Below are 57,671 nucleotides of genomic sequence, written 5' to 3' on the forward strand. Positions count from 1 at the left end.
TTAAAGGCAACACACCGACAGTCACTGCCAGTAATAATAAAAATACAACGAAAGAAAGACGATGCCCTATTCTTGCAATAATAGGTTCTATCATGACTGAACCTATTAACAATCCAATAAAATAAATACTTGCTAACCAGCTAGCATAGAGTGTATCCATTCCAAAACTGCTCATAGACAGTGGAACTAAACTCATTAAATAGCCTGACGCGATAGCAAATACCGTTAACCCAGCCACAGGTACTAATGTACTGTCGCCTTTGCGTACCAAAGTAGTGTTCTGTTTCACTACCCTCGTCTCCACAATCAAAACGGTTGATGATGCGCTGTTTTCTCGATGCCTGATAGAGGCGGTTCTTTTATCTAGGAAAGAGAAAAGAAACAAAGGTGAAAACAGTGGATGGCGTCCCTAAATTCAGGAGACGCGAATATAGCGTTTAAATGATGATAAATAAAATTATAAAATCTAATGTCAGAAAACAATTTTATTTATATCAATCATGATTATCGTCTTTTCTACCAAAAAGAAATAGTGCTAATCCGATATTTATTTTTATTAAGAATAGATACGAATAAATACGTAATAAATCAAATGAAAATGACAAATATTCATGGCTATCCTATCGTTACCCGATAGGATAGCTAAAAATAAAGAGATACTTTGGTTTATTCTCCACTTTTTTCTAAAGCAATATGAATCGCATCAGGAATTGAACCACCATGGCCTTTGCCCTCAAACAGATAAAATGCACACTGTTTTCCTGCTTCCGATAAATACTGGCATAACTGACGTTGCGTTAACCAACTATTACGCTCTTGATAATTTTTTTGTTGCTCTTCACTTAATCGGCTTAAATCGGGTTTTTCTTCTTTTTCGCCTAAGGTTATTGTAATTGAAATATCATTAGGAATAGCTTGCCATTGCTCTTTTTTCACCCATTCGCCATTTCCCCACCATAATGATGGACTTGCTGCGATATAACGTTGAAATGTTTCTGGATGATTGAATAAAACATAGAGGGTAAATACACCACCAAAAGAGTGACCAAACAGAGATTGCTGAGTAATCGATATTTTTTCTTTAGCGATTTGCTCTAACGCGTAAGGTCTTACTTGGGTTAAGAAAAATTGATAAAAATGCTCTGCGTTTCCGCCTCGGTTAAAGGCTTCTCCTTTTACACTCGGCGTGTAGTCATGCGTTCTCTCTGTAATAAAATAAGCTTTATCCCCCACATACCCCACACTGATAATGGCAGGTAGCGGTTTATTTTTCTGCGTTATGGCTTCATTTACCATCAATGGAAACTGCGCATTTCCATCAACACTATAAATTAGCGCTGTCTTAGTGGTATTTTTAGGAATAGCCAGAAAGAGGCGATATTGTTTTCCTTCATATGCCACTTCTTTATTTGTAATTTGATAATAAAAATGAGCCTGAGACTCAATCTCAGGGACCTCTTGATTAGGTCTAGCTTGAACAACCGCAGATAACATAATCATTCCACATAACATTAGTATTCGCATAAATCAGATACTCTGTTAGTCATTTAAAAAGTGAACCATTAAGATAAGAATCATCGAAGGACTTAAAAAAATAAACCCCATATTTAATACGGGGTTTACTTTCATTTAAGCTCGATTAGAAGCTATATTTAATATTCGCCCAATAACGGCGACCTTCATCGACAACCCAGTTACCGCCTTTATCATTTACAGCAGGCCCTGTTTCATCTGTAATATTTAATACCGCAAAATTAAACATGGTATTTTTATTAAAGTTGTAGGTCATCCCTAAATCAAAGGTGGTGTATCCACTACGATAACGTGCCCCTGTGTAACCATTACGTTGTGCAGCCCAAATTTGTTTGCCAGTATAAGCGGTATTGGCATAAAAACTGGTTGCTTCATCAAACTGCCAATCAACTCGTGCATTGGCACTGTGTTTGGGTGTCATATCAAGTGGATAGCCTTTTAAAGATTCACCAGATGCTAATTTCTCATCATCACTTTTACGTTCTGAATCAATATAGGTATAGTTTGCATTCACATGCCAACTTTCAGCAATAGGGAACCCTACCGCCGTTTCAATCCCTTTAATATTGGCTTTACCGACATTATCGTATTGATACAGTTTTAAACCTGTGATTGGATCGATTTCACCGGTATCGTAGTTTGTTAATTTATCTTTAAAATCGGTATTAAAGAAAGTCACACTTGCGGTAACACCATCCCCATTATCATAACCAATACCAATTTCTTGGCTGACTGATGTTTCAGGTTTTAAATCACGATTGCCGTACATAATCGCACGACCTTTTTCAGTTGACGTACCGTATTCAGGGCTAATTTCACGTAAACTTGGTGCTTTAAAGGCTTTCGCCACACCGCCTTTTAAAGTGAACTCATCCGTTAAATGATAAACCGCATACGCTCTTGGGCTCCAGTGATTACCATAATATTCGTGATCATCAAGACGCACACCGCCCGTTAACGCCAAGTTATCAGTTACGCTATATTCATCTTCAATAAATAACGCTTTTTGATCCGCTGTAATAGTGGATTGTTTAATGCCTGAGCCAGTAGATGATTCATCTTTTAAGCGTGAGTATTGGTATTGACCACCAAAGGTCATTACGTTATCAGGTAAGAACGCCGTAAATTTTGCATCAAAAACGGTATTGGTGATTTCAGGACGACGATCTTCGTAATACTCTTCACGCTCCTTCGTCGTTTTATCAATCCTTTCTGTTTTGGTAATACGCTTAGTTTGTTCTTGATAGACACTTAATTCTGAATGCAGAATATCAAACTGGTTTTTATACGTTAATGCCCAGTGGTTACGGTCATTATTAGTTTCTAACATTTTATTTTCATCAAGACGCCCACCACGATTGGTAAACTCACTCATGGATTTACCCGGAGTTGTTGTACGCTGTAGCGTATTGCGACCCGCTTCTAATAAAATGGTTTGATTATCAGTCGGTGTGAATGCCAATTTTGCTGTAATATTCTTATTGTCATTACGACCTTGACCATACGTGATTTTATCTTCAGCACGTAAATAGCTATTGCCGTAAAGTTGTAAGCCTAATTTATCTTCAATTAAGGGTCCTGATAGATAAAAATCACCCTTAATAGAATCACCAGCATCACGGTTATGTTGCAATGTACCGCCAAGTGCAACTGAGCCATGCCACTCTTTTGTTACCGGTTTAGTGATAATATTGATAACACCCCCCATTGCATCTGAGCCATACAGAGATGACATAGGTCCACGAATAACTTCTATACGTTCAATCGCCTCTGCGGGTGGAATAAAACCACCTTCATAACCACCACTCCCATTAGGACGCGACTCACGGCTATTTTGGCGACGACCATCAACAAGGATCAGTGTGTATTCGCCCGGTAAACCACGCATCGTAATTTCTTGTTTATTCGCATTACCATTAATGCTAACGCCTTCAACCCCCTTTACGGCATCGGCTAAATCATGAACGGGTTTCTTTGCGAGTTGTTCTTTGCTGATCACGGTGATACTTGCTGGTGCATCTGTAATTTGTTGAGCAAACCCTGATGCTGATACAACAAGTTTTTCTTCTTTGATTTCTTGTGCATACAGCGGGTAAGAAGCAGATAAAATACAGGCGCTTAAAACACCCATTTTAAAGTTCATAGCGGTTCCCTGAATTAATAACAATTATAGTAATGAGAATGATTAATATTATCTTAATAAAATATTCATGAGAATGATTTTCTTTTCATATTTGGTGTTTTTTTTTAATCTGTATCAAAGCAAATTAGTCCCATTTCTATTAAGTACGGAAGTAGCGGATCGTGAGCACAAAAAAAGCAGATGGTATAACCATCTGCTTTGTATCGTTTTGTAGAGTATTTTTAGATTTAGAAAATTAACAAATTACAATCTTGTTATTACCAGAATACGGCATAAAGCACACACAAGATGATCATAATGGCATAGGAAGCAATATTGAATCCGCTTTGTGTTTTAAAGGTTTTATCGGTTAATACAATCGCCCCTACGCTGTCATCCGTTTTCGTCGAGGTTAAACTCACTAAGCCAATCACAACCGTTGTAAACATAAAGGTGTACATCATTTGATCAAGGAATGGCATACCTAATGGCATTAATTTTAGGAACAACGCAAACGGTATAGATAACACCACCCCCATAATTGCACCTTTTGCATTAGTCTTCTTCCAGAATAAACCTAATAGGAATACTGCTAAAATACCTGGGCTAACTAAGCCTGTATATTCTTGAATATATTGGAATGCCTGATCAATACCACCTAATAATGGTGCAATAAAGCAAGCAATAATTAAAGCAACAACGGCACTAATACGACCCACATTGACTAAACGTGTTTCAGGTGCTTTTGGTCCAATATATTCTTTATAAATATCCATCGTGAAAATAGTCGCGATAGAGTTAAGCATAGATGCTAAAGATGAAACTATGGCAGCAGCAAGTGCAGCAAAAACAATACCTTTTGCGCCTACAGGTAAGAACTGAGTTAGCCAAGGATAGGCTTTATCTGCCTGTGATAACGTTGGAATATGCGCTTGCGCCATGGTTCCTAAACCCGCCATTAATTCAGGATTAGTCGTAATCACAAATGCAGCAATACCCGGTACAACGACAAGAACAGGCACTATGAGTTTTAAGAATGCAGCAAACACTAGCCCTTTTTGTGCTTCATTGATAGATTTAGCGGCTAAAGCACGTTGAATAATGTATTGGTTAAAGCCCCAATAATAGAGATTAGCAACCCATAAACCACCGATCAGTACCGCGATACCAGGTAAGTTCATAAATTGTGGGTTATCTTTTTCTAAGATCATTTTAAAGTGATCAGGTGCAGCTTGTGTCATTTTGCTCAAACCAGCAATGATCCCACCATCCCCACCGATATAGCTGACGGCTAATACCGTGGTAAATAAACCACCAAGGATAAGGAAGAATACTTGTACCACGTCTGTCCATGCAACAGCAGAAAGTCCACCATAGAGTGAATAGATAACAGCAAATAATGCTAAGCCAATAATGGCATACATCATTGGTACACCAAGGATAGTTTCTAATGCCAATGAACCTAAATAAAGTACCGATGTTAAGTTAACAAAGATAAATAATGCCAGCCAGAACACGGCAAGAATGGTTTTTAAGTTGCGGCTTTTAAAACGATTCTCAACAAACTCTGGAATGGTATAAATACCTTTTTCGATAAAAACAGGTAAAAAGTATTTAGCAACAATAATTAATGTCAGCGCTGCCATCCATTCATAAGAGGCGATAGCAAGACCAATGGAGAAACCAGAACCTGACATACCGATAAATTGTTCTGCTGAAATATTAGCTGCAATAAGCGAAGAACCAATTGCCCACCAAGGAAGCGTTTTTCCCGCTAAGAAATAGTCCTTTGTTCCTTTTTTTTCACCATCCTTTGAACGAGAAACCCATAATCCTAGACTAATAATGATGACAACATAGAGGGCAAAAATTGCATAGTCTATTGTGCTTAATCCAACACCTTCTGTATGCATAATATTTTCCTTTCAGACCCATAGAGATAAGAGGATTTTAATGTAAACGTTTTCACATTCTTTTTCCGTTACTCTGTTCACAAATTTATCTCTTATGTTACGTAAATGGATCATAAAACAGGTAAACAAACGATTGCTACCGTGAGTAAAACAAAATATAAGCTTAAACCATGATGATAACTTTCTTTAACGAATTTAATATCTTCAAATACCCGTTGAAAACAAACCTTAAAATGATAACGATTACACAAATTAACCCAGTGTAACCTCTTAATGTAAAGACCATTAAGAGGAGCAACGAGATTAAAAAGTCGGTGAGGTAATTAAGAGAGGTGACTAAGATTAAAAACGGAATTACGCTGAACTAATGTTGGTGAAAAAATACGTTGTTTTTGTTCAAGTACTTCACCTTTTGAAAGTCTGATAGCAAGTGTTGCCGCTTGTTCAGCCATCATTTGTACAGGATAACGCACCGTGGTCAAACGAGGATGAATATAACGTGCAATTAATACATCATCAAAACCAATAACTGATATTTTTTCAGGTACAGGAATTTCATTTTCATCGAGAACAGATAAAGCCCCTGCTGCCATAAAATCGTTGTAAGTCACCACTGCAGTAAAATCGATTGATTTGGTTAGCAGATGCATCATTGCTTTTTCTCCCCCCTCACCTTCAGGCTCTCCATATTCAATATAGCTTTCGGGCAATGAGATATTATTCGCTTCTAATGCAGCTTTATAACCGGCGAGGCGCTGAGTTGTATCTTCAATATGATGTGTAGATGAAATATACGCGATTTTAGTATGACCTTGACGAATAAGATGTTCTGTTGCCATCCATGCCCCTTTATAATTATCTAAAGCGACACAACGTTCGGCAATGTCTGGAATAAAGCGGTTAATCAATACCATGCTTTTAACTTCATGAGCATAAGCCAGCAACTCTTCATCAGAAAGTGCTTTTGAATGGATCACGAGACCATCACAGCGACTATTAATCAATAGTTCAATAGATTGTCGCTCATCTTGGGCATCATGATAACCATTACAAACCAAGATGTGTTTCCCTGATTGTCTTGCAACGTTATCAACCGCTTTAACAAGTGTACCAAAAAAGGGATCTGAAACATCATGCACTAAAACCCCCAAAGTTTGCGTACTTTGGCTAACCAAAGCTCTTGCTGCCGCATTAGGTCGATAACCTAGCTTTTGCATCGCAGCATTAACGGTTTCGATAGATGCTTGACTTGCTTTCGGCGAGTTATTAATGACTCTAGATACAGTCGCGACAGAAACACCCGCTTCTTTCGCAACATCTTTGATAGTCGCCATATCCACCCCTTATGGTTCACCTTTATTCATGGTTAAGAAATAACGTACCGTTAATCTACAAACTAAGAAAAAAGAGAGTAATAGAATTTAAGTGGCTTGATTATCAGCGAAGAAAGGAAATTTAAAAAGTAAAAAGATCAAATAAATAGAGAAAAGGAAAGCGTTTACACTTTCCTTTTGTTGTTACGAATAAAATTTATAGATTGTTTGGCTATTCCACGCTGTATTTGCAGGTAAAACACCTTGGTTTTCATGCCATTCTGGATGATTAGGACCATCTGGGAAATATTGTGTTTCTAATGCTAATCCTGAGTAATTGCCATAATGGCGACTCTTTCCTTTTGTTCCCGCCAGAAAGTTACCGGTATAGAATTGGAGAGAAGGCATGGTTGTAAACACATCCATTTTAAGTTCGCCCTCAGGGGCAATAACTGTCGCAACTGGGGTTTTATCCTCTATCACTTTCTTATCTAAAATAAATGCATGATCGTAACCATTCGCGGCTTTTTGGCACTCATCTGCCATAAAATCAATGCCAACACGTTTTAATTTACGAAAATCAAACCCTGTTCCTATTACGTTTGCAAATTCACCGGTAGGAATATTGCCTTTACCATTTTTTAAATAATGAGTCGCACAAATTTTTAAATCATGCTCAAGTGCCGTACGCTCAGTATGTTCACCCGCAAGATTGAAATAAGCATGATTCGTTAAACTTAATGGCGTGGTTTTATCGCTTATCGCCTGATAATCGATACATACTTCATTATTATCTGTCAGTGTATAAGTCACGCTAACTTTCACCGTACCAGGAAAACCTTGATCACCATCATTTGAAATCAGTGAAAAAGTGACAGATTGAGAAGATTGCGCGGTGATCCCCCAGCGAAGATGGCTAAAGTTTTGCGTACCACCATGTAAGGTATTTTTACCTTCATTCGCACTAATTTTATATTCTTGCCCCTCTAATACAAACTTTGCTCCTGCAATGCGATTAGCAAAACGCCCAACCGTTGCACCTAGATACGCTGTTTGTTGTTTATGGGCATTCATATTCGCAGAGCCTAATAACACATCTCTACGATATCCATTAACCGGCACAATACAGGTTAACCAAGTTGCACCAATATCCATTAAAGAAATAGACATACCAAAACGATTTTTAAGCACCACTATTTGCGCAGATCTTCCATCTGATGCTGGTTGTGCTGTCATTTGTTCAGGTTCAAAAAAACGAAGCTCATTAGTCGCCATTATTTTGCCTCCGAATAGCCCGCTCCTTGGCTTGCAGAGCAGACATAAATAGTTTCTTTTAATCCCGTTTTAGCTTCGTATTGCGCCTTAACAGAGTCAACGACTTTATCAACTAAATCTGGTGTCACTAATGCTACGACACAACCGCCAAATCCACCACCCGTCATTCTTACACCACCACGATCACCAATCACCGATTTCACGATTTCAACCAATGAATCAACCTCGTTGACTGTGATTTCAAAATCATCGCGCATTGAGTGATGTGATTGCATCATTAACTGACTCAATGTGGTTAAATCACCCTGACGTAAAGCTTCTGCCGCATCTAATGTACGGCTATTTTCAGTGATAACATGACGAGCTCGACGATAAACCACTTCACTCATTAATGCTTTTTTAGCAAGTAAATCCTCTAATGTGGCATCTCTTAATGCAGCCACATTTAGAATACGAGCGGCTTCTTCACACTGTTGACGACGAGTATTGTACTCACTATCCACTAAGCCACGCTTTTTATTGGTATTGATAATCATCACAACCCCATTTTCGGGCATGGTTACTGCCGACGTTTCTAATGAACGACAATCAATTAGGAGTGCATGATTTTCTTCACCGCAAGCCGAAATAAGCTGATCCATAATGCCACAGTTACAACCAACAAATTGGTTTTCTGCTTTTTGACCATTTAATGCAATCTCTTTTTGGCTAATCGGTAATTGATAAAGTGTTTTAACCGTTTGACCAATGGCAACTTCTAACGCGGCAGAAGAACTTAACCCAGCGCCTTGAGGGACATTTCCGGATATCGCAATATCCATACCATGAAAAGAATAATTCTCTTTTTGTAGAAAATGAATAACACCACGAACGTAGTTAGCCCACATTTTATTAGGTAAAAACTCAATGGTGTTATCGAGGCTAAATTCATCAACTTCATTTTGGTAATCAACTGCAATGACACGAATAGTATTATCTTCTCGTTTTGCAGCGGCAACGACCATTTGATAATTAATGGCGCAAGGTAAAACAAACCCATCATTATAATCAGTGTGTTCGCCAATAAGATTTACCCTACCTGGCGCTTGAATAAAATGTGTAGGTACGTAGCCAAAAATAGATGAAAATGAACGAGTCACATTATTAATAAGTGCCTGCATAATAAATCCTTAGCTTAAAATTAAGTAATAAAAATCCCACCACATCATTATGTAAATAATGAGATGTTTGATTTAATTTATTTCGTGTGCAAAAAGCAGATTAATTCAAATACCTTGCCATATTGCAGGTCATTAACGTTGCTCTTTATAATGAATGTCACTTACTTGACGTAAATTATTCGCGGCTTGTTCTGGCGTTAGATCCCTTTGCGATTCAGCCAGCATTTCATATCCCACCATAAATTTACGCACAGTCGCTGAACGTAATAATGGCGGATAGTAAAGCGCATGTAATTGCCAGTGATCGATATTTCTATCCTCTTTAAAAGAAGGCGCAAAATGCCATCCCATTGAATAAGGGAAAGAACAGTGGAATAAATTATCATAACGGCTTGTTAATTTTTTCATGGCAATAGCAAGATCATCTCGCTGAGCATCATTTAATTCACTCATTCTTCGAATATGTACTTTAGGTAATAACATTGTTTCATACGGCCAAGAAGCCCAATAAGGGACTACCGCCAGCCAATGCGCTGTTTCAACAACCGTACGACTTGCATCTTTACATTCAGCATCAACATAATCGATTAATAGATTGCGCCCGTATTTTTCAAAATAAGCTTTTAATTGCGTATCTTTTCGCGCTAATTCATTCGGCAAGAAATCACTCGCCCAAATTTGCCCATGAGGATGAGGTTGAGAGCATCCCATCGTTTCACCTTTATTCTCGAATACTTGAACCCAAAGATATTCTTTGCTGAGTTCTTCTATTTGGTTATCCCAAGTATCAACGATTTTACGTAAACTAGTGACGGCTAATTCAGGGATCGTTTTTCCATGATCAGGTGAGAAACAGACGACTCGACTAATTCCTCTTACAGCTTGAGTTTGAAATAAAGGATTTGATGAAGGATCAACATAGTACTCGTCTTGCAACAATGCAGAGTGGTCATTATTAAAGACATACGTTCCTGTGTAATCTGGATTTTTATCGCCGGAGACACGGGTGTTGTTTGGACACAAATAACAGTGAGGATCATAAGAGGGAAGTGTCGCAATCTGAGGCTTTTCATCTTTGCCATTCCAAGGTCGTTTCGCTCTATGTGGTGAAACTAAAATCCACTGACCTGTTAGCGGATTATAACGACGATGAGGATGTTCAACAGGATCAAAAATCAGTTTCGACATAACCTTCTCTCTTATTTATTCAAGATGATCTGAATACTTTAAATCTTATTTCAGATAACCATTTGGGTTTTGTAACTGCCAACGCCAAGCATCCGCAGCCATATCATCAATTGAACGAATGGCTTTCCAGTGTAAATCTTTCTCTGCTTTTGCAGGGCTTGACCAACATTCTGCAATATCACCTGGGCGACGAGCTTGTAATTGATAAGGGATAGGTTTACCACTTGCTTTACGAAATGCTTCGATCATTTCAATCACGCTAGTACCGTTACCTGTTCCCAAATTATAAATATGTAAGCCCGCTTTTTTACCTAATACATTTAATGCTGCGATATGACCATCAGCCAGATCCATAACATGGATATAATCACGAACACCGGTACCGTCTTTAGTTGGATAATCATCACCAAAAACAGCCACTTGTTCACGACGACCGATTGCCACTTGAGAAATATAAGGGGTTAAGTTATTTGGAATACCTTTAGGATCTTCCCCCATCGTACCTGATGGATGAGCCCCCACTGGGTTAAAATAACGCAGTAAACTAATAGACCAACTTTCATCAGCAACAAATAAGTCAGATAAAATACGCTCAACCATATATTTACTGGTGCCATAAGGGTTAGTTGTGCCCCCTACTGGCGAATCTTCAGTAATAGGTACGACTTGAGGATCACCATAAACGGTTGCAGATGAGCTAAAAATAATACTTTTTACGCCGGCATCACGCATACAACGCACTAGCACTAATGTGCCATTAACATTGTTGTCGTAATATTCAATTGGCTTCTGAACAGATTCACCAACCGCTTTCAATCCTGCAAAATGAATAACAGACTGAATAGAATGCTTAGCAAAAATTGATGCTAATAGCTGGTCGTCTCGAATATCACCGTTATAAAACAGAGGGCGTTTACCTGTTAAAGCTTCAACACGATTAAGTACTTCTTCATTCGCATTGCTAAGGTTATCCAAAATAATCGGTGTCATGCCTGCTTCAATCATTTGTACGCAAGTATGACTACCGATATATCCCATACCACCTGTTACTAATATTTCCACATTCACCTCTTTTGATTCAATTCAAAGGAAAAGCGCAAGACGGTTTCTGTTCACTGACACCGAGTTTAGCAAGATCAACAAAATCATTTCGTGATCAAACCGACATTTAGTGTAAACGTTTACACGCTTTTCGCACATATTACATTTTATAAAAATAGGAGTTTAAAATTGTATTACAGTAAGTTAATGCAATACGTAACACATCCACCTCTTTATCAAGAAAAAACAACACTTATTTAAAGTAAACGGTTACATCTGAATTAATCCGTTAATTATATGATAAAACTGACATTCAATACGTTTTATCATACCTTATTAGACATCCCTCTAATATGTTTAAGCGAGGGTAAGAACACACTCCTCTAAATAATTCGAGGAAAAAACAATCAACAACTATATACAATAAGCTCCGCCAATAAGCACGTTGAATATATAAGGAAAATGTAATGAAACCGATTGTCGTGCTATATCAAAATCTTCCTGAAAAACTGTACAACAAACTATCTGATTTTGCTGATATCAAACAATTTAAAACACTCTCTTTAGACTCTAATGACTTCCGTTTAGCGCTTGCTAATGCCTCTGGATTACTAGGTGCTGGTGGCAATATCGATGAAAATTTTATTAACCAAGCACCTCATTTAAAAGCCGTTTCAACGGTATCTGTAGGCTATGACAATATTGACGTTAATGCACTCACCAAACGTAATATAAAACTAATGCATACTCCAACTGTATTAACAGACACCGTCGCAGATACCATGATGGGATTAGTCCTTGCCGTAGCAAGACGTATTCCTGAACTGGCGGATAATGTTAAACAAGGTTTATGGGTTAAAGGTATCACACCTGATTGGTACGGCACTGATATTCATCATAAAACCATGGGTATTATTGGCATGGGACGAATAGGTAAAGCTTTAGCTCAGCGCGCACACTTTGGTTTTAATATGAATATTCTTTATCACTCTCGCACAGAATATACAGAAGTGAATGATAAATTTGCGGCGAAGCACTGCACTTTAGAGGCATTATTACAGCAGTCTGATTTCGTCTGTATCACATTGCCCTTAACACCAGAAACACATCATTTAATCGGTCAAAAACAATTTTCGATGATGAAACCTGATGCTTATTTAATTAATGCGGGACGTGGAGCTGTGGTGGACGAATTGGCGCTCATTAGTGCATTAGAACAAAAAGAGCTCGCTGGTGCTGGACTGGATGTTTTTGAAAAAGAGCCTCTCTCTTCATCTTCACCTTTATTAACAATGAAGAATGTTGTTGCGGTTCCGCATATTGGCTCTGCAACAAAAGAGACGCGCTATGCGATGGCTGAATGTGCAGTAGATAATCTGATTGCGGCGCTGAGTAATCAGGTAGAAGAAAACTGTGTCAATTTCTAAAATAGTAAACCGCGTTTTTTGAAGTACAAAAAAAGGTAATGAAAATCTATCATTACCTTTTTTACTAGATGCTCAAATGAATTTAAGCGGGATCAACGTGAGCCATCACACTTAAGATCTGTTTATTTTGCAAAACATTATTACGTGCATTAACAACAATGGCATGACTTTCATTGACGGTGAGATCACCTTTGATTTCAAGATGTACATCTACGAGTAAATAATCACCTGAACGACGTGTTTTTAAATCATGAACCCCTTGCACGCCCGGTGTTGAAACCAGCATCTGTTTAATCTCTTCTAGCGTTTCTTCATCTGCCCCTCTGTCCATTAAATCTTGTAGAGCTTGATAAGTAAAACGCCATCCCATACGACCGACAAATAGTCCGACAATTAATGCGGCTAATGGGTCAAAAAATTTAAATCCAGCTAAACTTCCGATAATACCAATCGCAACAACTAATGAAGAAGCAGCATCAGAACGCGCATGCCAAGCATTGGCGACTAACATATTTGAGTCCACTTTTTTTGCAACGGCGAGCATATAGCGGAATAATCCTTCCTTAGCCGCTAATGCAAGTAAAGCCACATATAAAGCAACACTATGAACTTCAGGAATAGTCGATGGATCTAAAATTTTATGAATGGCAGAAAACACCATTCCTAAACCAACAATTAATAAAATTGTCCCAAGAATAAGTGATGCCGCATTTTCATAACGAAAATGTCCATAAGGATGATCAGCATCAGGTTGTTTCTGACTGCCTTTATTGGCAATTAAAACAACAAAGTCAGCAATAAGATCAGACAGTGAGTGAATACCATCAGCAATTAAACCTTGAGAATGTGAGAAAAAGCCCACTGTAATTTGCCAAATGGATAAAATGATATTGACAAAAACACTCACTAACGTACTTTTTTTAGCTGCTTTAAATTTTTCAGACTGCGTATTATCAGCCTGCTCCAACTCAATATCATCAATGTGATTATGTGTCATAATAATAATCTTATTTGGTTTTAAATAGCCTACTCTATTTGCTATAGATAAATAGAGTTCCATAGGTTATTTCAGGTTCCATAACTCATTGGTGAGGATAAAGGACGACTCTGAATAACAATCCAGTTTAGGGACTAAGATTGCTGTCCAGACATCATATTGAGATGTCATTGCCTATTAATATGCCATATTTAAATCTTTCTGTCTCTTATTTTTATCAATAAAATCTTATAGATACAGAACAATAATATAATTGATAATCATTCTTTTATGCATTTTCTATTTTTAATAAGAAAAAGAGAAATTTATTTTTAAGACAATATTATTAATTTCTTTTCTGTCAACAAGTTAAGGTGTATAACTTATTTTCATTATATTATTAATATTATTTCAGACTGTTTTTAATTTTTAATGCTTAATAATGTAAAGCAGTAAATAATCATTCTCACTCTTATTTAAAACACAGATCACAGCTATTTTTTGCTATTAAGCGATAATGGTAAATATTTTAAACTAACGCTAAGTGAGGTTTGTAATGTATAAGAAAATCCTAGTTCCCATTGATATTTTAGAAGATGAACTTTCTCAGGAACTGATCGCTCACATTGAACAAATAGCAAAGGTGGGTAAACCTGAGATCCACTTCCTCACCGTTATTCCTAATGCTGAACTTTTCTTTGGTATCGAGTTTGCTGCTATTCCTGAAAAATTCAAAGATTCATCAGAACGTACTCGTCTCGCTTTTGTTGCATTACAAGAAATGATTAAAGATGCAAAAATTCCTGATGAGCAAATTATATGTAATGTTGGTGTCGGTAACGCAAAAGATGAAATTTTAGAATATGCCCGCCACATTGATGCTGATTTAATTGCGATTGCGTCACATAGACCGAATGTTTCCTCTTATTTATTAGGCTCAACGGCATCATCAATTGTACGCCATGCCAAAATGTCCGTTTTAGTTATACGATAATATTTAGCGTAAATAACAACAAAGCCCTTTGTCTCAACAACAAAGGGCTTTTTAGTAAGCGATGAGCTCAATTCAATAAAATTGGCTGTTATTTTTTAACTGAATCTTGAGTTGTCTCAGCCGCTGACCAGATACGATATTTCACATCAACATCTTTTGGTGCATAAACAACAATAGGTAATTTGCTGTTATAACGGATGAAGGCATCTGATCCCATATTTGCCTGTACAAAAGCATCTTTTTTCGTATTGTCAGCACATCCCATCATTGTTGACATTGGACCATTTAAATCGCCAACAACATAATAGCTATAACCCCAACCTTCTAAATTTTTTTCATCTAAGTCCGCACCAAACCATTGATGGTTGCAATCTACTTTAAGTTCTTTACCAATAATTAATTCAACTTGGTAATTGCTTTCATTATCTTTTTTCTCTAACTCGATAACATGACGAACTTGATTTTCTTGAGCCTTAGGATAAGGCGCAACTTTATCTAAACTATCGGTAGCTTGTGCACACGCAGATAAAGACATTGCTGCTACTAAAGATAATATTACTTTGTTCATCACTCTCTCCATTTTTACAGCGAACACTTCGCCGTTAACAAAATTAGTCAGATGTTTTTATTGCTCGTTATCTGAATACTAATATTTTTAGTGCTTGAATGCTAACATCTTAGTAAATAGTACTATGAGTGGATAATTCTGAATGTTTTAAAAAGAAAAATCACGTTTTTTCATGAAATGTAAATTTGTGATACATCACCATGCAGATAAGCTATCTATGATTATACTGAAATAGAGACCCAATTTCTTTTCATAGGAGGTTATATGTTCTCAGATCAACAAGCCCTTGTTTCTCAATTAAGAAATAGTGATCCTCGCTTTGAAGCTCTCTACGATAAACACCATCGACTCGATCAAGAAATTGCTAAATTAGAAGGCCCCAACGGAGCTGGTTATAACGATGAAGTTGCCAAACTAAAAAAAGAAAAGCTTCATCTTAAAGATGAAATGCAAAAAATACTTCAACGAAGTGAAAAATAAAGCGCTTTTTAAGCGATGATATAATGTCATCGCTTTTTATGATTAAAAACAAAGATACCGCCCCATAAAGATGCATAATGAATATATCTTTAATTTCTTAGGGGGCTCCATATGTCATCAATACATGGTCATGAAGTTTTGCAAATGATCCTTTCTTCAGAGACGGCATTTACTAAAACATCGCTGATTGATGCTATCCATAAACAATTCGGCAATGACTCACGTTTTCATACTTGCTCAGCTGAAAATATGACAGCAACTGAATTAGTTGATTTTTTAGAAAGGAAAGGTAAATTTATTCCAGCAGAGGGGGGATTTACAACGAGTGAGAATAAGATTTGTCATCATTGATAGATATACCGTTTTAAAGCTCGATTGCCAGTGATTTCCTTTTCTATGTCATTGGCTTTTTATATAAACAAATAAAAAGCCAATTCGTTCTGACAATCGTGATTACTTTATTGACTGCATTCTATTCATCGTCTGTTTGCAACCAACCATCATCTTCCCAAACACTCTGAATGAGTTCCATTATGTGTTCATGCTTAGTTTCATCTTTTATGCCCGTAACTTGAATCGAATTCATGCTACTAAAGGCAATACGAAACTGCATATCTGGATATTCTGGAATGATCTTTTTTCTCAGTTCGTGTTCTAAGAGCGGAAATAATGAGTCAGATATCTTAGATTGTTTATTAAATAAAATTTCCACACGCATTGGTTTCACCATTTAAAGGCAAATAAACTGTATATAAATACAGTAGTATATTCCAAGAAAAAAGAAAAGTCTTTTTGAAAAATTTTTTATCATTACACATGAAATAATATTTTAGCGTCTCTATCGGCTAAATGATAAGATGCATATGAAATACAATATAAGCCAAGAGAGAAAGATATGTCAGGAAAAAGAATAAATCGTGAGAAAAAAACCATTCAAAAAATGGTTCACCTTTATGCTCATTCGCATCCTGAAGCTGACTCAGATTATTATCAACAATTAATCAACTATTCCTATAACCGATTAGATAAATGTCGTTATGGTGAAGATAAACCAGCTTGTAAACAATGCCCTATTCATTGTTATCAGCCCGCTAAACGAGAAGCGATGAAAAAAATCATGCGTTGGGCGGGTCCACGAATGTTAATTTACCATCCGATCTTAGCAATACGCCATCTTATTGATGATAAAAAGCCTGTTCCTCCACTTCCTGAAAAAAAGCGTTCTATACGTTCGACTGAAAAGTAAATTCGGATTTCTTCAAACGGTATAAAACATGCTCAGCTAGAGGATGTGTTTTATCTAATGCTGGATGAAAGAAATGATCAGATTGATGCATACCGAGTTTTTGCATTACACCTTGAGAGGGAAGATTTGAAACTGCGGTGAAAGCAACTACTTCCTCTAACCCCAACGTCTCAAAAGCAAATTTAAATACAGCTAAAGCCGCCTCATAGGTATAACCTTTTCGCCAAAACCTTTTTGCAATCCGCCAACCAATTTCTACGCAGGGATTAAATGGCAAAGGTGCCGTTGGAATATTTAACCCAACAAAACCAATAAACTCTTGAGTCTCTTTTAATTCAACTGCCCACATTCCCCATCCATTTTGTTGAATAAATTTTTCACGGATAGTCTCAACCATATTATCACTTTCTAATTGAGATAAAATGCAAGGAAAATAACGCATCACTTCAGATGAAGCGTTTATTTCAGAAAAAAATGGCGCTTTATCACTTTCACGCCATTCTCTTAGGTGTAGTCTGGGAGTCTCTAAATTCATCGTTATTCTCTGTTTCTATAAAATTAAGACAATAGCGATAAAATAGAGTAAGCAACGAACAATGAAAAGAAAATTGATGCTTTATTTTTTATTTTCTTTTAGTTGGTTTTCTACTGGTGCAATAACTTTATCTTTATTTGCATTAGAGCTTTCTTTTATTGAGACAACGCGTTGTTGAGCAACCGATTTGGCTTGATGTTCAACTTGCTCTGATTGCCCAGTAAAAATACCGCCACGTTTAATAGACATACTGCCACAACGGCTAGTACCACGTAACTCACCATGTTCTAAGATATCTAAATTATTTGCAGCGCAGATACCTTTTACAAAACCATCAATAATAATATCAGGTGCGGTTAATTCGCCTTCAACTTGCCCTGCATGCATAACACGAATAACGCCATCTTTAACATTAATATTGCCCGCGACTTTCCCCCAAATTTGGATATCGCCTTCCACATTAATATCGCCCTGGAATACCGTTCCTTTTGCAATAATCGTGTATAGTTTTTGCTCTGGCATCGGTTTTTTCTCTTCTGTTATTACTGGTGCAACAGGCTCTGCTGCTTTTGGTGTTTCAGTTTTACGACTAAACATAGCGGTTTTTTTTAACCTCAACGTCATAGAATAAATAGTAATGCTAAAAATTAGGATTAGAATAATCAAAAATTCACCAGCCATCTGATAACGCCAAAAGGCAATTAAGGCAAGAGTCCAAATTATCCATATCCCGCTGAATATAATATTTCGCAGTGTTCGCTTATTCTCCATAATTAGCTATATCCTTACCTCCCTGACAATAAATACACTTATGCATTCACCATTCTAATAAATAGATGGCAAGTATAATGCCAGTAATAAGCCTATTATTACCTTTTAGTTTTTTGATTTGTTCCTAGAGTAAAATAAAATTTAATTAAATTAAGAGATAAAACTGACTATTTTAATAATCTACGTTTAATGTGAATAAATCGTGATAATCCTCAGTTTATTTAGATAAATATTTTTCATTAAAAATTAACATATTACACCTCGCCCCCATATTTTGATGAAAATTCATTCAAAAAAATTCAGCATCTAGAATTGAATTTATTTAAACTTTAGCCAAAAAATAAGAGATCTTCATCACAATAGTAATAGAAAAAAAAGGTGAAAAATAAAGCAGACAAGCCATTTTTTATGTACTATTTTTTGATTTTATAAATTATATTATATGTCAACAGCAAAATGGTAACCAATGTTAATATAACGGATGTTTTTTATTTTTATTTTTTCGATTTTTATCTTTCTTTATATTTTTATTTCACACTCATATCTTTAATATATTTATAACAATTGGTTTCCATATTTATTACGATTTAGTATTTATAATAAAATTTGCATTTTAAATGCATTTACTATTTTTTTACACTGTAAAGAAAAAAAACAAGATCAACTATTTGTTATATATGAAATTTATTTAACTCAACATAAAGCGTAAATGATTAATTACATTAATACTCATACTATTACTAAACTCCTTACAGAAAAAACTCATTATATTTAATTTCTTTTTGCAATTTATAAAGAATATCATTAAATTAACAAAATGACTTATCTTAAATTAGTAAAATAAAATGCAATGCCTAATATCTAAAAAAAAACCACATCAAATTAAAGAAAATAGTCTCTTTTTTATTTTTAATAACACTCAATAATAAAGAAGTGTTTTTATAAATATTCTGATATTTAAATTTATAAAAATGCAGTGATACTTATATAATAATTTTGGGCGAAAAATGAATACATTACAGTGTGACAAAACCGAACGATATGATTGTGCTATTCAAAAAAGATCTTATTTTTATCCACAATACCAAATACTAGAAAATGAACGAAAGGCGATTTTTCTTATTCGAAAGAATGCACTGACATTACAAAATTGTACTGACACAGTGACAACTAACGAAAATCAAGTTCTTTTCCTACAACAAGGTAGCTATACAATAAAAACACTCGGTGCAGAGCCTACCGATATTATTTATATCCCTCTTTCTGATGACTTCTTAAGAAATTTCATGTCTAAGTACAACGATATCTTGTGCCAAATAGAAAGAGATGAAGAGTTTTCTAATGCCTTTATTTGTTTTCAAAACTCACCTCTTATTCAGTTTTGTAGTAATGGTTTTGAGTATCTTACTGTTCAGTCTTGTCCTGAAACTTTTACACAATTACGTATCGAAGAGCTTTTAATTCTATTACTTTCAACTGAACAAGGCTCTGACTTAATGGCGTTATTGCGCCAGCTTAGCCATCGTCAAGTTGACCGCTTAAAGATTTTTATGGAAAAAAACCATTTAAAAAATTGGAAGCTTAAACAATTTGCTCGAGAATTTGGAATGGGGCTAACAACGTTTAAAGAACTTTTTAATCATGTTTATGGTACTTCACCAAGAACATGGATCTGTGAAAGGCGGATTATTTACGCACACCAATTGCTACTGAACACTGAAATGAGTATTGTCGATATTTCAATGGAGTCAGGCTTTTCAAGCCAATCATACTTTACACAAAGCTATCACCGTCGTTTTAATATGACACCAAGTAAAGCGAGAAATCTCAGATCAAAATTATAAAAAATCCGACCGAATATCATAATATCTAAAAGCCATTCATAGTTAGAATGTTTAAAATTTATTCTTATGAGTGAGCTCTATATCGTGATCAAAAAAAATAAGCATACCCCACAAGCCCATTATTATGACTATTTGGCTTTATTAAAAAAAATGATGGCAAATAACGATAAAGAAACTGTAGATAAGTTGTTTGATCTACAGTTTTCTTTCCGTTCAAATGAAAATATCGTTACTGCATGCGATGTTAATGAACAACAAATAAAAATACTGACTCGTGTTTTATGTCGTGAAAGTTTAGATAATTTATTACAGTCGGCTTGGTTTTTGCGAAAAAAATACTGTTTTGTTAATATCACTAAAGAAGAAATTCGTGATATTGTTGACGTGGCTCGTTCATTTCATACGCAACAAGCACATTCTACTTTAACACCAATGGATTGGGATAAATCCTTGAGAGCCACTGTCAATATCAATGAACATATGCGCTTAATTCAAGCTGTTATAAAGCCTCTATTTATTTACTGGGTTCAGCATCTTACCCCTCAACTATTCACACTTTATGAAACCCAAAGAGAGCTAGAGTCTCAAATTAAGCAGTGTGAAAATATTAAGTCATTCGAAAGTAAACAGCTATCAAATACCAGTGATTCTTTTTTATCTTTAGATGACATCAATATCAAACTAAACTCAGATAAAGTCCGATTAATTGTGATTAATGATCTACTACAAAAAGACATCACATTACTTTTAGAGAGTTGGAAAAATGAACCTGTCTTTAATATTGAAATTAATAACACTCTAGATTATATCCAAGGAGTCACCCCACGCTCAGAATTGATAAAACCGCTATGGGCGATTTTAAACAGCATTCCAGAACATCCTGAAAATTGTCAAAAATTAAAAGATTGGCTACTAGAAAGAGAACTTTGTTTAAAAAACGATGAATTTTTATGGCGATAATAAAATTTCAGCTCTTCTCTAAATAAAAAGAGAAGAGCTGATGTTAACTTTTCATTATTCTATTTTATATCTAAGATTTCAATTGTCACGATAGACATGGATTCTGGAGGCACTTGCCCTGGAACACCATTTTTTCCATAACCACCACCTGGTTTTATATAAATTTTAGCTTTACCATTGATACCTGCTTTGGCAATGAAGGTATTCAATGGTAGTGGTAATTGACGATAAGGTAAGATAAGAGGCTTAGCTTTATCATAATTAATCGTCACCGTGCCATCCGTTAGCTCTTCATGCATAGTGAAGACAACTGTTTTACCTGCAATTGATGTAACGGGTTTACCTTGTTTTAAAATTTTAAAATAGGTATTGTCGTCATATTGCACGTAATTTTGTTTTTGGATCTCAGATAAAATGGATTTATTACGCTGGGCATTATCTTTTCCAATAATCGAATAAGCATAAGCAAGTTGCCCAGCAATCATTTGCCCTTCGCCCGCCATTTTCTCAAGCTGCTCTTTTAGCGTTTTATTTTCTTTTAAAATATTACTAGTGTCTGTATTAACTTTCGCTAATTCTGCATCTTTTGCTTTTATTTGCTCATTTAATTTAGCAATAGATTCTGTTTGCTGTTGTTTTAATGTACTAATTTGCTGTGTGCTTTCTGTATTTTGTTTTTCTAATTGTACTTTTGCCTCAGCTAATTGAGCACTCAATTTATCTGTTGTATTTTGCTTTTCAGTGAGTTGTTTTTCTAGCAATGCTAACGTTTTCTCACTTTCTGTTTTGCTCGTGGTGACTTGCGCTAATGCGATATTATTCTCTTTAAATTGTGTATCTAATGTTTGATATTTATTCGATAGCTCACTTTGCGCTTTCTCTAACTTAGCTATCAGGTTATTTTTATCCGTAATTAAATTATCAACGGCTTTTTCACCAGCAGATAAACTCTTCTTCAAGTCAGCTAATTCAGTTATTTTATTATCTAACTGTGATTGTAATTCTGGAATTGCTTTTAGTTTTTCATCCGTCTGCTCTTTTTGTTGTTGGGCAGCTAAAAGCGATTTATTAAGCTGAATTTGTTCCTGATTACTTTTTTCAACTTGTGTTTGTAATTGTGCTATTTCTTTACGTTGTTCCTCAACAAGTTTGCGATTAGCATCTTGTTGCTTTTCTGCTTCTGCGACTTTTAGTGCGAGTTCTTTAGATAAATCTTCACGTTCTGATGTGATCTTCAATAATGTGCTTTGTAATTTATCTATCTCTTTTTTCGCAGAGTCATCTTTTAGCAAAAGTTGAGCCTGTGCAAATTGAGTCTGCACATCGTCTTTCTCTTTCTTTATTGTCGCTAATTGATTTTGTACATCTGTGAGTTGTTTAGTTAATTTATCTTGCTCCGCCGTTATTGTTGATAACGAATTTTCTAATGTTGCTATCTCTTTATTTTTTGCGGCTTCTAAATTAGCTAATTCTTGTTCTTTTTGCTTATTGTTACCATTTAACAATTGCTGAGCTTCAACATACTGAGCTTGCAGCGCTTCCTTTTCTTGTTCAATTTTAGCGAGCAGTGCCTGCTTTTCATTTAATTGGCTAATTAACTTCTCTTGCTCTACTTTTATGCTTTCAAATGAATTTTGTAATCTATCAATCTCTTTTTTGGCGCTATCATCTTTTAACAGAACCTGAGCCTGTTGATACTGAGATTGTAATTGCTCTTTTTCTTGCTCTAGCTGAGTATATTTCGCCTCTAACGTTTTAAGTATTTCTGCTTGCTTTTCAAAATCTTGTTGCTGTTTTACTAACTCTGTATTTTTTACCGTTGTTGCCTGTAATACGTTCTCTTTTTCAGCTAATTGCTGAACGAATAAGTCACGCTCTTTTGTTATTGTTTCTAAATCGCTTTGTAACTTGGCAACAGCCTGTTTTAACGTGTCATCAGTCAGTAAGTTGTTCGCCGTAGCTAATTTTTCTTCTGTTTCAGCCAGCGTTAATTCGAGTTGTTTAATTTGGTTATTTGCATTTTGAAGTTTTTCTAAATGCGCTTTTGTTATAGCTACCTGCTCAGTGTATTTCTGATAAAGCGTTTGGTATTTATTTCTCGTATCGGCTAAACGATTTAATAGCGTTTTATTAAAAAGAGGCTGTTTATGATCGAGAACTGAACGATTGAACTGATATGCAAAGTGAAAAGGAATGGCCGTAACAGAATAAAATGTTCCTGGAATAATATCTAACAAGACGTTGTCATTACGCTGAGGCCTTGCATAACTTTCTTTTGAATAAAGCGCTAATGGGTTATAAATCGTTGCATTATCTCTGTAACTATAACGATTAAGATCCTCTGGCGTAAATTGCGGTTTAATCGGAATAAATGAAAGCAACGGTGTTAAATAACGAGTGTAATCACTCTTTAATTTTGAGTAATTAACAGGTAATACAGGGCAATTTTCTGCCAACGTGATATCAGGAGTCTTAACAGGTTCGACTACCTGATTATCTGTTTTTGCTGGCGTAGAAGGTTTAACTCGTTGCTCTGGTTTTGTTTGTTGAGTTACTGTTGCGGTGCGGTTTACTCCACGATTAGCCTGACTGGTTCTCGTTGACGATGAAATTGTAGCAGATGTTTTAGGCTCAATTTTAATTGGCTCTTGCGTTTCAAAATAACGGTCAAAATCTTCAATAACAGAATTAAACTCATTATTGGCAAACGATAGTGTTGGAAACAGCATAAAAGCGAGACAAACACTCTGCTTTAATTTCATAGTAATTATTCACCTAATTTTTTTAATGTCGAATTAACGGACATAATCGACAAATAGCGAACTTTTGCACATAAAACTTCTGTTTTTGATTCAATACTCATTTTTAATAAATCTAAACTATCTTTACTGGCTGTGCTTTGAACACTACGGTACATCGCATTGATTTCGCTAATTTCTTTAAATGAGCTCATCATTGATTGATAGTCAGATGGAGAAAAAGTTTTCAAAGAATCAAGTTGTTTGATACAAGCGCTTTGCGGTGCTAGCCCCAATTTTCTTGCATCTACACCACTATCAGCAGGCTCTGCTGCGGGTGCCATAGAAAGCGGTTGTGCAACTGCCACTGGTTGAGTTGCTGCTACAGGCTGAGTTGTTGCTACTGGCTGTGTAGTTTGAGCTGGCGTTTCAATTGGACGAGTGTGATCAGTCCACGCACACCCAGATAGGGCGAGGACGCTGGTTGCCATAAATACAGCGAGAACATTCTTTTTATTTTGTAATAAGGACATCATTTTTCCTTAATTCCGATCAGTCTTAAATAAGAGCATATGAGTTGTCGCATTTTAAGCCATTTTATTATAATTTTCTATTACCTACTGCATACTAAATAAATAGGCTAACACCCTTGGTTGCAATGAGTGTTCCTATCATTTCATTTGTTTTTTCTTAAAATACTACTTACATCACACTAAATACATCGGATCTTGAATATCGGATTTATTTAGTAAAAATGTTGTCATATCAACTGATCGTTTTTTATATATCTGGAATAATACCAGATAATAATAAAAATAATAATACTAATTTTATCATTTATTTACGTAATTTACGTGTAAAAAATACGCTTATATTTTGTTGCTGTTTTTTAATACTGTGGATAAAATCAATTAATGAATATCTAATATAGGCATTGATATTCATTTTATCCTTCGAAATAGGAGAACTAAAATGAGCCATTTTAAAATTGGTATCGTTGTCGGCAGTTTAAGAAAAGATTCGTTTAATAAACAAACAGCACATGCCTTAATTAAGTTATTTCCTAAAGAATTTACCTGTCAGTTTATCGATATTGGTGCACTTCCTCTCTATAACCAAGACGATGACAGTCACACGCCTTCTTCTGTTATCGATTTCAAGCAACAAATAAAAACGTGCCAAGGTATCATCTTTGTTACACCTGAATATAACCGTTCAATACCTGGCGCGCTTAAAAATGCGATTGACCAAGCCTCTCGCCCTTATGGAACAAATGCTTGGGATAAAATTCCCGCCGGTATTATTGGTGTTTCAACTGGTAATATTAGTACAGCAATAGCTCAACAGCATTTACGTAATTCGTTAGCTTTCCTGAATATGCCAACCTTAAATCAACCAGAATGTTATCTAAAATGGTATGACGGAATGGTTGAGAATGGGCAATTTTCAGAAAAAACAGCAAATTTTATGCAAAACTGGGTTGATGCCTACGTTGCGTTTGTGAAGCAAAATAATCAGTAATCAAATAAACTAAAAAAGAGTTTTATGTGAAAAACATAAGCTCTTTTTCTTTTTTTATTCAAGTTAATGTAATTTATTTGGTTATAATATCTCTACGGACAAATAAAATTTTAATATTTCATAGATAAAAATTAACAATATTCTTGTTCAGTTCAGCATTCGATAAAATAAGACAAAAATAGACTATCTTTAAAAGATATATTTTTTATTACAATTAAAAAATTTGTTTATTATACAACCAAAAAAATAAAGAAATTTAAATGAAATCAGACTTAAGATCAAATTTAATCATTATCTTATTCGGTCTAAAGCCAGTGAATATCAATAAAACCTCAACCTACTGCAACCTATAAAAATTACAATTTGATAATTATTTTTAATAATTTATATTAGATTAGAGTATTAACCATAATGTGCGATACATCTCTAAATAATATGCTTCGATAATTGTGATAAACAAAAAAATTACCTATATTACTCATCCATTAAATACTGGCAGGTAAATCATGGATAAAAATTTAAAAGAAATTGAATGCGAAGTTGCTGCTCTAAAAATTGTTATCAAATCTTTACTTTCCACACTGAGTGATAAACAACGAAGGGATATGTTGGGCAATATATCTATCGTGCTTGAGGATACATCGAACAAATACCCTCAGCTCAATGAAGTTATTAACTTAACTGAACAATATGTGAAGAAGCTGACTCAAGCCTAATGGAAACGATATTCGCTATTGTTATTAAAATTACACCCTAATTTTTATAGGGTGCTAATAGCATCCTATTGATTATTTTATATAGGATATACCAGCATTTTCCTTTCATTAGTACAACACTAAGTTAAATTTACTGAGCATCTATTCCCCCACATCTCAAATATTCTCATATTTACTGTTCTAATGAAAAAATGCGATAATTTTATATATTCTTTTATCAATTTAATTTTTTCTTGGATTTAATTAAACAATTAATTAATATGAAAAATAATTTATCACACAGCAATAAATTATCGTGTTTTTGAGGATCTTATGGATAAAAAAGTTGTCAATATAGAGTATGAAATAGCGGCAGTAAAAGTAATTTTGAAAGCCTTATTATTGACTTTGACAGATAAACAAAAAGAAATAGCGATCCACGATATAAATAAAACCGTCAATGAAGCTTATATCAATCATCCTCAATACCAAGATGTTATAAGCAAGACACACCAGTATATAAAAAAAATGCTCTAAACATTGAAGACACATTTACAGTCCTCTTTCTTTATTATTTATATTAGCGAGGATTTATACCTACACCTTTAAAAAATAAAATTGCTTCAAGCTTTAACATAATCAATGATTGATTGACTATGAAAGTTAAAATAGAAAGTGTTTTTTAATTGATTGAGTATAAACGAAATAACATTATATTTATGGCTGACTTAATTTGGATAATCATTCTCTGTTTCTCACGAGAAAATTCATAAACTATTGCTGTTTCAATACTCAATCAATGACTAAATGACACGGGTTTCTACGTTTAAATAAAAACAAGAATAAGAAAAATGGAAACTTTAGGTTTATTATGCGCCTAACGAGTAAAAACTTACCACTTTAGACACACACTTTATAAAATTTTTCTATATCAACGATGAGCAAGATTGAATTTTTGTACCGATAACTGTAATTCTTCAGTTTGTCTTTCTAATGAAATGGCAGCCGCTGAAACTTGTTCAACTAAAGAGGCATTCTGTTGTGTTACACCATCCATTTGAGTAATAGCCACACTCACTTGACCAATGCCTTTGCTTTGTTCTTCAGATGCAATAGTGATTTCTTTCATTATTGACGTTACCTGTTTAACTCCTGTCAAAATGTCTTCCATCGTTTTTTCCATATCAGTGACTAATCGAGCACCTTTTTTTACACGCGTTGTAGAATCAGCAATAAGAACTTCAATCTCTTTAGCTGCCTTGGCACTATCTCCGGCTAAATTACGCACTTCATTAGCGACAACCATAAATCCTCGACCATGAGCACCAGCCCTTGCCGCTTCTACGGATGCATTTAAAGCAAGTATATTGGTTTGAAATGCAATGTTATTAATGACATTGATGATATCTGCAATCTTACTTGAACTATTAGAGATCCCATCCATTGTTGTGACAACCGATTCCGCTAATTCATTGCCTTTTTCTACGGTCACTGATGCAATTTCAGCTAATTCTCTCGCTTGATAGGCATGTTCCATATTCTGAGTCACAGCGGCTGTTATCTCTTCCATACTTGCAGCTGTTTGCTCTAATGCCGTTGCTTGCTCTTCTGTACGAGAAGCCAAATCGTTATTTCCTTTCGCAATTTCAGATGCACCACGATAAATACTGTCACTTCCCATCCGGATTGTACTTACCGCTTCATGCAAATTATTCTGCATATCATTTAATAATGGTATTAATCGCCCAGCGCAGTTATTCCCAAAAGGCTCTAATGGCTGACTCAGATCACCTTCGGTAATTTTCACAAAATGTTGTCGAATACTTTCAAGTGGTTTTTGTAACATTGCCACTAAATAGCGATCAGTGAGGAACAGAATAATCCCTCCTAAGATAGCACTTATAATAATAACAATTTGTGTCACTTCAATAAGCTCATTCACCTCTTCAATTGTTCTATCAATTTTTATATTTGCGACATTATTAAAGTTTTCACTCACATTACCTAATTCACGACTCAACGCAGGTGTTACATTTTTTGCATGATGTTGATATTGCTCGATAGTGCCATTGAGCGCCAATTCCATCTGCTTTTTTACTCCTTGCTCAAAAAGTGCTTGCCATACATCCATCAACTCTTTTGATACTTTTGCATCCATTGGCCCAGGAGAAACAGATTTCATATACATAATCTGTTTTTCCATATTTTCCATCGCCAGTTGTGCTTGTGTAAAATCGACGTCTTTGCCTTCTGCTTTCTCCTCAATGAGACGATTTAATCGAGAAGTAAATCGAAAATACTGATCATTTCCCTGACTGAGTGCAGCCATTTGTTTTATTATTTGATTATCAGATTGGTTGCCTTCAGATATTTGTGATAATGACCATGCGCTATAAAGACTGACACTGCCAAATAACACACATAAAATCCCCAGAATGATCGCCATCATCAGACGAATAGTAATGTTACGAAGTTTCTGCATCGAATTTCCCAACTAACAAGATAAAGTAAGCCCAATAGAGCGTAATGTACTCTTATCGACACTTTTTCAATTTATTTTAATTTTTTACTAAAGTTTTTTATAAATTGATTTTTTATTTTCCATACATAAAAGGAGTTAGATGAAAGAAGCAAAAATGTTACTTATATATCATTTTTTATAATTTAATATAAAAAAAATAAAACCATTTAAAATCATACTGTTGATATAATGATTGCGATAAGAACAAATAAGGATAGTTAAAGAAAAAATAGTTGAAGATAAAATAGAAAGGATATACATAAGGCGATAAAAACAACTCGCCTATTTAATAGGAATAGAATTAAACAACTCTATTTTTATCTGAAAATAATCTGAAGCGCTGAAAGCTAATATCATCAAAACAAACTTCCCCATCAGGTTTAAATCCATAACGAGAAACTGTTTTGGCTACCCTCCTTGAATGAGGAAGTAAAATTGTGATGCTTTCAATCTTCATTTCATCAAATGCTCTACGAATAATCTCAGCATAAATTATTTTACCTACTCCCCAGAAGTTGGGATGAAGAACTAAGGCAAGATCTGCATCATCTCCTTCTTTCTGAAGCCCACCCCATCCAGCAAATACACCATCAATAACAAATGCCCAAGGGCCATATCCATTATCGTTCCATTGAGAATCTTTCTCTTTTGCCCATAAAATACTTTTTTCAATATCAAAATTAGGGCTACCCAGAGGCATTTGTCGTAAAACCGCAGGATGATTATTGAGTTCTACAATATGTAAGGGATCTATCTGTGAGAGTTTTTTAAACTCTAAATGCATATAATTTCCTTAGTTAAATTGTATGTTAAGTAAAGAATACTAATATCCTAACCTTATGCTGATAAAAGCACACCAAACCATATCATTTTATTATGCCTTCAATTCAATTTATAAAAACAAATTATGCACATCAATGTATTGTATCGATTTGGTAATATAGAAATACGTTATATCGTCGTTTAGATGAATTCCAATATAGTCACAAATTTGGAAAATAATGTATTTATAAAGGTTGGGAGATAAGTTGGCAGGTTATTTGGAGCGGGCGAAGGGAATCGAAGTATCGCTTGTAACCTATTGTTTCTTAAGTCTTGAGTAGTCCTAATGGTTACAGCTATAGTTACACATAGTAAGACTCATTGTCAATAAGCTTTAAGTCAATAGCTTTAAGTGGGTAGGGCTTCTTGTGGTGCTTAAAGTGGGGCTATGGGGACTTTTGGTATCTACTTTATATTAGGAGAGACCTCAGATTTTTGTTATAAAAACAATTGGTCTCTAGACCCTAGGTCTCCATCTATTACTTAAGCATAACGTCTGTAAAGCTTCCTACAGTCTCTAAAGCTGTAAGGCTTATAATCCCACAGACTGATAGAGTTAATAAAGTGACGTAGACTACAAGCCTGATTAGACTATAAGTTAACATCTTTTTGTCTTCCATCTGCATAGACTTATAGTCTCCTTGTGGTTGTAGAGCCAGAAGACTCATGGTCTCCTGACTTTAGGTCATTACTTAGTGAATGTAATGTTGGTGACTACTGGTAAGATAGCATCAGCTTTATGAACACCATCTTTAATCTGTGTAGAAGCTTCATTAAGGATATACATTTTAGCGATAACCTCTAACACGAAAGCTTGACGGTCTGTATCACGAGTTAAGATAGTAGTAAACCATTCATTGTCTACTTTAGGTGGAGCGAAGCTAAGACCTGTAAATGCTTTAGGCATCAGGAATACACCTTTGTCTTCACCATTGTAAGAACAGTAATCAGTCCCTAGCATTTCCTCTAGACCATCTTCACCGCCAAAGCCTGAACGTCGAGCCACAGAGACTAAAGCTTTCACTAGGTCTTCATGAATAACTAAACCGTATTCGTTGACCTCAGAGCCTAAAGCTGAATCAGTAGCTTCTGTGATAGCGTCTAAGATGTCTTGACCTTTATCAAAGAGTTTACCCTCAAGTTTACCACCATCAACCTTACGGACTAACTTAGAGTCTGCCAACTGACCAGCAACCTTTGAGTTGATATCCTTTAAGATATTGTCAATGATGTTAGTCATATCACCAACTAGGGTTGCATGAGTAAAGCCTGACTCTACCTTGAAGTCATACAACGGAATGCTGTAAGACAATAAGATAGCCTTATTAGATGGTTCTGTCATGATTTCACTGCCAGCCATAGCTTTAGCTTTCTGTGGTTTAGTCCAGTCTCCACTTGTAGCAGTAACTACAGTACGGTCATTAAATAGATGACGAATAATAGGAGTAGGGACATCGGTACGATTAGGTAAGAACTCTACAGGGAATACAGAATTGACTGATTGTGTATCGTCTTTAATAGCATTGAGTCCTTGACGTAAAGTAGACTCTAAGGTCTTAGCGTAGATAGCTGGAGACTTAGCAGGCTCAATACTATGGTACTCAGGACTATCAGAAGCCCAAGCAAAGCCTGTAGTCTCTTCACGGAAAGTCATAGACTCAGTGTGGACTACTTTATCATTAGGAGCTTTATATTGAGACCCTAAGTTGGTTCCATCTTGTAGCTCATTAAGGTTTGCTGTAGCTGTTACTTTAGATACTTCTAGTTGTACGTTATTGCTTGACATATATTATTATCCTTCTTTGTATATAATTAGTTATAGGTAGACTCATAGCTTAGAGTCCACCAGCTTATAGTTTCTTAGCTGCTATTAATCCTCAGCCCAATTGATATCGCCTAGACCAGCTAGGACATCAGCTTTAGAACGACCAATATTCGAGCCAGCTTGTCGGATTAACTCGCTTTGCTTACGTAGATATTGTTTACGTTCCTCAGCTTGAGCTTTCTCTTTAGCCCATTGCTCAGGAGTCTTATTGAGCTCCTTAAAGCGTTCCTCTTGTTGTTCACGCATACGTTGTGCTTGAGCTAACTCTTTAGCTTCTTGTACCTTGTAGGCTTCATAAGCTTTAAGTACAGGGACGTCAAAGAATGCTTTAAGTACTACTCCAGCTTCGACCAATTGCTTTAACAGGTTGATGACAGCCGAGGAGTTAGGCGATAGGTTATTAACATAAGCAGGGATAAGGGTCTTCATAGCTAACGATAAAGGATAAGAGACACCATCTAGCTTTACAGTGTTGCTATAGGTATCAATGTCAGTGACTTCTAGTTGCCAACTGTGGTTATCAAATAAACTCATAATATTAATATCTCCTTCTTGAGAGGTTGTTTATAGTGTTAAGAACTATCGGTCACCTAATTACTTAGGGTCTCTCCGCATCAGTCATTCTCAAGTAGGTAGATGTAGGCGAAATAACTTAGAGTCTTTACATAAAGTCTCTTATAATCACTCAGCTACATTTAAAAGATTCAGGAATTGAGGCTTACTTTTCGCGTACAGCCATCTTAATATCGACCATCATGTTGATTAATGTGTCTCTGGTGTACTTTGGTCTAGAGTCGTCAAGAGGTGGGAGACCTAAAGCTTTGACTATATGCTCAGTTCTCCAGCCTCTATAACGTAAGATTAGTTTGCCTCTTGGGGTCTTAGGGTCTACTAGCATTAGTCTAGACCTCCGAGTGTTCTACGGTTAAGACGTCTTAGAGCTACGCTACGGTCTTCTTTCTCTGTGGCATTAGGTTTGTACTCTAGACAGGCTTTATGCTTAGTTAAGAAGTCTGTAGTGGTTTCCTTAGCTTGACTCAAGGTAGTAGCTTTAGACACTTGTTCGATAGTGTTGATAGCTTCTTCTAAGATGGTCAATACTTTGACACCTAACTGTAAGTCATAGCTCATAGCTAAGGCTCCAGCGACTTTAGGGTCTAGCATATAAGTAGAGACTTCTCTTTCGACACTTCTATTGATACCACTAAAGACAGAAAAGTGACTTTTCATTTTGAAAAGTGACTCTGCGTCAAAACTCTTTTCTAGCTTACGAATCATATTGTTTTTCTGCTTACCTAAAGCAGTGGCTAATTCGCCAATCTCAATGCGTCCTTCACCCGATTTAATGGCACGAGTTAAGAAAGCTTCTTGATTAGAAGTAATAGTGTTAGTAGACATATTGTTGATTTCCTTTTGTTTGCATCCTGAAGTCACACCCTATAAGCCTACTCAAGACCCCAACAATAGGGAGACTTACAGGCAACAAGATGCAAACAGAATGACTTGAGTTAATGATATGGTCTTGTGATAGACACTTGGTTTGATAATGGTTGGACAGAAAAGTCACTCCGCATTTATTGCGGGATGGGATAACCTACTGACCGCATTTATTGCGGGTAGTCATTCAGCTCAGATTTGAGCCCACCTATAATAAAGATAATAATAATAAAGTAAGTGATAAAACCTAGAGTCCTAAACCCTAGTCAAGACCCTAAGCCTTACCACCTCTTTAACTTGAAGTTCCTATAGGCCTTCAAACTACAGGAACACACGTAGGACAGCCTCAGACAGCCTATAGTCCAACACATAAAGGAAACCTATTGTCAGGTAGATAGTCTCCTCTATGGGTCTTTCTATGGGCTTATCTTCTTCCGTCTCTATACCCAGTGAACAATAACTATGAGTCTTCCTACATACCCGATAGTTTGAGAAGACCAATATATCCATGGTCTCCCTATAGTGTGGGTTAATTGAAGTGACTGATATATAAGACTTTATTTGAGGGCTAAAGTGGAGACTTTAGGCTATAAAGACCCAATGTTGGGAGACCAATTGTTACAAGGAGATTACTGTTAGGGCTTTGAGTCTCAGACTGAAGCTTTGACTTTAAGTTATGATTGATATTAATAATATAATTATAATCATATACCTTAAGTCCTTACAGCTGTGAGACTCTAAGTCCATCTATGGTCTACTACTTGATAGTTTATTAATCATTATAGTTAGTTACTATCTTATGGGTCTTTTATAACCTAGAGTCTCAAACCTAAAGTCTAACTTTGAGTTTCCGCCCTGTTGTCTTATATATATAAAAGATACTATGTGGTTCTTCATCTACCCTACTCTGTATTCCACTAAAGAAGACTCAATTGAGCCGTGTGGTGTCTGTAGTTTCCCGCCCTGAAAGGAAAGGTAGATTACGTTAATGATAAGCTTTGAGACCATTAATTTAGTTGGACTCCATTTCATGAGTCTGGTTCGTGTCTATACTGGTTTCCAATCCGTGTATAAGTGACCACTAAAAGTCAAAGCAATGAATGTGAATGAGTGTGTAGGAGGTTTCTTCTTTATTGGTTGTCTCCCTATAGTGTGGGTTAATTAATGTTATTGATATATAAGGACTTTATTTCCACCCTAGAGTAGCTACTTTTAGTCTTTCTGAGGGTCTAGGACTCAAGGTTTGCCTATACATTAAGTGTAGGCACAAGGTCAAGACTCAAGGTTGCCTATACAATAACCTTTAAGTATCAATGGTCTACATAATGTCCTATCAATTGGTGATAGCTTGTATTCATTAACTAGGACAGCCTATAACATTGTTGTATACCCTTATAATAACCTTTAAGTATCAATGGTCTACAGAGGTGCCTCTCTATTGATGAGAGACAAAAACCTCCTCCAGCACAACCCTAAGTCTCTCTACCTCTACTTCTTTAGCATATCTATCATAAGTAATAGACCCAGAGCTGTGCCCCAATAGAGCTTGAGCATACGCTAGTTGGACTCCATGCTGTTTCAATTGAGTCGCTACAGTATGTCTAAAGGAGTGAAACGCTAGACCCTCACGGTTAGGAATGACTTTAGGTAACAAGGTTCTATTAAACCATTTACTTACCTGTTCACCATAACCATTCTTCATCAACCGTAGACCCTCAAAGACCATAGCCTCATCACCTAGAGTCTCCCTCCTCTTGTCTACAAGCTTTAGGAACTCACCTAATACAAAACCATAGGCACCATCAACCAGAGGCACACAGCGGTCACTATGGACATTCTTAATACTCTTACCCTCTAGGCTTCTATCATCTTCATTAATATGAATATAGACAGTTCCCTCCTCAGTCTTCTTAATGTCCTTGACTTGAAGCTGTGCTACCTCATTGAGTCTCGCCCCAGTAATAGAAGCTAAGAGAGGAACATAGTAATGATATGGTCTACCTGTGGTCTTCTGTGAATAGTCTTTAGCTGAAGAGACCAATAGCTTCACCTGTTCAGGACTAAAGGCTTTACGGTCATTAGAGGCTTTATGTTGTGGGACTTTAAGCTCTAGACCCTCAGTCATATTCTTATCTACTAGACCATTCTTTAAAGCCCACTTGAATAGAGCTGACAACTTAACAAGATAATTATTATTGATAGTCACTACATCAAGGCAATCATCCTTATTGTCTCTAGACAGTAGGTCTGCTAAAGGTGTTCCCTTAAAGCGTTGCTTACGGTTCTTAGGTAAGACTTGAAGTGTATCCCTAACCTTAAGCATATCTGCTCTAGTAGCCTTATTGATATCATCACCAATACACAGATAATCGAATATCTCAGCTAAGACCTCATGAGAAGCTTTATTATCTCTTAAGGTTGATGGCTTCCAGTTCTGGCTATGCTCAGCCTCATAGAGAGCTATAAGAGACGATAAGGTTAGGGCTTCAGGTTTATGAGCTTCAGGTGTAGAGACTTGAGGTGGACTTACAGATAGAGACAAAGAGTCACCTACCTTTGAGTCTAAGGCTTTAAGATACCCTAGGAGACCAGAGCTATCACCTCTAAGTCTGCTTTGGCTGGCTTTAAGTACACCTATTACATCATTAATATATTTGTGTTGTGTAGCAGTGAGACTCTCTGTGGCTATAGCTTCCCTTAAGGTTGCTATGGTCTCATCGTATTGGTCTACATAAAGCTGATAAGCCATAGGGTCTACCATATCTTCACGTCTGACACTAAGCTCCCACTCTACGATAGTCTTTAGGTGTTCTCTAAGCTCCTCGTAGGAGACATTAGGTCTATCTGCATAGATTTCTTTAAGTGCTGACTTGATGTGTCTAGAGTTAGCCATAGCAGTCCGTCTATCCTTAGTCTTAAGTGATAATGATGTTAGTTTATATTGATTGTATAGCTTAACTCTCATACGTATATAGTAGACACCATTACGTTGATAAAGGTAAGTACTAAGAGGAAAGGAATTAAGCATTGAGTCTACCCTATTTAGTCACACTATTGGTTACAGTTGTTGAGACTGCAAGTAGTATTCCTTTAGGATTCAATACTTAAGATACTGCATGGAGCGGGCGAAGGGAATCGAACCCTCGTATAGAGCTTGGGAAGCTCTCGTTCTACCATTGAACTACGCCCGCGATTGATTTTTCTGATTATACGCCTCCTTGATTGAACAACAATCCCCCCTCTTATTCAAATGATTATTTATTCACCATAAAAATCGTAATTACTTGTTTTTAAAAACAATAAAGCCACCTTTCGGTGGCTTTATAACTATATTGGTATTCGTTAATTAAGAAATTTATTTAGAATAACAATTATTTATTTGGGCGCATTGCCGGGAATAAAATAACATCGCGAATAGTATGGCTGTCCGTAAATAACATCACCATACGGTCAATACCAATACCTAAACCCGCTGTTGGCGGTAAACCATGTTCTAATGCCGTGATATAGTCATGGTCGAAGAACATCGCTTCTGCATCACCCGCTTCTTTTTGGCGAACTTGATCTTCAAAACGCTCTGCTTGGTCTTGTGCATCATTAAGTTCTGAGAAACCATTACCAATTTCACGACCACCAATAAAGAATTCGAAGCGGTCAGTGATAAATGGATTATCATCGTTACGACGAGCCAGTGGAGAAACCTCTGCTGGGTATTCAATAATGAAAGTTGGTTGAATTAAGTGGCTTTCTGCAACTTCTTCAAAAATTTCACACTGAACACGACCTAATCCCCAGCTTTTCTCAATCTTAATACCAATAGATTGAGCAATAGCAACCGCTTTATCCATATCATCAAGATCAGCCATTGCAGTTTCTGGGCGATATTTGCAGATAGCTTCTTTCATAGTTAATTTGGCAAATGGTTTACCAAAATCAAACTCTTGATCACCATATTTTACTAATGAAGAACCCAGTACATTTTCAGTTAATGTACGGAATAATTCTTCCGTTAATTCAATTAGGTCGCGGTAATCTGCATATGCCATATAGAGTTCCATCATGGTGAACTCTGGGTTATGACGTGGTGATACACCTTCATTACGGAAGTTGCGGTTGATTTCGAATACGCGATCAAAACCACCGACAACTAAACGTTTTAAATATAACTCAGGTGCAATACGCAGATACATATCAATATCTAACGCATTATGATGAGTAATAAACGGACGCGCACTTGCTCCACCAGGAATGGTTTGCATCATCGGCGTTTCAACTTCCATAAAACCTTTATTCACCATAAATTGACGGATACCCGCCATAACTTGTGAACGAATTTGGAAAGTTTTACGCGATTCTTCATTAGAGATCAGATCTAAATAACGCTGACGATAACGCATTTCTTGGTCAGCTAAACCGTGGAATTTATCCGGTAATGGGCGCAGTGCTTTAGTTAATAAACGCACTTCTGTACAGTGAACACTTAATTCACCCGTTTTCGTTTTGAAAACACGACCACGAGCACCTAAGATATCGCCCAGATCCCATTTTTTAAATTGCTCGTTATAGATACCTTCTGGTAAATCATCACGAGAAACATAAAGCTGAATACGGCCCCCCATGTCTTGCAATGTAGCGAAAGATGCCTTGCCCATAATACGGCGAGTCATCATACGACCTGCAATAGAAACTTCCACATTCGCTGCTTCTAACTCTTCTGCACTCATTGCATCATACTTTTGATGTAATTCGTTAGACAGAGAATCTCTGCGGAAATCATTTGGGAATGCGTTACCATTATCACGTAAAGCGGATAATTTTTCGCGGCGTGTTTGCAGTTCGTTATTTAAATCAGGTGCCTGCTCCGCACCTTGTTGCTGTTGCGACATGTTTTTCCTCACAGGCCCGCTTTTAAGCTAGCTTCAATAAATTTATCAAGATCACCGTCTAATACTGCTTGTGTATTACGCGTTTCCACACCAGTACGTAAATCTTTAATACGTGAATCATCAAGAACATAAGAGCGAATTTGACTACCCCAGCCAATATCGGACTTGTTATCTTCCATTACTTGCTTGTCTGCATTTTTCTTCTGCATTTCCAGCTCGTATAACTTCGCTTTCATCTGCTTCATTGCCTGATCTTTGTTCTTATGCTGAGAGCGATCGTTTTGGCATTGAGTGACAAGACCTGTTGGAACGTGGGTAATACGAACCGCAGATTCTGTTTTGTTAACGTGTTGTCCACCCGCACCTGAAGCACGATAAACGTCAATACGTAAATCCGCGGGGTTGATTTCAATATCAATATTGTCATCAACTTCAGGATAAATAAAGGCAGAGCTAAATGAGGTATGGCGACGGCCACCTGAGTCAAATGGACTTTTACGAACTAGGCGATGAACACCTGTTTCTGTACGTAACCAACCATAAGCGTACTCACCAATAATTTTGATAGTCGCTGATTTTAATCCTGCAACATCACCGTCAGATTCTTCAATAATTTCTGTTTTAAAGCCCCTTGATTCAGCCCAACGTAAGTACATGCGCATCAGCATACTTGCCCAATCTTGCGCTTCTGTACCACCAGAGCCGGCTTGTAAATCAAGGTAACAATCCGCACTGTCATATTCACCAGAGAACATACGACGGAATTCTAATTGCTCAAGCTTTTTATTCAAACCATCTAATTCAGCAATGGCTTCGTTAAATGTTTCTTCGTCATCAGCTTCAACCGCTAATTCAAGTAAACCAGAAACGTCTTCTAGTCCTTGATCTAACTGATCGATTGTTTCTACGATAGCCTCAAGAGATGAACGCTCTTTACCTAATGCTTGCGCCCTTTCTGGCTCATTCCATACATCAGGTTGTTCTAATTCAGCGTTAACTTCTTCTAAACGCTCTTTCTTGGCATCATAGTCAAAGATACCCCCTGAGAACATTTGTTCTTTCAGAGACTTCTTCTATTTGGTGTTTTACGGGGTTGATTTCAAACATACTTTTTCGTCTTTATGTTGTTTTCAAAAACAATTGGAATAAATTTTGAACCGCATATTGTAACGGATATATCAGCGGGTTTATAGCATTTATATACAATTGTCTATCAGATAGTTATTACCATAACAACGCGACTCTTTATATCACGCTAAATTGTTTAATTATTCGTGTTAACAAGGCCAAATGTGCTCAACAAGCAGTTGCGCATTACGTTGTCCTCTAAACTCATTGACATCTAATCGATAAGCTAACTCAACCGTTTTAATACTGTTATCAGGCCACATATTGATATCAACATTAAATGCAATTGCATCAATCATAAGATGACTATTTACTGGCTGAAGCATCATTTTTAAATGCTTACTACCCACAATACGTTGTTGTAACAGCGTAAATTTACCGTCAAATAAAGGTTCAGGAAAAGCTTGTCCCCAAGGACCGGCTTCTCTTAGCATTTCTGCAATAGGCAATGAAAGTTGATGCTCGGCGAGTTCACCATCCGATAAAATAACACCTTGCAACTGTTCATCAGAAACCAACTCTGCCATTAAAGACGAAAAATGGCGCTGAAATAACGGGAATTTATCTTCTTCAAGTGAAAGCCCAGCCGCCATTGCGTGCCCACCAAATTTCACCATCAAACCCGGATTTAATGTATTTAATCGTTCTAAGGCATCTCGAAGGTGAACGCCATGAATTGAACGACCCGAACCTTTTAACAGGCCATCACCGCTAGGTGCAAAAGCAATAACCGGACGATGCAATTTTTCTTTAATGCGAGACGCTAAAATCCCCACAACACCTTGGTGCCACTCTGGATGATAAATCGCTAAACCATTAGGTAAATCATGTTGCGTTCCCATAAATTGGCGGAAAATAATTGAAGCTTCTTCTTGCATACCCGCTTCAATTTCACGTCGAGTTTGATTTAATCCATCCAGTTCATTAGCAATTTCACGCGCAGAGCCAATATTGTCGGTTAAAAGTAAAGCGACGCCCACAGACATATCATCAAGGCGTCCTGCTGCATTTAAGCGAGGCCCTAAAGAGAAACCTAAATCGCTACTAACCAATTGAGAGAGCTCTTTACGAGAAACTTCCGTAAGTGCTTTTATCCCGACACAACAACGACCCGCTCTAATTCGGCGTAATCCTTCATAAACAAAAATACGGTTATTTTCATCAAGAGGAACAACATCTGCCACTGTGCCTAGTGCCACTAAATCGAGAAAATCAGCCATATTGGGGCGAGCTAAGTTTTGTTGCTCAAACCAGCCTTGTTTTTCTAATTCAGCTCTTAATGCCGTCATTAAATAAAAAGTAACACCCACACCGGCTAATGATTTAGATAAAAAAGAACAAGTTGTCAGGTTAGGATTAATAATTGCATCAGCGGCGGGTAAGGTTTGTCCCGGTAAATGGTGATCAGTCACGAGGACACGAATACCATATTCATGAGCCGTATCCACCCCATCAAAAGAGGATATTCCATTATCCACAGTGATAATGAGATCAGCCCCTTTTCTAGCAACGTCATGAACAACTTGAGGGCTTAAGCCATAACCATCATCAAAGCGATTAGGAATATGATAGCTAACCTGTTTAAATCCCATTTGGCGTAATGCTTTAATCGCAAGTGCGGTACTTGTTGCACCATCAGCATCAAAATCGCCGACAATAACAATGCGAGATTGTTGTTGTAATGCCTCAATCAGTAATGAAATTGCCGTTTCTATTCCTGTTAATGCTTGATAATGAAGTAAGCCTTTTAACGATCGTTCTAGTTGAACTTCAGATGTTATTCCTCGATTAGCATAAATTTGTCGTAATAAAGGATCTAAGTTATCCGGTAATTGAGTTACCTGTGCAATTCGACGACGCAGTGTCGGTTCAATAGTGACCATAAAACGTAATTACTTCTCTTTTTTATCTAATAATTCAACAAGGTTTTGAGCAGAAATGTATCCACCATAAATACTGGCATTTGGTAATACAATAGCAGGCGTGCCTTGAATGCCCATCATGGTGCCTAATTTAAAGTGTTCATTGATATTGATTTTTTTACACTCATCAATAGGTATAATTTTGTCCCCTTTAAATGCACTATCTAATGATTTGTTAGGAAAACCGCTACACCACACCGCATTCATTTCTTTACTCACAATATTATTGCCAACCCCGTTACGAGGAAATGCTAAATAACGCACGGTTATCCCCTGTTTATTTAGCTCAGGGACTTCTTGATGGAGCTTTTGGCAATAAGGGCAACTGATATCAGTAAAAATAGTGATCACATGGCGCTCATTATCCGCTTTATAAACAATCATTTCATTTTTAAGTGAGTTTACTTTTTTCATAATAACTTGATTAGCAATACTCACTGGCTCACCATTACTAATGTTATAAATAGGCCCAGCGGTCAGATACTTACCATCATCTGTAATATAAAAAATGCCTTTGTCTGATAACACCGCATTTAATCCAACAATTGGCGTAGGCTGGATACTTTCTGCTTTAATTTGCATTTTAGCCAGTTGCTCTTCAATTGAGGCATTGTCAGCAAGCACGGGCATTGACACCATGCTTAATAACATTGGCAACCAGAATAATTTCTTTTTCATTTGAATTCCTATTTAATGCCAGCTCTTTAGCGGCTATCCCCTTGGATGATGTTGCTGATGAAGCGTTTTTAAGCGTTCTGTTGCAACATGGGTATAAATCTGTGTTGTAGAGAGGTCACTGTGCCCCAATAACATCTGTACAACACGCAAGTCTGCTCCATGATTTAAGAGATGTGTCGCAAATGCATGACGTAACACATGAGGTGATAGTTTTTCAGTATCAATCCCTGCGATTACGGCATAATGTTTTATCCGATGCCAGAATGTTTGTCGTGTCATTTTTTGCCCTCTTAAGCTAGGAAAAACAATATCGTCTGTTTTCTCTTGCATTAAAGCGGGTCTTCCATATTGCAGATATTGCTCTAACCAGTAAATAGCTTCTTCACCTAAAGGAACGAGTCGTTCTTTATCCCCCTTACCAATAACGCGTAGCACTCCTTGCCGTAAGCTGATATCAGAGAGAGATAATCCCACCAATTCAGAAACACGAAGTCCACATGCATAAAGGACTTCAAGCATTGCTTTATCGCGCAATTCAAGTGGTTCATCAATACAAGGAGCATTGAGTAAATCATCAACTTGTTGCTCACTTAAATCTTTTGGTAAACGTTTAGGCAGTTTAGGGGTTGAAAGCAATGCGCTAGGATCGTCTAAACGTAATTTTTCACGATATAAATATTGGAATAATCGACGCATTGTACTGAGCAATCGGGCTGCGCTGCTGGCTTTATAACCTTCATCTAAACGTGTCGCGAGAAAAGATTGCAAATCCAAAGTGGTCGCTGATAACCAATCTAACTGGTGATGTGCAAGCCATTGTCCTAATGCTTGTAAGTCTAAGCGATAAGAACTCAGCGTATTGGCAGATAAGCCTTGCTCCAACCAAATATTGTCGAGAAATTGTTCAATGATAATATCAGTATCTTCATTGATATGAGTTGTCTTTTTTGTCGATAATTTGGTTTGTGACACAGTCTTACTCTCCCTATCTTTAGCTTATCGCCTTTACATTATGCCTTATAAAAAAAATTTTCTGGTACAATAGTGACCTTTATTAGCAAAAATATCCTAAAAACCTTTATGAAAATTGGTCTATTTTACGGTTCCAGTACCTGTTACACCGAAATGGCAGCGGAAAAAATTCGTGATATTCTCGGTGAAGAGTTCGTTGATCTTCATAATGTTCAAGAGTGTGATATCACGCTTATGGAGCAATATGACATCCTTATTTTAGGTATTCCAACATGGGATTTTGGTGAGATCCAAGAAGATTGGCTCAATATTTGGGATACATTGCCAACATTAAATTTAACAAATAAGCTCGTTGCAATGTATGGAATGGGTGATCAGGTCGATTACAGCGAATGGTTTCTTGATGCGCTGGGTATGCTCTATCATCATTTATTACCAAGTGGTGTTAAATTTATTGGGTTCTGGCCTGTTGATGGGTATGAATTCATCAGCCCAAAACCTTTATCCGATGATGGTAAACATTTTGTTGGTCTTGCATTAGATGACGTTAACCAGTTTGAAGAAACTGATGAACGTTTATCACAATGGTGTATGCAAATTCTACGTGAAATAGAAGAAAACTTATAAATTTAATATCCAGATATTAAATATCTGGATATTGCATTAATAACTGAGAGAAGTTACGCCACTCATTTTCCGTCATACTATCGAATGCGACCCATAACGTGATTTGCTTTTTATTTAGAATAGAAGTCAATGTTATTCGAGTACCAAAACGGCTGATCCAAGGGCGTTTTGTTATTTGCCATTCATGGAGTTTCCATTGAATTCGATTACCATTCAGTAAAATAAAATCCCCTTTGATACGACTAATATTCTTTTGTGTGAAATACCAACCACTTATCAAGAAAAGCAACAATGGAACCCAAACATAAATAAAATCAGGTGGCCATGGATACAACAGTAAACCTATCACAAAGGCAACATAAGCAACCGTTGAGAAAAGTTGAGTGAACCATGATACGGTGAGGTGCGATTTCCATAAAATCACGAGTTATATTAACTCCTGCTATAATTCTATACAGATATAAATAAGTTAAAGATAATAAAAACCAACCTATTTATAATGTAACTTCTTACTTAACCTTGCAAATAGTTTATCTTATATTTTAGCTTGATTATTTATTGTTGATTTTTCTATTTAATATGTATTCAAAAATTAGAACTTAATAATAAGTACGCAGTTTCTATTATTTATTAATCGTTTTTTAATAAAGTAAGCATACCTGATTTATTAAGTATAAAGTGAAAAACATCGAAAAAAGGCGATTTAAGCGATCATTTTTAGAGATAGTGCGCAAATTTAACGCAACTACATTTTTTATTTCAGTAAATTTTAGAGTGTTATTAATTTTCATGTAAAAAATAAAAACGCCTTTATTTAAGGAGAAAATAAAAGCGTCATTTTTAATCAATCTGAATTATTATTTAATCTATCGCTGATTTGATAATCTATTTTATTAATATTTATCAACGATCTCCGCCATTCTCGCTTTATTGCGATCTTGGATTAATTTCACCATATAATAGAGCGCATCATCATCAGGGCGTCCATGATTCATTAACCAGTTGAATAAATCAGGATCTGCACACTCGAGTAAACGAACAAAAAGTGCTTTATCGTTATCAGATAGCGTATCGTACTCATTCTCGAAAAAAGGCATGATAGAAATATCTAGTTCACGCATTCCACGACGACATGCCCAGTTAATTCGTGCTTTATTCTCTATATCGATAGTCATACTCTGCTCTTTACATTGTTCAAATCAAGAAATACCACTATTTCTTCCTAGCACTGATGATAGTCTTATCACAAAAATTTTAACATCAAAATGATCACAGTTTGCTGGTTTAGTCTCATAGACAACTTATTGAACACGCTTTCATTTGTTATTTATCAAGTTCATTTTCTGTGCGTTAAAAATAATAATGACTTGCATTGTCTTGCCACTCTTTTACCATAACTGATGTATCTGATTAATTTAATAGCTGGTGACATCATGACTCAAAATTCGACTCAGGCTAAATGCCCTCATGCAGCAATCAATTTGCCATTAACACTGGTTTCTTTAGATGAATGGTCACTGATCACAGCAACCGGTGCTGACAGTGAAAAATATCTACAAGGTCAACTCACAACGGATATTGCAGCACTTCCAACAACGACACATGCATTATCTGCACACTGTGAAGCTAAAGGTAAAATGTGGAGCACACTTCGCTTATTCCACCAGCAAGACGGTTTTGCTTATATTCTGCGTAAAAATGTCGCACAAAAACAACTCGCTGAATTGAAAAAATATGCAGTATTTTCCAAAGTAACCTTAGCTGAAAATACCGATAGCGTTTTATTAGGATTAGCAGGGCAAGGTGCCGCTGTTGCATTAGCCGATTACTTTCCAGATATCCCTCGTAAAGCAAACGAGGTGGTTAATCACAATAATACTTATATTCTGCAACTCCCTTTACCAACTGAACGCTTTTTAATCGTAACAGACGAAGAAACGGCAAAAAATCTTGCAACAACATTAAAAGCGGAAACCAGTAATAGTGCGCAATGGTTAGCCTTAGATATTGAAGCTGGATATCCTATTATTGATACGCCAAATATTGAGCAATTTTTACCTCAAGCAACAAATCTGCAAGCATTACCGCTAAGTATCTGCTTTAAAAAAGGCTGTTATACTGGGCAAGAGATGGTATCTCGTGCGAAATTCAGAGGCGCAAATAAACGTGCAATGTATCTGTTATCTGGTGGTGGCACTGAATTACCTGAGATCGGCGGTAGTGTTGAATGGCAATTAGGTGAAGATAAATGGCGTAAAACAGGAACAGTATTAAGCGCTGTACGTATGGCTGATAATACCATTTTGGCTGAAGTTGTTATGAATAATGATATGGAGCCCGAAAGTGTATTTCGAGTCCAAGACGATAACACCAGTCGTTTATCCATTAAACCACTGCCTTATTCTTTAGAAGAAGAATAATTCTTATTTATCATAACCAATACGGACTTTTATGACACAATTACCTAAAGGCGCATTTGGGCTCTTCTCTGATACAATTAACTTTATTATGGAGTTAGATAAACTAAAACGTGTTTATCGTAAAAATAATGTATTAGACAATAGCCGTTCCGAAAATACCGCAGAACATAGCTGGCATTTTGCCGTTGCAGCAATGAGTTTTCAGCCCTATGCGGGTGACATTGATATGGGACGTACTATTCAGTTAGCCCTTGTTCACGATATCGTTGAAATAGATGCTGGCGATGTAATGGTTTATGACGTTGCAGCTCGCGAAGCGATTAAAGAGCACGAGCAAAAAGCTGCAAAACGTATTTTCTCTTTATTACCTTCCCCACAAAGTGACTATTTCCTCAATTTATGGCTGGAATATGATGCGGCGGAAACACCTGAATCTCAGTTTGCCAATATTCTTGATCGTGCCATGCCAATGCTGATGAACTTGCACAATGAAGGTCAAAGCTGGGTTGAAAATAATATTCGCCTCGAGCAAGTCTTAGCTAGAAATCTGTTTATTGAAAAACAGTGGCCCGAATTCTGGCAATATCTCTACCCTCAATTATTAGAAGCGCAGAAAAAAGGCTGGCTGAAGTAATCTATTCGATACTGTGCTTATTAAATAAAAAATACCGATGGCTAACTTAACCATCGGTATTTAAATTTAAGGATATTGCTAGATTAAAGCTTATTCATAATCACTCATTGGCGCACATGAACAATGTAAATGGCGGTCACCATATACATCATCCAGACGTTTAACCGCTGGCCAATATTTACTTTGTTTTGTCGCTTCACTTGGGAATACGGCACATTCACGACTATAACTATGTGGCCACTCTTGCACTAATTCATATTGTGTATGAGGTGCATTAACTAATGGGTTATCGTCAATAGGCCATACGCCTTTATCTACCTGGGCAATTTCAGCACGAATAGAAAGCAGCGCTTCAATAAAGCGATCAATTTCAACTTTACTTTCGGACTCTGTTGGCTCAATCATTAATGTACCCGCAACAGGGAATGACATGGTTGGAGCGTGAAATCCGTAGTCAATTAAACGTTTAGCCACATCCATTTCACTGATACCGTAATTCGCTTTTAATGGACGAATATCGATAATACATTCATGCGCAACATAACCATCAGCGCCAGCATAAAGAATGTCATAGTCATTTTTCAGGCGTTGTGCAATATAGTTCGCATTTAAGATTGCCACTTGGCTTGCTTGTTTAAGCCCTTGTGCGCCCATCATCCGAATATACATCCAACTAATAGGGAGGATTGACGCGCTACCAAATTGAGCGGCAGAAACCGCACCTTGAGTCGTGACATTTTCCATTTCGACCACAGAATGTCCCGGTACAAATGGTGCTAAGTGTGATTTCACACCAATAGGTCCCATGCCAGGACCGCCACCGCCATGAGGAATGCAGAAGGTTTTATGTAAGTTTAAGTGAGAAACATCAGAGCCAATAAAACCTGGTGTCGTGATCCCCACTTGCGCATTCATATTGGCACCATCAAGATACACTTGTCCGCCATATTGATGAATGATTTCACAAACTTCACGAATACCTTCTTCATAAACACCATGTGTTGATGGATATGTCACCATGACACAAGAGAGCTCAGCTTGATGTTTTTCTGCTTTAGCTTTTAAGTCTGCAATATCAATATTGCCGTTATCATCACACCCAACCACGACCACTGTCATTCCTGCCATATGAGCAGAAGCTGGGTTAGTACCATGTGCTGAACTTGGGATCAAACAGATATGTCGTGCACCTTCGCCACGGCTTTGGTGATAACGACGAATAGCTAATAAACCTGCGTATTCACCTTGAGCACCCGAGTTTGGTTGCATACACATCGCATCATAACCCGTTAATGCAGCAAGCCAATTGGATAATTGTCCAATCATCACTTGATAGCCTTTCGCTTGATAGGCTGGGCAGAATGGATGTAGCTCTGTAAATTCAGGCCATGTAATCGGGATCATTTCAGCGGCAGCATTGAGTTTCATCGTACATGAACCTAATGGGATCATCGCTTGATTCAATGCTAAATCTTTATTTTCTAAACGATGCATATAGCGCATCATTTCTGTTTCACTGTGATACTGATGAAAATTTTCATGTGTCAGCACAGTGTCTTTACGTTGCATAGAAGCAGGTATTGATACTGACGAGGCGGCAACGTGTTTATCAAGTGCATCAATATCGCCGGATAATGCTTTACCACTGATAATTTCAACAAGCTTTAATACATCTTCACGCGTTGTAATTTCGCTTAGCGTTACTCCTACTGCACCCACAATATCGGTGCGTAAGTTGATTTCAGCCTCTTTAGCGCGTTGTAGTACAGCCGCTTTATCTGCGGTATCAATCGTTAATGTATCAAACCAAGTTTTATGGCGTAATGCCATACCATTTTGTTGTAAACCTGCCGCTAAAATATCCGTTAAACGATGAATACGTTGAGCGATGGTTTTTAATCCTTCAGGTCCATGATAAACCGCATACATCGCCGCGATATTGGCAAGTAACACTTGGGATGTACAAATATTAGAGTTCGCTTTTTCACGACGAATATGTTGTTCACGCGTTTGCATCGCCATACGTAATGCACGATTACCTGCTGCGTCTCGAGACACACCAATGATACGACCTGGCATTGCGCGTTTATATTCATCACGACAAGCAAAGAATGCTGCATGTGGACCACCGTAGCCCATAGGGACACCAAAACGTTGTGCTGATCCTAATACGATATCAGCACCTTGATGACCCGGTGCAGTAAGTACCACCAGCGCCATTAAATCAGCCGCAACACTGGTAATAATTTTGCGCTCTTTTAGTGCTGCTAATAACTTGCTGTGATCATGAACTTCGCCCGTTGTGCCGACTTGTTGCAATAGCACCCCAAAGACACCTTCAAGCTCTAAGACTTTTTCAGCTTTATCAACAACAACTTCAAAACCAAAGGTACCTGCACGAGTTCTGACAACATCTAAGGTTTGAGGGTGAATATCATCAGCGACAAAAAAACGATCCGCATTTTTCAATTTGCTTACACGTTTTGCCATTGCCATAGCTTCGGCAGCTGCTGTTGCTTCATCTAGCAACGATGCAGAGGCGAGATCCATTCCAGTGTAATCAATTGTCACCTGTTGGAAATTCAGTAAGGATTCTAGACGACCTTGAGAAACTTCTGGTTGATAAGGTGTATAAGCGGTATACCAACCCGGATTTTCTAATAAATTACGCAAAATCACAGGAGGCAATACAGAAGGCGCATACCCCATTCCAATGTAAGAGGTAAAACGTTTATTTTGACTGGCGATCGCTTTTAATTCAGCTAAGGCTTCTTGCTCTGTTGCCCCTGCACCCACATTCGGTGGTGTTTCTAATTGAATATTATCTGGAACAATTTTTTGAGTTAATTCATTTAATGAGGAGACGCCAACAGCACTGAGCATCTCTTTAATCTGTTCTGGTGATGAACCAATATGGCGACGAATAAACTCATCGCGATACTCTAACTGATTTAAAGTCTGTGTCATTGCAAGTAATTTCCTGAATTCACTATGAATGGATAGGTAAATAGCACTCGGCTTAAAGCGCGTTGAGATAGCATTACGATAGCCCGCTAACAAATAAAAACGCCCCGACATTGATTTTGACGGGGCGCTTCGTTTTATTCTTCGCTATCTACCAGTTCTTGATAACCGGCGGCATCAAGTAAGTCATCTAATTCGCTTTCATTATTTGCTTTAATGCGAAATAGCCAACCTTCTCCGTAAGGTGCACTGTTCACAAGTTCTGGAGAACCCTCTAATTCTTCATTTACGGCGATAATTTCACCTGATAATGGTGCATAAATATCTGATGCAGCTTTTACTGATTCCGCTACCGCACAATCATCACCCACTGCGACTTCTCTACCCACTTCAGGTAGATCAACAAACACCATGTCACCTAATAATTCCTGTGCATGTTCAGTAATACCAATAGTGTATTCACCATTGCCTTCTGAACGGACCCACTCATGAGATTGTGCGTATTTTAATTCACTAGGTATTTGACTCATTGACCTTACTCTCCATTTAAAATAATTATGCGTGTTATACCAATGCTTTACCTGAACGAACAAAGCCAGGCTTTACCACTTCTACTGGCATCTCACGATTACGCATTAATACAATTGCGCTATCTTTTATACCTGCAGGAACTCTTGCTAATGCAATACTAAAGCCTAATGTAGGTGAAAAAGTACCACTAGTAATAATACCTTCTCTCAATTCGCCTAAATCATCAGTGAAGTGTACGGCAGTGCCTGCACGCAACACACCTTTCTCTCGCATGACAAGGCCGACAAGTTTATCTGTGCCTGTTGCGCGTAATTTTTCTAATGCTTCACGACCAATAAATTGACGATCTTCAGGTGCCCATGCAATCGTCCATCCCATATTCGCTTCGAGTGGATTAATAGTTTCATCCATCTCTTGGCTATATAAGTTCATTCCCGCTTCTAAACGTAATGTGTCTCTTGCACCTAATCCTGCCGGTTTAACGCCCACCGCTAATAATTTTTTCCAAAAATCGACAGCTTGCTCTTTTGGCATTGCGATTTCATAGCCGGCTTCACCGGTATAGCCCGTTGTTGCAATAAACAAGTCGCCTAGCTCTACCCCATAGAAAGGCTTCATAGCCGAAACGACTTGGCGTTGCGCTTCGCTTAATAGGCTTTGTACTTTCTCTTGTGCATGAGGACCTTGAACAGCAATTAATGCTAAGTCGTCACGAACAGTGATATCAACAACATAATCTGAAGCATGTTGTTCAATCCATGCCAGATCTTTTTCACGGGTCGCGGAGTTCACAACGAGGCGATAGAAAGAGTCATCAAAGTAATAGACGATAAGATCATCAATGACACCACCTGATGCATTAAGCATACCGGTATAAAGCGCCTTACCTTTTTCGGTGAGTTTAGCGACATCATTCGCTAATAAATAACGTAGAAAATCTTTAACTTGCGAGCCATGTAAATCAACAATGGTCATATGAGAAACATCAAACATACCTGCATCACGGCGTACATTGTGATGTTCATCTATTTGAGAGCCATAATGCAGGGGCATCATCCAACCATGAAAATCGACCATACGAGCACCGCAGGCTACGTGCTCATCATACAACGGAGTCTGTTTTGCCATTTTTCCCTCTTTCTACTTTTACTTTAGATTATTCAGAGAACGCAATTTGTTAAATATAAAATTAAACTTGATTTGAAATCATAGTGTTAATCTCAAGCTTAAGTTTATTTTTAAACATGGATTTAACAAATAAGAGCAATTAACGTACAACGCAAACGATACCATCCCCTTGAACTTAGCATTGTGAGAAAAAATAAACCATAAGTTAAAATAGGGTATTGTGTCTCTTAATCATAATGTAGACATATGGGTATGCAGAACTAATGATTGCAATTATGCGTATCAGCGCTCATTTTTAGCGAGAAATTACTAAAAAAAAGGAATTGGTACAAAGAATAGACTGAAAAAATAGATTTTTTTAGTTCTATTTCTTCAGTCCAATATAAATAAAAGTAATGTGAAATAAGAGAGGAATTAGATTTTTTCAACTGAAGTGAAATTTTTATCACTTAACCATTCAGGTAAATCAGAAAGTCCCATTGCTTGCTCAAGTAACTTAGGTTTTACCCCCGGTAAACTATCTGCTAACGAAAGACCGATATCTCGAACAAGTTTTTTAACGGGATTATTGCCAGCAAAAAGTTCACGGAATCCTTGCATACTTGCCAACATGACAGCAGCCGCATGTTTGCGACGACGCTCAAAGCGTCTCAAATAGAGATACTCACCAAAATCTTTACCTTCTGCTTTTAAGCGACGGATCTCACCGATTAACTCAGCAACATCCATAAAACCAAGGTTAACGCCCTGTCCAGCTAAAGGATGGATAGTATGAGCCGCATCGCCTAATAGCGCTAAGCGAGGAGCCGCAAATTGACGAGCATAACGACCTGTTAATGGTATGGTCATGCGATCACTTATTAATTCACATTGTCCTAAACGCATATCAAAGGTCACACCTAGTGTGCGCTCAAATAGGTTTTGTTCTGCATTTTTATAACGTTCAGCGAGGTTGCTTGGTAAAGACCAAACAATAGAACAAGTATGGGGTTCAGAAAGCGGTAGAAATGCCAAAATGCCTTCGCCATGGAAGACTTGGCGCGCGACATTTTCATGAGGCTGTTCGGTACGAATAGTCGCCACGAGGGCATGATGTTCATAATCCCAGAAAGTCAGGGGAATATCTGCGTGTTTACGTAACCATGAATTAGCGCCATCAGCTCCAACAACTAATCTTGCTGTCAGCATTTCACCATCATTAAGGGTAATAAATGCATCATTTTCCCCCCACACCACACGCTCAATCTGTGTTGATGAATAGAAGGTAATATCACTATGACTTTCACATTTTTGCCAAAGCACTTCACGAATAAGGTTGTTTTCGATAATAGAGCCTAAATGGCTGAACCCTTCTTTTTGTGCTGAAAATTCAATACGACCAAAGCTATCTTGATCCCAAACTTCCATGCCTTGATAAGGTGCAGTTCGTAATGCTTGTAAATGTTCCCAAACACCCAATTTTTTCAGCAACATTTCACTGGCTGTATTAATAGCAGATACCCGTAATGAAAAATCATCTTGTGGGTGAAAAAGCTTCGTTACTGGGTGATTTTCTATTATCGCTATACGTAATCCACACCCGTGTAATCCGCTGGCTAATGCAAGCCCAACCATTCCACCACCAGCAATAACAACATCAAATGATTTCATAATAAAAGTATCCTAAAAAGCGATTATTTTAGAGCACGCTGTTCTTTTCTGCTTATTTTTACAACAACAAAAAATTATAAAGCAAACCATTTACTATTTTAGGTATTGATTGATATTAACAATGACCACTTAAAATAGACGTTAAAAAATCAACACGCTCTAGTCTGTCCAGCCCAGTGTTTGATGTGCCAATTTATCTCTCATCATTGGGAGCAATTCCATCGTCATTAACCCTAAGTTGCGAGAAACGATCAGTGGCACACAACGATTTGCAAACACTTTCACCAACCCATCAGTAATAGAGATCGTTTTTTCTCTATCTTGTTGGCGAAGCCGTTGATATTGAGAGAGCACTCGATAACTACCAATATCAATATTGGCATTAATCGCTTGGGTGATCGTATTAGCGAGAGCCATAACATCACGTAAACCAAGGTTAAAACCTTGTCCGGCAATAGGATGAAGTGTTTGCGAAGCATTTCCAACTAACGCTAAACGATGACCAATAATTTGATTGGCTTTTTGTAGCGCTAAAGGATAGCAATTGCGCTTGCCAATATGCTCTATTTTTCCTAAACGCCAGCCAAAATCACGCTGTAAATGCGCGATAGTTGTTTCATCATCCCACTGTGACACTTCATCCAATTTTTCAATAGGATGACACCATACTAATGAGCTACGCCCTTCACTCATTGGTAGCATGGCTAATGGACCAAACTCAGTAAAGCGCTCGAAAGCTTTACCTTGAGGATCAATTTGCGTTTTGACATTAGCGATCACAGCGACTTGATGATAAGGCTCTCGTTGCCATTGAATATGGCACTGGTGACCAATAGGTGAGTTAGTACCATCAGCGGCAATCAGTAAATCACCCGATAATTGCGTACCATCCTCAAGTGTTACCTCAACAGAATCGATATCACGTTGAACTTGTTCAACTTTAGCGGGGCAATAAAGCGTGATATTAGGTTGTTTTTTTAATTTAGCAAAAAGCTGGCGTCCTGCATCATGCAGTTCAACAACATAGCCCAATGCCGAGATATCATAGTCTTGTGCATGTATATTAACAAAACCACAATGACCTTTATCAGAGACATGAACATGATTAATGGGAGTGACAAAAGGTTTTAATGTTGACCAAAGCCCAATTTGCTCTAACCGTTTCGCTGTTCCATGTGCTAATGCGATCGCTCTTGCATCAAACCCTGGGTGCCCATTGTCAGGCTCTCTTGCTTCAATTAACGAAATTGAAATCTTACCTTTATTTAATGTAGAGAGTGCAAGTGCTAATGTCGCACCTGCCATTCCACCACCCACAATAATCACATTCATGCCGATTTTTGCCTTAAATTTTTCCTACCATCAGAGCTTCAATTTCATCAGGATCTTTAACGACAGATGCCGTTAAGTTCTCATTACCGGTTTCCGTGATAACAATGTCATCTTCAATACGAATACCAATACCACGATACTCTTGTGGCACATCTGCATCTGGCGCAATGTAAAGTCCCGGTTCAATGGTCAGTACCATGCCCGGCTCTAAAATGCGGTCACGATCCGTGCCATAATGTCCAACATCGTGAACATCAAGGCCTAGCCAGTGGCTTAAACTATGCATGAAGAAACGCTGATAGGCTTTTGTCTCAATAAGATGCTCGATTTCACCGTGCATAATGCCCAGTTTAACCAGTCCTTCGACCATGATATACACGACATGCTCAGTGACTTCTTTGATACTTGTACCAGGTTTGTACAATTCCAAAGAAACGTTGATGGATTTTAAGACAATGTCATAAATTTCGCGTTGTTGACGGCTAAATTTACCATTAACAGGGAACGTACGAGTGATATCACCTGCATAACCTTCATATTCACAACCAGCATCAATAAGAACTAAATCCCCATCACGCATTTTGGTTTCGTTTTCGGTGTAGTGCAAAATACACCCATTTTCACCGCTACCAACAATACTGTTATAAGAAGGGAAACGCGCACCATGAGAGACAAACTCATGTTCAATCTCACCTTGAAGCTGATATTCATACATACCAGGCTGACATTTTTGCATCGCACGCGTATGAGCTAATGCCGTAATTTTTCCAGCTTTGCGCAGTAATTCAAGTTCGAAATCAGATTTAAATAGGCGTTGTTCATGAACAATTGGACGCCAATCAATAATAGTTTGAGGTGCTTTTAAGTTACGACGAGAACCTTTTCTTAAGGTCTCTAATGCGCCAAAGACAATCTCATCAGCAAACGCATATTCACCTTGAGCATGATAAACAACATCTAACCCGTTTAATAATTGGTAAAGTTGTTCACTCACATCTTCATAGGGTAGCGCCTTATCAACACCTAATTTTTCAGGCGCAGCTTCTTGCCCAAGGCGGCGACCAAACCAAATTTCAGCGGTTAAATCTCTAACGCGATTAAAAAGCACACTGTGATTATGTGTTTCATCACTTTTAATCAGCACAAGAATTGCTTCAGGCTCGCTGAAACCGGTTAGATAAAGGAAATCACTATGTTGACGATAAGGATACTCACTATCGGCATTACGCTGCGCTGGTGGTGCTGCGAAAAAAATAGCGGCACTCGCAGGCTTCATTTGTGCTAATAATGCCTGACGACGGGATAAAAATTCTTGCTTATTCATACCCACTCCTGTCTTTCATTTATCTTTATGGTTATCTAATTAATGATGAAATTAATGTAGTACACGTTGTGCTTTTTGTTCGTCATTTCCTTTGTCTTTTGGTGCGACAAAAGTGATATAACAAAGTTGAACAGATACTTTTACATATTCACTGACTTCTTCAAGTGCATCTTCAAGTTCCTCTTGATTTTCGTCTTCTTCGTAACCTAGCGCACCAATATTACGTAAATCAGTAATCACTTCCGTCAATTCTTTATGATCAGACAATTTAGGTTGAGCCACACCCAGACCTAAAAGAAAATGATTAACCCAACCTGCAAGGGCATCGGCTCTTGGAAAAACAGATTCTGATTCGTCAGGTACTAGCATAAAGAAGTTGAACACACTGTCATCGAGCTGCTCATAGGTAATGTGATAAAGCTCTTCAAGTGGCTCTGATAGTGTTTTAGGAAAAGCTAAACCTTCATTGGTCAGATCATGTAATAAGGTTTTCCAACTACTATCGCGCACTGCGCCACAAATAAATCCTGTAATCAAACCATGCATTTCAGCTGCGGTTAAAGGTACTGTATGTTGCTGTAATAAGGCATCAATAGTTTGATAATTTGGTAATGTGTTCTGTTTTGACATAAGAATAAACGTCGCATTTAGGGGAATAGTTCAAGATATGCTACCATCAATAGAAGTCGCTGTACCAGTTAAGCCATGTTAATCATTGGAATTTTTGTAGTAATAGCGTTTAATACAGCGTTATAACCGTATACACTACTAAACACGTAGCACAGATTTTATGTCAGGAAGGAATCATGTCCGCACAACCCGTTGATCTTCAAATTTTTGGGCGCTCATTACGTGTCAATTGCCCACCAGAACAAAGAGATGCTTTACTGGCTTCTGCTGCTGAACTGGAACAACGATTACAAGATCTCAAAGAACGCAGTGGTGTTTCCAATACAGAGCACTTAATTTTTATCGTGGCATTAAATATGAGTCATGAGTTGGCAGAAGAAAAGTTAAAAACCAGAGACTATGCCTACAACATGGAAGAGAAGATAAAAATGCTACAACAATCCATTGAACAAGCTTTACACGATCAAGGCAAGCACCATGATCGCACTTTTTCAACTGCGAAGTAGATTTGTTCAGAAAGCATGCGTACACCACGAAATTCACAGATAATAGGTTGCTTTCTACAATTAAAATAATACAATAGTTCATAGATAAGGTGCTTAACGCACCCACCAAATTTCTCTGAGATGTTTGCCAGCGGGCCAGTCCCCTGAGCCGATATTCGAAACACATAGAACGTGGTGATCTGTTGCTTGTGAGCATACCCGATTCGTTCAGGCAGCCTAATGGTAGCAACACTATGTTCACCTTGGACCATGGGTTCAAGGGTTACAGCTTGCGGCGGCATCTTGGAGACCCCCTACTAAAGTTCTAAACACTAAGTATTCTATAACGGCTTAATGTTTAGAACTTTTTTTATGCCTCAATCCTCATATCTTCAACTTCTTCGCTTTCTTACCTCTAAAGTGTGATAAATTGATTGGAATGATAGTTTACACTTAATATCGCACACTTATTGATGGATTGAGAATGACGCATACTTCACTTTTTCAGCAAAGAGATGAAATCCGTAGAGCTATTCGCCAAAAACGACGTTTACTTACATTAGACGAGCAACAACAGGCAGCGGATAAATTATGCGAGCAAGTCCTTTCTCATCCCAAGATCAAGACAGCGCAGACGATTGCACTGTTTCTTTCTTTTGATGGTGAAATTGATACATCACCTTTGATCTCTCAGCTATGGGCATTAAATAAACAGGTTTGCTTACCTGTATTGCATCCCTTTCATCGTCATCACCTCCTTTTCTTACGCTACACACCTTCTACTGTATTAGTAAAAAATCGTTTTAATATTTCTGAGCCACCTTTAAATGTGAACATGGTTATTCCTATCTCTGATATTGATATTATTTTTACACCGTTAGTCGCTTTTGATGCACAGGGTCAACGATTAGGTATGGGGGGCGGTTTTTACGATAGAACATTAGAAAACTGGCAACAAAAATCATTTTACCCAATGGGACTTGCTCATACTTGCCAACAAGTAAAAAATCTCCCTACTGCTCGTTGGGATGTTCCATTACCTGAAATTATTACTCCTGAAAAAAGATGGCATTTTTAATGTCATTCTATTTTTTAATACCCATAACCATCTGCGTTTTTTTATATTCTTTATAAAAAAAACACACTTAAATATCTTTTATATTCCCTTAGTAAAAGGTATTAACTCTAATGAAGCGTAAAAAAGACATTCATTTAATTAAGTGTATCAACATTATTATCGGTCTAATTAAAAACAAAGAAATAAAAATAGAACATAATCACACAGTAAATTCATTAGAAAAAGCCCACCATTTTAAACTAAAGAAAATAAAAAAATCCATTTTATTAAAAAAACAAATTAGCCATAAATTAATTCTTCTAGATAATAATGATAATTTATTTATCCTACTAAAAAACAACAACGATAACGTTCTCATTTATAACACTCAAACAGAT

General features: G+C 37.1%; 52 protein-coding genes, 1 tRNA gene and 1 other RNA gene (2 of these 54 running past the window's edge). 17 read left to right on the forward strand and 37 right to left on the reverse strand.

Features of this window, described 5'->3' with window-relative positions; translation table 11 throughout:
• The 9 genes from DK865_RS10350 to galE all read right to left on the reverse strand — a co-directional run.
• Window positions 1-289 carry the start of an MFS transporter gene (locus DK865_RS10350; protein WP_036912492.1) on the reverse strand. 878 nt of this gene lie to the left of the window's left edge, so the window shows 289 of its 1,167 coding nt (coding positions 1-289); its start codon is at window positions 287-289; the stop codon falls past the left edge of the window.
• Between the two features lie 377 nt (window positions 290-666).
• Window positions 667-1,524: an alpha/beta hydrolase gene (locus DK865_RS10355; protein ID WP_228407765.1), complete on the reverse strand. Its 858-nt coding sequence runs from the start codon at window positions 1,522-1,524 to the stop codon at window positions 667-669.
• 115 nt (window positions 1,525-1,639) lie between these two features.
• Window positions 1,640-3,676 carry an IreA family TonB-dependent siderophore receptor gene (locus tag DK865_RS10360; RefSeq protein WP_109391872.1) on the reverse strand — a complete coding sequence of 679 codons (2,037 nt, stop codon included), beginning with the start codon at window positions 3,674-3,676 and terminating at the stop codon, window positions 1,640-1,642.
• A gap of 257 nt (window positions 3,677-3,933) precedes the next feature.
• Window positions 3,934-5,568 carry a sodium/sugar symporter gene (locus DK865_RS10365; protein ID WP_023581569.1) on the reverse strand — a complete coding sequence of 545 codons (1,635 nt, stop codon included), beginning with the start codon at window positions 5,566-5,568 and terminating at the stop codon, window positions 3,934-3,936.
• 323 nt (window positions 5,569-5,891) lie between these two features.
• Window positions 5,892-6,902: a substrate-binding domain-containing protein gene (locus DK865_RS10370; RefSeq protein ID WP_023581568.1), complete on the reverse strand. Its 1,011-nt coding sequence runs from the start codon at window positions 6,900-6,902 to the stop codon at window positions 5,892-5,894.
• Window positions 6,903-7,085: 183 nt separating this feature from the next.
• Window positions 7,086-8,156: a galactose-1-epimerase gene (gene galM / locus DK865_RS10375; RefSeq protein ID WP_023581567.1), complete on the reverse strand. Its 1,071-nt coding sequence runs from the start codon at window positions 8,154-8,156 to the stop codon at window positions 7,086-7,088.
• On the reverse strand, window positions 8,156-9,316 hold the full coding sequence (gene galK, locus DK865_RS10380; protein ID WP_109391873.1) for a galactokinase: 1,161 nt from the start codon (window positions 9,314-9,316) through the stop codon (window positions 8,156-8,158). The genes galM and galK overlap by 1 nt, the downstream gene beginning before the upstream one ends.
• A gap of 132 nt (window positions 9,317-9,448) precedes the next feature.
• Window positions 9,449-10,504: a UDP-glucose--hexose-1-phosphate uridylyltransferase gene (locus DK865_RS10385; RefSeq protein ID WP_109391874.1), complete on the reverse strand. Its 1,056-nt coding sequence runs from the start codon at window positions 10,502-10,504 to the stop codon at window positions 9,449-9,451.
• Between the two features lie 45 nt (window positions 10,505-10,549).
• Window positions 10,550-11,566, reverse strand: coding sequence for a UDP-glucose 4-epimerase GalE (galE, locus tag DK865_RS10390; protein ID WP_036912487.1), 1,017 nt, complete (start codon window positions 11,564-11,566; stop codon window positions 10,550-10,552).
• 446 nt (window positions 11,567-12,012) lie between these two features.
• Between galE and ghrB the strand changes: the two genes are divergently transcribed.
• A complete protein-coding gene (gene ghrB, locus DK865_RS10395; protein WP_109391875.1) occupies window positions 12,013-12,972 on the forward strand; it encodes a glyoxylate/hydroxypyruvate reductase GhrB in 960 nt (319 codons plus the stop codon).
• A gap of 82 nt (window positions 12,973-13,054) precedes the next feature.
• Here ghrB and DK865_RS10400 read toward each other — a convergent pair whose 3' ends face one another.
• Window positions 13,055-13,969: a cation diffusion facilitator family transporter gene (locus DK865_RS10400; protein WP_109391958.1), complete on the reverse strand. Its 915-nt coding sequence runs from the start codon at window positions 13,967-13,969 to the stop codon at window positions 13,055-13,057.
• A 535-nt stretch (window positions 13,970-14,504) separates the two neighbouring features.
• Here DK865_RS10400 and DK865_RS10405 point away from each other — a divergent pair.
• On the forward strand, window positions 14,505-14,942 hold the full coding sequence (locus DK865_RS10405; protein WP_023581562.1) for a universal stress protein: 438 nt from the start codon (window positions 14,505-14,507) through the stop codon (window positions 14,940-14,942).
• Window positions 14,943-15,030: 88 nt separating this feature from the next.
• On the opposite strand, the gene eco is transcribed toward DK865_RS10405, so the two are convergent.
• Window positions 15,031-15,522 carry a serine protease inhibitor ecotin gene (eco, locus tag DK865_RS10410; RefSeq protein ID WP_023581561.1) on the reverse strand — a complete coding sequence of 164 codons (492 nt, stop codon included), beginning with the start codon at window positions 15,520-15,522 and terminating at the stop codon, window positions 15,031-15,033.
• Between the two features lie 252 nt (window positions 15,523-15,774).
• Between eco and DK865_RS10415 the strand changes: the two genes are divergently transcribed.
• Both DK865_RS10415 and DK865_RS10420 read left to right on the forward strand, forming a co-directional pair.
• Entirely contained in the window at window positions 15,775-15,990 is a 216-nt protein-coding gene (locus DK865_RS10415; protein ID WP_023581560.1) for a DUF465 domain-containing protein, read from the forward strand.
• A 111-nt stretch (window positions 15,991-16,101) separates the two neighbouring features.
• Complete coding sequence (locus DK865_RS10420) at window positions 16,102-16,341, forward strand: YecH family metal-binding protein (protein ID WP_023581559.1); 240 nt, start codon at window positions 16,102-16,104, stop codon at window positions 16,339-16,341.
• 121 nt (window positions 16,342-16,462) lie between these two features.
• Here the strand turns inward: DK865_RS10420 and DK865_RS10425 are convergent, their stop codons facing one another.
• The gene (locus DK865_RS10425; RefSeq protein WP_036912479.1) at window positions 16,463-16,708 is read right to left on the reverse strand and encodes a DinI-like family protein; all 246 of its coding nucleotides are present in this window, start codon (window positions 16,706-16,708) and stop codon (window positions 16,463-16,465) included.
• 177 nt (window positions 16,709-16,885) lie between these two features.
• On the opposite strand from DK865_RS10425, the gene DK865_RS10430 reads away from it, so the two are divergent.
• On the forward strand, window positions 16,886-17,236 hold the full coding sequence (locus tag DK865_RS10430) for a nitrous oxide-stimulated promoter family protein (protein ID WP_109391876.1): 351 nt from the start codon (window positions 16,886-16,888) through the stop codon (window positions 17,234-17,236).
• Here the strand turns inward: DK865_RS10430 and DK865_RS10435 are convergent.
• Window positions 17,214-17,771, reverse strand: a complete 558-nt coding sequence (locus DK865_RS10435; RefSeq protein ID WP_109391877.1) for a GNAT family N-acetyltransferase — start codon at window positions 17,769-17,771, stop codon at window positions 17,214-17,216. The genes DK865_RS10430 and DK865_RS10435 overlap by 23 nt on opposite strands.
• Before the next feature lie 81 nt (window positions 17,772-17,852).
• Complete coding sequence (locus DK865_RS10440) at window positions 17,853-18,368, reverse strand: bactofilin family protein (RefSeq protein WP_228407766.1); 516 nt, start codon at window positions 18,366-18,368, stop codon at window positions 17,853-17,855.
• Between the two features lie 1,181 nt (window positions 18,369-19,549).
• On the opposite strand from DK865_RS10440, the gene DK865_RS10445 reads away from it, so the two are divergent.
• Together DK865_RS10445 and DK865_RS10450 are read left to right on the forward strand one after the other, a co-directional pair.
• A complete protein-coding gene (locus tag DK865_RS10445; protein ID WP_109391879.1) occupies window positions 19,550-20,386 on the forward strand; it encodes a helix-turn-helix transcriptional regulator in 837 nt (278 codons plus the stop codon).
• 84 nt (window positions 20,387-20,470) lie between these two features.
• Window positions 20,471-21,346, forward strand: a complete 876-nt coding sequence (locus DK865_RS10450; RefSeq protein ID WP_228407767.1) for a T3SS regulon anti-activator ExsD domain-containing protein — start codon at window positions 20,471-20,473, stop codon at window positions 21,344-21,346.
• Between the two features lie 59 nt (window positions 21,347-21,405).
• On the opposite strand, the gene DK865_RS10455 is transcribed toward DK865_RS10450, so the two are convergent.
• Window positions 21,406-24,108 carry a sugar transporter gene (locus DK865_RS10455; protein WP_109391881.1) on the reverse strand — a complete coding sequence of 901 codons (2,703 nt, stop codon included), beginning with the start codon at window positions 24,106-24,108 and terminating at the stop codon, window positions 21,406-21,408.
• A gap of 5 nt (window positions 24,109-24,113) precedes the next feature.
• Window positions 24,114-24,617 (reverse strand): hypothetical protein, encoded by a 504-nt coding sequence (locus DK865_RS10460; protein WP_228407768.1) that lies wholly within the window; start codon window positions 24,615-24,617, stop codon window positions 24,114-24,116.
• A 439-nt stretch (window positions 24,618-25,056) separates the two neighbouring features.
• Between DK865_RS10460 and DK865_RS10465 the strand changes: the two genes are divergently transcribed.
• The 3 genes from DK865_RS10465 (at window position 25,057) to DK865_RS10475 (ending at window position 26,837) form a co-directional block, all read left to right on the forward strand.
• Complete coding sequence (locus DK865_RS10465) at window positions 25,057-25,605, forward strand: NADPH-dependent FMN reductase (protein WP_023581550.1); 549 nt, start codon at window positions 25,057-25,059, stop codon at window positions 25,603-25,605.
• Between the two features lie 506 nt (window positions 25,606-26,111).
• Window positions 26,112-26,321, forward strand: a complete 210-nt coding sequence (locus DK865_RS10470) for a sigma-S stabilization anti-adapter protein IraP (RefSeq protein ID WP_023581549.1) — start codon at window positions 26,112-26,114, stop codon at window positions 26,319-26,321.
• A gap of 312 nt (window positions 26,322-26,633) precedes the next feature.
• Window positions 26,634-26,837, forward strand: coding sequence for a hypothetical protein (locus DK865_RS10475; RefSeq protein ID WP_109391883.1), 204 nt, complete (start codon window positions 26,634-26,636; stop codon window positions 26,835-26,837).
• Between the two features lie 394 nt (window positions 26,838-27,231).
• Here DK865_RS10475 and DK865_RS10480 read toward each other — a convergent pair whose 3' ends face one another.
• The 12 genes from DK865_RS10480 to xerD all read right to left on the reverse strand — a co-directional run bounded on the left by DK865_RS10480 (window position 27,232) and on the right by xerD (window position 42,491).
• Window positions 27,232-28,782: a methyl-accepting chemotaxis protein gene (locus tag DK865_RS10480; protein WP_023581547.1), complete on the reverse strand. Its 1,551-nt coding sequence runs from the start codon at window positions 28,780-28,782 to the stop codon at window positions 27,232-27,234.
• A gap of 340 nt (window positions 28,783-29,122) precedes the next feature.
• The gene (locus tag DK865_RS10485; protein ID WP_100159075.1) at window positions 29,123-29,605 is read right to left on the reverse strand and encodes a GNAT family N-acetyltransferase; all 483 of its coding nucleotides are present in this window, start codon (window positions 29,603-29,605) and stop codon (window positions 29,123-29,125) included.
• 726 nt (window positions 29,606-30,331) lie between these two features.
• Window positions 30,332-31,429, reverse strand: a complete 1,098-nt coding sequence (locus tag DK865_RS10495; protein WP_109391885.1) for a hypothetical protein — start codon at window positions 31,427-31,429, stop codon at window positions 30,332-30,334.
• 84 nt (window positions 31,430-31,513) lie between these two features.
• The gene (locus DK865_RS10500) at window positions 31,514-32,002 is read right to left on the reverse strand and encodes a hypothetical protein (protein WP_109391886.1); all 489 of its coding nucleotides are present in this window, start codon (window positions 32,000-32,002) and stop codon (window positions 31,514-31,516) included.
• 363 nt (window positions 32,003-32,365) lie between these two features.
• Window positions 32,366-32,866, reverse strand: coding sequence for a hypothetical protein (locus DK865_RS10510; RefSeq protein ID WP_109391888.1), 501 nt, complete (start codon window positions 32,864-32,866; stop codon window positions 32,366-32,368).
• A 1,474-nt stretch (window positions 32,867-34,340) separates the two neighbouring features.
• Complete coding sequence (locus DK865_RS10515) at window positions 34,341-35,933, reverse strand: site-specific integrase (protein WP_109391889.1); 1,593 nt, start codon at window positions 35,931-35,933, stop codon at window positions 34,341-34,343.
• A gap of 89 nt (window positions 35,934-36,022) precedes the next feature.
• A tRNA-Gly gene (locus DK865_RS10520) sits at window positions 36,023-36,096 on the reverse strand.
• Between the two features lie 180 nt (window positions 36,097-36,276).
• Complete coding sequence (lysS, locus tag DK865_RS10525) at window positions 36,277-37,791, reverse strand: lysine--tRNA ligase (RefSeq protein WP_023581545.1); 1,515 nt, start codon at window positions 37,789-37,791, stop codon at window positions 36,277-36,279.
• An 8-nt stretch (window positions 37,792-37,799) separates the two neighbouring features.
• A protein-coding gene (gene prfB, locus DK865_RS10530) for a peptide chain release factor 2 (RefSeq protein ID WP_098942229.1) occupies window positions 37,800-38,898 on the reverse strand; the annotation gives its coding sequence in 2 pieces (ribosomal slippage) (window positions 37,800-38,822 and window positions 38,824-38,898; 1,098 coding nt in all).
• A gap of 170 nt (window positions 38,899-39,068) precedes the next feature.
• The gene (gene recJ / locus DK865_RS10535) at window positions 39,069-40,802 is read right to left on the reverse strand and encodes a single-stranded-DNA-specific exonuclease RecJ (RefSeq protein ID WP_109391890.1); all 1,734 of its coding nucleotides are present in this window, start codon (window positions 40,800-40,802) and stop codon (window positions 39,069-39,071) included.
• Window positions 40,803-40,811: 9 nt separating this feature from the next.
• A complete protein-coding gene (dsbC, locus tag DK865_RS10540; protein WP_023581542.1) occupies window positions 40,812-41,519 on the reverse strand; it encodes a bifunctional protein-disulfide isomerase/oxidoreductase DsbC in 708 nt (235 codons plus the stop codon).
• 33 nt (window positions 41,520-41,552) lie between these two features.
• Window positions 41,553-42,491: a site-specific tyrosine recombinase XerD gene (xerD, locus tag DK865_RS10545; protein ID WP_036912471.1), complete on the reverse strand. Its 939-nt coding sequence runs from the start codon at window positions 42,489-42,491 to the stop codon at window positions 41,553-41,555.
• A gap of 108 nt (window positions 42,492-42,599) precedes the next feature.
• Between xerD and fldB the strand changes: the two genes are divergently transcribed.
• Entirely contained in the window at window positions 42,600-43,118 is a 519-nt protein-coding gene (gene fldB / locus DK865_RS10550) for a flavodoxin FldB (protein ID WP_023581541.1), read from the forward strand.
• A 16-nt stretch (window positions 43,119-43,134) separates the two neighbouring features.
• Here the strand turns inward: fldB and DK865_RS10555 are convergent, their stop codons facing one another.
• Window positions 43,135-43,542 carry a protein YgfX gene (locus DK865_RS10555; protein ID WP_036912467.1) on the reverse strand — a complete coding sequence of 136 codons (408 nt, stop codon included), beginning with the start codon at window positions 43,540-43,542 and terminating at the stop codon, window positions 43,135-43,137.
• Window positions 43,543-44,011: 469 nt separating this feature from the next.
• Entirely contained in the window at window positions 44,012-44,287 is a 276-nt protein-coding gene (sdhE, locus tag DK865_RS10560; protein WP_036913402.1) for an FAD assembly factor SdhE, read from the reverse strand.
• 264 nt (window positions 44,288-44,551) lie between these two features.
• Here sdhE and ygfZ point away from each other — a divergent pair, with 264 nt between their 5' ends.
• Together ygfZ and DK865_RS10570 are read left to right on the forward strand one after the other, a co-directional pair.
• Window positions 44,552-45,538 (forward strand): tRNA-modifying protein YgfZ, encoded by a 987-nt coding sequence (gene ygfZ, locus DK865_RS10565; protein ID WP_109391891.1) that lies wholly within the window; start codon window positions 44,552-44,554, stop codon window positions 45,536-45,538.
• A 31-nt stretch (window positions 45,539-45,569) separates the two neighbouring features.
• Window positions 45,570-46,172, forward strand: a complete 603-nt coding sequence (locus DK865_RS10570; protein WP_109391892.1) for an HD domain-containing protein — start codon at window positions 45,570-45,572, stop codon at window positions 46,170-46,172.
• Window positions 46,173-46,262: 90 nt separating this feature from the next.
• Here the strand turns inward: DK865_RS10570 and gcvP are convergent, their stop codons facing one another.
• The 7 genes from gcvP to DK865_RS10605 all read right to left on the reverse strand — a co-directional run bounded on the left by gcvP (window position 46,263) and on the right by DK865_RS10605 (window position 55,731).
• The gene (gene gcvP, locus DK865_RS10575; RefSeq protein WP_109391893.1) at window positions 46,263-49,139 is read right to left on the reverse strand and encodes an aminomethyl-transferring glycine dehydrogenase; all 2,877 of its coding nucleotides are present in this window, start codon (window positions 49,137-49,139) and stop codon (window positions 46,263-46,265) included.
• Between the two features lie 134 nt (window positions 49,140-49,273).
• Window positions 49,274-49,666: a glycine cleavage system protein GcvH gene (gcvH, locus tag DK865_RS10580; protein ID WP_023581536.1), complete on the reverse strand. Its 393-nt coding sequence runs from the start codon at window positions 49,664-49,666 to the stop codon at window positions 49,274-49,276.
• A gap of 34 nt (window positions 49,667-49,700) precedes the next feature.
• Window positions 49,701-50,795 (reverse strand): glycine cleavage system aminomethyltransferase GcvT, encoded by a 1,095-nt coding sequence (gcvT, locus tag DK865_RS10585; RefSeq protein WP_109391894.1) that lies wholly within the window; start codon window positions 50,793-50,795, stop codon window positions 49,701-49,703.
• Window positions 50,796-51,209: 414 nt separating this feature from the next.
• Window positions 51,210-52,445: an FAD-dependent 2-octaprenylphenol hydroxylase gene (gene ubiI / locus DK865_RS10590; protein ID WP_109391895.1), complete on the reverse strand. Its 1,236-nt coding sequence runs from the start codon at window positions 52,443-52,445 to the stop codon at window positions 51,210-51,212.
• Between the two features lie 159 nt (window positions 52,446-52,604).
• Window positions 52,605-53,777: a 2-octaprenyl-6-methoxyphenyl hydroxylase gene (gene ubiH / locus DK865_RS10595; protein WP_109391896.1), complete on the reverse strand. Its 1,173-nt coding sequence runs from the start codon at window positions 53,775-53,777 to the stop codon at window positions 52,605-52,607.
• A gap of 13 nt (window positions 53,778-53,790) precedes the next feature.
• Window positions 53,791-55,101, reverse strand: a complete 1,311-nt coding sequence (gene pepP / locus DK865_RS10600) for a Xaa-Pro aminopeptidase (protein ID WP_109391897.1) — start codon at window positions 55,099-55,101, stop codon at window positions 53,791-53,793.
• A gap of 51 nt (window positions 55,102-55,152) precedes the next feature.
• A complete protein-coding gene (locus tag DK865_RS10605) occupies window positions 55,153-55,731 on the reverse strand; it encodes a YecA/YgfB family protein (RefSeq protein ID WP_023581531.1) in 579 nt (192 codons plus the stop codon).
• A gap of 176 nt (window positions 55,732-55,907) precedes the next feature.
• Between DK865_RS10605 and zapA the strand changes: the two genes are divergently transcribed.
• The 4 genes from zapA to DK865_RS10625 form a co-directional block, all read left to right on the forward strand.
• Window positions 55,908-56,237: a cell division protein ZapA gene (gene zapA / locus DK865_RS10610; protein WP_023581530.1), complete on the forward strand. Its 330-nt coding sequence runs from the start codon at window positions 55,908-55,910 to the stop codon at window positions 56,235-56,237.
• Between the two features lie 109 nt (window positions 56,238-56,346).
• A non-coding RNA gene (gene ssrS / locus DK865_RS10615) (6S RNA) lies at window positions 56,347-56,530 on the forward strand.
• Between the two features lie 170 nt (window positions 56,531-56,700).
• Window positions 56,701-57,294, forward strand: a complete 594-nt coding sequence (locus tag DK865_RS10620) for a 5-formyltetrahydrofolate cyclo-ligase (protein WP_023581529.1) — start codon at window positions 56,701-56,703, stop codon at window positions 57,292-57,294.
• A 110-nt stretch (window positions 57,295-57,404) separates the two neighbouring features.
• Window positions 57,405-57,671, forward strand: partial view of a peptidase domain-containing ABC transporter gene (locus DK865_RS10625; RefSeq protein WP_109391898.1) — the 5' portion only. The gene runs 1,788 nt beyond the window's last position; the window shows 267 of its 2,055 coding nt (coding positions 1-267); it begins with the start codon at window positions 57,405-57,407; its stop codon lies off the right edge, out of view.

It is taken from the genome of Proteus cibi, from assembly GCF_003144405.1.
Lineage (GTDB): Bacteria > Pseudomonadota > Gammaproteobacteria > Enterobacterales > Enterobacteriaceae > Proteus > Proteus cibi.

Bases quoted from the DNA above. Each gene is read 5' to 3' on its own strand.
- DK865_RS10355 (WP_228407765.1), bottom strand. From the start codon at position 1,524: ATGCGAATACTAATGTTATGTGGAATGATTATGTTATCTGCGGTTGTT.
- DK865_RS10360 (WP_109391872.1), bottom strand. From the start codon at position 3,676: ATGAACTTTAAAATGGGTGTTTTAAGCGCCTGTATTTTATCTGCTTCT.
- DK865_RS10365 (WP_023581569.1), bottom strand. From the start codon at position 5,568: ATGCATACAGAAGGTGTTGGATTAAGCACAATAGACTATGCAATTTTT.
- DK865_RS10370 (WP_023581568.1), bottom strand. From the start codon at position 6,902: ATGGCGACTATCAAAGATGTTGCGAAAGAAGCGGGTGTTTCTGTCGCG.
- galM (WP_023581567.1), bottom strand. From the start codon at position 8,156: ATGGCGACTAATGAGCTTCGTTTTTTTGAACCTGAACAAATGACAGCA.
- galK (WP_109391873.1), bottom strand. From the start codon at position 9,316: ATGCAGGCACTTATTAATAATGTGACTCGTTCATTTTCATCTATTTTT.
- DK865_RS10385 (WP_109391874.1), bottom strand. From the start codon at position 10,504: ATGTCGAAACTGATTTTTGATCCTGTTGAACATCCTCATCGTCGTTAT.
- ghrB (WP_109391875.1), top strand. From the start codon at position 12,013: ATGAAACCGATTGTCGTGCTATATCAAAATCTTCCTGAAAAACTGTAC.
- DK865_RS10400 (WP_109391958.1), bottom strand. From the start codon at position 13,969: ATGACACATAATCACATTGATGATATTGAGTTGGAGCAGGCTGATAAT.
- DK865_RS10405 (WP_023581562.1), top strand. From the start codon at position 14,505: ATGTATAAGAAAATCCTAGTTCCCATTGATATTTTAGAAGATGAACTT.
- eco (WP_023581561.1), bottom strand. From the start codon at position 15,522: ATGGAGAGAGTGATGAACAAAGTAATATTATCTTTAGTAGCAGCAATG.
- DK865_RS10415 (WP_023581560.1), top strand. From the start codon at position 15,775: ATGTTCTCAGATCAACAAGCCCTTGTTTCTCAATTAAGAAATAGTGAT.
- DK865_RS10420 (WP_023581559.1), top strand. From the start codon at position 16,102: ATGTCATCAATACATGGTCATGAAGTTTTGCAAATGATCCTTTCTTCA.
- DK865_RS10425 (WP_036912479.1), bottom strand. From the start codon at position 16,708: ATGCGTGTGGAAATTTTATTTAATAAACAATCTAAGATATCTGACTCA.
- DK865_RS10430 (WP_109391876.1), top strand. From the start codon at position 16,886: ATGTCAGGAAAAAGAATAAATCGTGAGAAAAAAACCATTCAAAAAATG.
- DK865_RS10435 (WP_109391877.1), bottom strand. From the start codon at position 17,771: ATGAATTTAGAGACTCCCAGACTACACCTAAGAGAATGGCGTGAAAGT.
- DK865_RS10440 (WP_228407766.1), bottom strand. From the start codon at position 18,368: ATGTTTAGTCGTAAAACTGAAACACCAAAAGCAGCAGAGCCTGTTGCA.
- DK865_RS10445 (WP_109391879.1), top strand. From the start codon at position 19,550: ATGAATACATTACAGTGTGACAAAACCGAACGATATGATTGTGCTATT.
- DK865_RS10455 (WP_109391881.1), bottom strand. From the start codon at position 24,108: ATGAAATTAAAGCAGAGTGTTTGTCTCGCTTTTATGCTGTTTCCAACA.
- DK865_RS10460 (WP_228407768.1), bottom strand. From the start codon at position 24,617: ATGTCCTTATTACAAAATAAAAAGAATGTTCTCGCTGTATTTATGGCA.
- DK865_RS10465 (WP_023581550.1), top strand. From the start codon at position 25,057: ATGAGCCATTTTAAAATTGGTATCGTTGTCGGCAGTTTAAGAAAAGAT.
- DK865_RS10470 (WP_023581549.1), top strand. From the start codon at position 26,112: ATGGATAAAAATTTAAAAGAAATTGAATGCGAAGTTGCTGCTCTAAAA.
- DK865_RS10475 (WP_109391883.1), top strand. From the start codon at position 26,634: ATGGATAAAAAAGTTGTCAATATAGAGTATGAAATAGCGGCAGTAAAA.
- DK865_RS10480 (WP_023581547.1), bottom strand. From the start codon at position 28,782: ATGCAGAAACTTCGTAACATTACTATTCGTCTGATGATGGCGATCATT.
- DK865_RS10485 (WP_100159075.1), bottom strand. From the start codon at position 29,605: ATGCATTTAGAGTTTAAAAAACTCTCACAGATAGATCCCTTACATATT.
- DK865_RS10495 (WP_109391885.1), bottom strand. From the start codon at position 31,429: ATGTCAAGCAATAACGTACAACTAGAAGTATCTAAAGTAACAGCTACA.
- DK865_RS10500 (WP_109391886.1), bottom strand. From the start codon at position 32,002: ATGAGTTTATTTGATAACCACAGTTGGCAACTAGAAGTCACTGACATT.
- DK865_RS10510 (WP_109391888.1), bottom strand. From the start codon at position 32,866: ATGTCTACTAACACTATTACTTCTAATCAAGAAGCTTTCTTAACTCGT.
- DK865_RS10515 (WP_109391889.1), bottom strand. From the start codon at position 35,933: ATGCTTAATTCCTTTCCTCTTAGTACTTACCTTTATCAACGTAATGGT.
- lysS (WP_023581545.1), bottom strand. From the start codon at position 37,791: ATGTCGCAACAGCAACAAGGTGCGGAGCAGGCACCTGATTTAAATAAC.
- recJ (WP_109391890.1), bottom strand. From the start codon at position 40,802: ATGGTCACTATTGAACCGACACTGCGTCGTCGAATTGCACAGGTAACT.
- dsbC (WP_023581542.1), bottom strand. From the start codon at position 41,519: ATGAAAAAGAAATTATTCTGGTTGCCAATGTTATTAAGCATGGTGTCA.
- fldB (WP_023581541.1), top strand. From the start codon at position 42,600: ATGAAAATTGGTCTATTTTACGGTTCCAGTACCTGTTACACCGAAATG.
- ygfZ (WP_109391891.1), top strand. From the start codon at position 44,552: ATGACTCAAAATTCGACTCAGGCTAAATGCCCTCATGCAGCAATCAAT.
- DK865_RS10570 (WP_109391892.1), top strand. From the start codon at position 45,570: ATGACACAATTACCTAAAGGCGCATTTGGGCTCTTCTCTGATACAATT.
- gcvP (WP_109391893.1), bottom strand. From the start codon at position 49,139: ATGACACAGACTTTAAATCAGTTAGAGTATCGCGATGAGTTTATTCGT.
- gcvH (WP_023581536.1), bottom strand. From the start codon at position 49,666: ATGAGTCAAATACCTAGTGAATTAAAATACGCACAATCTCATGAGTGG.
- gcvT (WP_109391894.1), bottom strand. From the start codon at position 50,795: ATGGCAAAACAGACTCCGTTGTATGATGAGCACGTAGCCTGCGGTGCT.
- ubiI (WP_109391895.1), bottom strand. From the start codon at position 52,445: ATGAAATCATTTGATGTTGTTATTGCTGGTGGTGGAATGGTTGGGCTT.
- ubiH (WP_109391896.1), bottom strand. From the start codon at position 53,777: ATGAATGTGATTATTGTGGGTGGTGGAATGGCAGGTGCGACATTAGCA.
- pepP (WP_109391897.1), bottom strand. From the start codon at position 55,101: ATGAATAAGCAAGAATTTTTATCCCGTCGTCAGGCATTATTAGCACAA.
- DK865_RS10605 (WP_023581531.1), bottom strand. From the start codon at position 55,731: ATGTCAAAACAGAACACATTACCAAATTATCAAACTATTGATGCCTTA.
- zapA (WP_023581530.1), top strand. From the start codon at position 55,908: ATGTCCGCACAACCCGTTGATCTTCAAATTTTTGGGCGCTCATTACGT.
- DK865_RS10620 (WP_023581529.1), top strand. From the start codon at position 56,701: ATGACGCATACTTCACTTTTTCAGCAAAGAGATGAAATCCGTAGAGCT.